The organism is Promicromonospora vindobonensis (assembly GCF_042685865.1).
GTDB classification, from domain to species: Bacteria; Actinomycetota; Actinomycetes; order Actinomycetales; family Cellulomonadaceae; genus Promicromonospora; species Promicromonospora vindobonensis.
On sequence record NZ_JBHUOG010000002.1, the window covers coordinates 1,590,168 to 1,647,838 of the forward strand.

At 70.1% G+C, this 57,671-nt stretch carries 45 protein-coding genes and 3 rRNA genes (2 of these 48 cut by a window edge); 9 read left to right on the top strand and 39 right to left on the bottom strand.

Annotated elements, in window-relative coordinates:
- Nucleotides 1-46 carry the end of a TetR/AcrR family transcriptional regulator gene (locus ACFS27_RS20425; protein ID WP_377186652.1) on the top strand. The gene continues 641 nt to the left of window position 1, outside the view, so 46 of the gene's 687 nt are visible here — the last part of the coding sequence; its start codon lies beyond the left edge, outside the window; it ends in the stop codon at nucleotides 44-46.
- Nucleotides 47-146: 100 nt separating this feature from the next.
- Nucleotides 147-2,213 (top strand): glycoside hydrolase family 48 protein, encoded by a 2,067-nt coding sequence (locus tag ACFS27_RS20430; protein ID WP_377186655.1) that lies wholly within the window; start codon nucleotides 147-149, stop codon nucleotides 2,211-2,213.
- 79 nt (nucleotides 2,214-2,292) lie between these two features.
- On the opposite strand, the gene ACFS27_RS20435 is transcribed toward ACFS27_RS20430, so the two are convergent.
- From ACFS27_RS20435 to ACFS27_RS20495, 13 genes are all read right to left on the bottom strand, one after another.
- On the bottom strand, nucleotides 2,293-3,288 hold the full coding sequence (locus ACFS27_RS20435; RefSeq protein WP_377186658.1) for a hypothetical protein: 996 nt from the start codon (nucleotides 3,286-3,288) through the stop codon (nucleotides 2,293-2,295).
- A gap of 64 nt (nucleotides 3,289-3,352) precedes the next feature.
- Nucleotides 3,353-3,985 (bottom strand): NUDIX domain-containing protein, encoded by a 633-nt coding sequence (locus ACFS27_RS20440; RefSeq protein WP_377191106.1) that lies wholly within the window; start codon nucleotides 3,983-3,985, stop codon nucleotides 3,353-3,355.
- Nucleotides 3,986-3,987: 2 nt separating this feature from the next.
- The gene (locus ACFS27_RS20445; RefSeq protein WP_377186661.1) at nucleotides 3,988-5,664 is read right to left on the bottom strand and encodes a CTP synthase; all 1,677 of its coding nucleotides are present in this window, start codon (nucleotides 5,662-5,664) and stop codon (nucleotides 3,988-3,990) included.
- Nucleotides 5,665-5,791: 127 nt separating this feature from the next.
- On the bottom strand, nucleotides 5,792-7,507 hold the full coding sequence (gene murJ / locus ACFS27_RS20450; protein ID WP_377186664.1) for a murein biosynthesis integral membrane protein MurJ: 1,716 nt from the start codon (nucleotides 7,505-7,507) through the stop codon (nucleotides 5,792-5,794).
- Nucleotides 7,504-8,475, bottom strand: a complete 972-nt coding sequence (locus ACFS27_RS20455) for a hypothetical protein (protein WP_377186667.1) — start codon at nucleotides 8,473-8,475, stop codon at nucleotides 7,504-7,506. Before ACFS27_RS20455 ends, murJ begins: the two co-directional genes overlap by 4 nt.
- A gap of 79 nt (nucleotides 8,476-8,554) precedes the next feature.
- Nucleotides 8,555-9,511: a copper transporter gene (locus ACFS27_RS20460; protein ID WP_377186670.1), complete on the bottom strand. Its 957-nt coding sequence runs from the start codon at nucleotides 9,509-9,511 to the stop codon at nucleotides 8,555-8,557.
- 92 nt (nucleotides 9,512-9,603) lie between these two features.
- Nucleotides 9,604-10,827: a putative cytokinetic ring protein SteA gene (steA, locus tag ACFS27_RS20465; protein ID WP_377186673.1), complete on the bottom strand. Its 1,224-nt coding sequence runs from the start codon at nucleotides 10,825-10,827 to the stop codon at nucleotides 9,604-9,606.
- A 5-nt stretch (nucleotides 10,828-10,832) separates the two neighbouring features.
- A complete protein-coding gene (gene recN, locus ACFS27_RS20470; protein ID WP_377186676.1) occupies nucleotides 10,833-12,587 on the bottom strand; it encodes a DNA repair protein RecN in 1,755 nt (584 codons plus the stop codon).
- An 8-nt stretch (nucleotides 12,588-12,595) separates the two neighbouring features.
- Nucleotides 12,596-13,543, bottom strand: coding sequence for an NAD kinase (locus tag ACFS27_RS20475; RefSeq protein WP_377186679.1), 948 nt, complete (start codon nucleotides 13,541-13,543; stop codon nucleotides 12,596-12,598).
- Nucleotides 13,540-14,493 (bottom strand): TlyA family RNA methyltransferase, encoded by a 954-nt coding sequence (locus ACFS27_RS20480; protein WP_377186682.1) that lies wholly within the window; start codon nucleotides 14,491-14,493, stop codon nucleotides 13,540-13,542. Before ACFS27_RS20480 ends, ACFS27_RS20475 begins: the two co-directional genes overlap by 4 nt.
- An 11-nt stretch (nucleotides 14,494-14,504) precedes the next feature.
- A complete protein-coding gene (locus ACFS27_RS20485; RefSeq protein ID WP_377186685.1) occupies nucleotides 14,505-14,678 on the bottom strand; it encodes a hypothetical protein in 174 nt (57 codons plus the stop codon).
- A 212-nt stretch (nucleotides 14,679-14,890) separates the two neighbouring features.
- Nucleotides 14,891-15,898, bottom strand: coding sequence for an HAD-IIA family hydrolase (locus tag ACFS27_RS20490; RefSeq protein ID WP_377186688.1), 1,008 nt, complete (start codon nucleotides 15,896-15,898; stop codon nucleotides 14,891-14,893).
- Nucleotides 15,895-17,217, bottom strand: a complete 1,323-nt coding sequence (locus ACFS27_RS20495) for a hypothetical protein (protein ID WP_377186690.1) — start codon at nucleotides 17,215-17,217, stop codon at nucleotides 15,895-15,897. Before ACFS27_RS20495 ends, ACFS27_RS20490 begins: the two co-directional genes overlap by 4 nt.
- Before the next feature lie 63 nt (nucleotides 17,218-17,280).
- On the opposite strand from ACFS27_RS20495, the gene ACFS27_RS20500 reads away from it, so the two are divergent.
- Complete coding sequence (locus tag ACFS27_RS20500) at nucleotides 17,281-18,708, top strand: hypothetical protein (protein WP_377186693.1); 1,428 nt, start codon at nucleotides 17,281-17,283, stop codon at nucleotides 18,706-18,708.
- A gap of 182 nt (nucleotides 18,709-18,890) precedes the next feature.
- Here ACFS27_RS20500 and ACFS27_RS20505 read toward each other — a convergent pair whose 3' ends face one another.
- The 12 genes from ACFS27_RS20505 to tyrS form a co-directional block, all read right to left on the bottom strand.
- On the bottom strand, nucleotides 18,891-20,708 hold the full coding sequence (locus tag ACFS27_RS20505) for an L-lactate permease (RefSeq protein ID WP_377186696.1): 1,818 nt from the start codon (nucleotides 20,706-20,708) through the stop codon (nucleotides 18,891-18,893).
- A gap of 117 nt (nucleotides 20,709-20,825) precedes the next feature.
- Nucleotides 20,826-22,145 (bottom strand): glycolate oxidase subunit GlcF, encoded by a 1,320-nt coding sequence (gene glcF / locus ACFS27_RS20510; RefSeq protein ID WP_377186698.1) that lies wholly within the window; start codon nucleotides 22,143-22,145, stop codon nucleotides 20,826-20,828.
- The gene (locus tag ACFS27_RS20515; RefSeq protein WP_377186701.1) at nucleotides 22,145-23,440 is read right to left on the bottom strand and encodes an FAD-binding oxidoreductase; all 1,296 of its coding nucleotides are present in this window, start codon (nucleotides 23,438-23,440) and stop codon (nucleotides 22,145-22,147) included. Before ACFS27_RS20515 ends, glcF begins: the two co-directional genes overlap by 1 nt.
- Complete coding sequence (locus ACFS27_RS20520) at nucleotides 23,440-24,915, bottom strand: FAD-linked oxidase C-terminal domain-containing protein (protein ID WP_377186704.1); 1,476 nt, start codon at nucleotides 24,913-24,915, stop codon at nucleotides 23,440-23,442. The genes ACFS27_RS20515 and ACFS27_RS20520 overlap by 1 nt, the downstream gene beginning before the upstream one ends.
- 103 nt (nucleotides 24,916-25,018) lie before the next feature.
- Nucleotides 25,019-26,605, bottom strand: a complete 1,587-nt coding sequence (gene aceB, locus ACFS27_RS20525; RefSeq protein ID WP_377186707.1) for a malate synthase A — start codon at nucleotides 26,603-26,605, stop codon at nucleotides 25,019-25,021.
- A 114-nt stretch (nucleotides 26,606-26,719) separates the two neighbouring features.
- Entirely contained in the window at nucleotides 26,720-27,466 is a 747-nt protein-coding gene (locus ACFS27_RS20530; RefSeq protein WP_377186710.1) for an IclR family transcriptional regulator, read from the bottom strand.
- A 203-nt stretch (nucleotides 27,467-27,669) separates the two neighbouring features.
- Nucleotides 27,670-27,786, bottom strand: a 5S ribosomal RNA gene (gene rrf / locus ACFS27_RS20535).
- A 155-nt stretch (nucleotides 27,787-27,941) separates the two neighbouring features.
- Nucleotides 27,942-31,061, bottom strand: a 23S ribosomal RNA gene (locus ACFS27_RS20540).
- A 520-nt stretch (nucleotides 31,062-31,581) separates the two neighbouring features.
- Nucleotides 31,582-33,104, bottom strand: a 16S ribosomal RNA gene (locus tag ACFS27_RS20545).
- Together the 16S, 23S and 5S rRNA genes form the textbook arrangement of a ribosomal RNA operon.
- Before the next feature lie 763 nt (nucleotides 33,105-33,867).
- Nucleotides 33,868-35,691, bottom strand: a complete 1,824-nt coding sequence (gene glmS, locus ACFS27_RS20550) for a glutamine--fructose-6-phosphate transaminase (isomerizing) (RefSeq protein WP_377186713.1) — start codon at nucleotides 35,689-35,691, stop codon at nucleotides 33,868-33,870.
- Between the two features lie 38 nt (nucleotides 35,692-35,729).
- Nucleotides 35,730-35,993, bottom strand: a complete 264-nt coding sequence (locus ACFS27_RS20555; protein ID WP_377186716.1) for a hypothetical protein — start codon at nucleotides 35,991-35,993, stop codon at nucleotides 35,730-35,732.
- Nucleotides 35,994-36,167: 174 nt separating this feature from the next.
- Entirely contained in the window at nucleotides 36,168-37,427 is a 1,260-nt protein-coding gene (gene tyrS, locus ACFS27_RS20560; protein WP_377186719.1) for a tyrosine--tRNA ligase, read from the bottom strand.
- A 296-nt stretch (nucleotides 37,428-37,723) separates the two neighbouring features.
- Between tyrS and ACFS27_RS20565 the strand changes: the two genes are divergently transcribed.
- Nucleotides 37,724-39,040 carry an MFS transporter gene (locus ACFS27_RS20565; RefSeq protein ID WP_377186722.1) on the top strand — a complete coding sequence of 439 codons (1,317 nt, stop codon included), beginning with the start codon at nucleotides 37,724-37,726 and terminating at the stop codon, nucleotides 39,038-39,040.
- 117 nt (nucleotides 39,041-39,157) lie between these two features.
- On the top strand, nucleotides 39,158-40,135 hold the full coding sequence (locus ACFS27_RS20570; RefSeq protein ID WP_377186725.1) for an ATP-grasp domain-containing protein: 978 nt from the start codon (nucleotides 39,158-39,160) through the stop codon (nucleotides 40,133-40,135).
- A gap of 148 nt (nucleotides 40,136-40,283) precedes the next feature.
- On the opposite strand, the gene ACFS27_RS20575 is transcribed toward ACFS27_RS20570, so the two are convergent.
- The 13 genes from ACFS27_RS20575 to ACFS27_RS20635 form a co-directional block, all read right to left on the bottom strand.
- Nucleotides 40,284-40,976 (bottom strand): DNA-3-methyladenine glycosylase, encoded by a 693-nt coding sequence (locus tag ACFS27_RS20575; RefSeq protein ID WP_377186728.1) that lies wholly within the window; start codon nucleotides 40,974-40,976, stop codon nucleotides 40,284-40,286.
- A gap of 22 nt (nucleotides 40,977-40,998) precedes the next feature.
- Nucleotides 40,999-42,345 carry a permease prefix domain 1-containing protein gene (locus tag ACFS27_RS20580; RefSeq protein ID WP_377186731.1) on the bottom strand — a complete coding sequence of 449 codons (1,347 nt, stop codon included), beginning with the start codon at nucleotides 42,343-42,345 and terminating at the stop codon, nucleotides 40,999-41,001.
- A complete protein-coding gene (locus ACFS27_RS20585) occupies nucleotides 42,345-42,707 on the bottom strand; it encodes a PadR family transcriptional regulator (protein ID WP_377186734.1) in 363 nt (120 codons plus the stop codon). The genes ACFS27_RS20580 and ACFS27_RS20585 overlap by 1 nt, the downstream gene beginning before the upstream one ends.
- A gap of 73 nt (nucleotides 42,708-42,780) precedes the next feature.
- Nucleotides 42,781-43,341: a uridine kinase family protein gene (locus ACFS27_RS20590; protein WP_377186736.1), complete on the bottom strand. Its 561-nt coding sequence runs from the start codon at nucleotides 43,339-43,341 to the stop codon at nucleotides 42,781-42,783.
- A 92-nt stretch (nucleotides 43,342-43,433) separates the two neighbouring features.
- A complete protein-coding gene (argH, locus tag ACFS27_RS20595) occupies nucleotides 43,434-44,924 on the bottom strand; it encodes an argininosuccinate lyase (protein ID WP_377186739.1) in 1,491 nt (496 codons plus the stop codon).
- A complete protein-coding gene (locus ACFS27_RS20600; protein ID WP_377186742.1) occupies nucleotides 44,921-46,150 on the bottom strand; it encodes an argininosuccinate synthase in 1,230 nt (409 codons plus the stop codon). Before ACFS27_RS20600 ends, argH begins: the two co-directional genes overlap by 4 nt.
- 50 nt (nucleotides 46,151-46,200) lie before the next feature.
- Nucleotides 46,201-46,710 carry an arginine repressor gene (locus ACFS27_RS20605; RefSeq protein ID WP_377186745.1) on the bottom strand — a complete coding sequence of 170 codons (510 nt, stop codon included), beginning with the start codon at nucleotides 46,708-46,710 and terminating at the stop codon, nucleotides 46,201-46,203.
- On the bottom strand, nucleotides 46,710-47,639 hold the full coding sequence (gene argF / locus ACFS27_RS20610; protein WP_377186748.1) for an ornithine carbamoyltransferase: 930 nt from the start codon (nucleotides 47,637-47,639) through the stop codon (nucleotides 46,710-46,712). The genes ACFS27_RS20605 and argF overlap by 1 nt, the downstream gene beginning before the upstream one ends.
- Nucleotides 47,636-48,916, bottom strand: coding sequence for an acetylornithine transaminase (locus ACFS27_RS20615; protein ID WP_377186751.1), 1,281 nt, complete (start codon nucleotides 48,914-48,916; stop codon nucleotides 47,636-47,638). The genes argF and ACFS27_RS20615 overlap by 4 nt, the downstream gene beginning before the upstream one ends.
- Entirely contained in the window at nucleotides 48,913-49,827 is a 915-nt protein-coding gene (gene argB / locus ACFS27_RS20620; protein WP_377186754.1) for an acetylglutamate kinase, read from the bottom strand. Before argB ends, ACFS27_RS20615 begins: the two co-directional genes overlap by 4 nt.
- A complete protein-coding gene (argJ, locus tag ACFS27_RS20625) occupies nucleotides 49,824-51,005 on the bottom strand; it encodes a bifunctional glutamate N-acetyltransferase/amino-acid acetyltransferase ArgJ (RefSeq protein ID WP_377186757.1) in 1,182 nt (393 codons plus the stop codon). The genes argB and argJ overlap by 4 nt, the downstream gene beginning before the upstream one ends.
- A 43-nt stretch (nucleotides 51,006-51,048) precedes the next feature.
- Nucleotides 51,049-52,131: an N-acetyl-gamma-glutamyl-phosphate reductase gene (gene argC / locus ACFS27_RS20630; RefSeq protein WP_377186761.1), complete on the bottom strand. Its 1,083-nt coding sequence runs from the start codon at nucleotides 52,129-52,131 to the stop codon at nucleotides 51,049-51,051.
- A 64-nt stretch (nucleotides 52,132-52,195) separates the two neighbouring features.
- Nucleotides 52,196-52,696 (bottom strand): GNAT family N-acetyltransferase, encoded by a 501-nt coding sequence (locus tag ACFS27_RS20635; RefSeq protein ID WP_377186764.1) that lies wholly within the window; start codon nucleotides 52,694-52,696, stop codon nucleotides 52,196-52,198.
- 32 nt (nucleotides 52,697-52,728) lie between these two features.
- On the opposite strand from ACFS27_RS20635, the gene ACFS27_RS20640 reads away from it, so the two are divergent.
- From ACFS27_RS20640 to ACFS27_RS20650, 3 genes are all read left to right on the top strand, one after another.
- Entirely contained in the window at nucleotides 52,729-53,712 is a 984-nt protein-coding gene (locus tag ACFS27_RS20640; protein WP_377186767.1) for a quinone oxidoreductase family protein, read from the top strand.
- Between the two features lie 503 nt (nucleotides 53,713-54,215).
- Nucleotides 54,216-55,619: a family 43 glycosylhydrolase gene (locus ACFS27_RS20645; protein WP_377186770.1), complete on the top strand. Its 1,404-nt coding sequence runs from the start codon at nucleotides 54,216-54,218 to the stop codon at nucleotides 55,617-55,619.
- An 83-nt stretch (nucleotides 55,620-55,702) separates the two neighbouring features.
- Nucleotides 55,703-56,461, top strand: coding sequence for a methyltransferase domain-containing protein (locus ACFS27_RS20650; RefSeq protein WP_377186773.1), 759 nt, complete (start codon nucleotides 55,703-55,705; stop codon nucleotides 56,459-56,461).
- Between the two features lie 8 nt (nucleotides 56,462-56,469).
- Here ACFS27_RS20650 and ACFS27_RS20655 read toward each other — a convergent pair whose 3' ends face one another.
- Nucleotides 56,470-56,901, bottom strand: coding sequence for an SRPBCC family protein (locus ACFS27_RS20655; RefSeq protein WP_377186776.1), 432 nt, complete (start codon nucleotides 56,899-56,901; stop codon nucleotides 56,470-56,472).
- 148 nt (nucleotides 56,902-57,049) lie between these two features.
- On the opposite strand from ACFS27_RS20655, the gene ACFS27_RS20660 reads away from it, so the two are divergent.
- Nucleotides 57,050-57,671, top strand: the 5' portion of a protein-coding gene (locus ACFS27_RS20660) for an LLM class F420-dependent oxidoreductase (protein ID WP_377186779.1). It continues 158 nt past the right edge of the window; the window shows 622 of its 780 coding nt (coding positions 1-622); the start codon lies at nucleotides 57,050-57,052; the stop codon falls past the right edge of the window.

A 57,671-nucleotide genomic window follows, 5' to 3' on the forward strand; every position in this document is an offset into this window, starting at 1 on the left:
CGAACGCAGGGCCGACGGCGGCGATGGTGTCAGCCCGACCGTGTGAATCAGTTAAGTCCGTTGCCTGCGCCACCGGCGGCGTCGACCGTCGAGGTGCGCCCGCACCGCGGGCGCCGTTCGACGACGCACGCACCGGAGGCCACGCCATGAACCGAGCCCGAAGGCGGAGAGTCCTAGCCGCCGCAGCACTGGCCGCACTGTCTCTAGGCGCCCTCGGCATCGTGCCGGCGGCCGCCGGGCCCGCCGACGCGGACCCTGACCCCGTCACGCAGGCGGCACCCCGCGCCGTGACCGGGGAGTACGCCGACCGGTTCCTGGTCATGTACGAGAAGCTGCACGACCCCGCCAACGGCTACTTCTCCGCGCAGGGCATCCCGTACCACTCCGCCGAGACGCTCCTCGTGGAGGCTCCGGACTACGGTCACGAGACGACGTCGGAGGCGTACAGCTTCTGGCTGTGGCTGGAAGCCTCGTACGGCCAGATCACCGGGGACTGGGAGCCGTTCAACAATGCGTGGGACACGCTCGAGGCGTACATGATCCCCACCACGGAGAACCAGCCGACGAACGGCGCGTACAACCCGTCCTCCCCTGCCACGTACGCCCCGGAGCACAACCACCCGAGCGCCTATCCCGCACAGCTGGACTCGGGTGTCGCGGTGGGCCAGGACCCGATCGGCGCGGAGCTCAGCCAGACCTACGGCACCGACGAGGTCTACGGCATGCACTGGCTGGCCGACGTCGACAACGTGTACGGCTTCGGCGCGGCCCCCGGCTCCTCCGAGCTGCTGGGCCCGGACTACGAGGGCACCTCGTACATCAACACGTTCCAGCGCGGCCCGCAGGAGTCGGTGTGGGAGACCATCCCGCAGCCCGCCATCGACGACTTCTCCTACGGCGGCCCGAACGGGTACCTGGACCTGTTCACCGGCGACGCGAGCTACGCGCGCCAGTGGAAGTACACCAACGCGCCCGACGCCGACGCGCGCGCCGTCGAGGCCGTGTACTGGGCCAAGCAGTTCGCGAACGAGCAGGGCGCAGGGGGCGAGATCTCCGGCACCGTCGACAAGGCGTCCAAGATGGGCGACTACCTGCGCTACTCCCTCTTCGACAAGTACTTCAAGGAGATCGGCTGCGAGTCGACGGGCTGCGCGGCGGGATCCGGGCGCAGCTCCGCGCACTACCTGCTGTCCTGGTACTACGCCTGGGGCGGCGCCCTGGACACGAGCGGCCCCTGGGCGTGGCGCATCGGCTCGTCGCACGCGCACTTCGGCTACCAGAACCCGCTGGCGGCGTACGCGCTGTCCACCGACGCCGACCTGGTCCCTGCCTCACCGACCGCTCAGGACGACTGGTCGGTCAGCATGGACCGGCAGCTCGAGTTCTTCCAGTGGCTGCAGTCGGCCGAGGGCGGGATCGCGGGCGGTGCCACGAACAGCGTGGACGGTTCCTACGGCACCCACCCCGCCGGCACGCCCACGTTCTACGACATGGTGTACGACGAGGCGCCGGTCTACCACGACCCGCCGTCGAACCAGTGGTTCGGCATGCAGGGCTGGGGCGTGGAGCGGATCGCCCAGCTGTACCACCAGACGGGCGACGAGCGGGCGCAGTCCATCCTCGACAAGTGGGTGCCCTGGGTGCTCGACGAGATCACCGTGGCCGCCGACTCGTGGCAGGTGCCGTCCGAGCTCTCCTGGACGGGCGCTCCGGACACGTGGGACCCGGACAGCCCGGGTGCCAACACGGGCCTGCACGTTGACGTCGTCTCGCACGGGCAGGACGTCGGTGTGGCCGGCGCCATCGCGCGCACGCTCATCTACTACGCAGCGGCCTCCGGTGACCAGGAGGCGGCCGACACCGCCAAGGCCCTGCTCGACGCCATGTGGGAGCAGAACAGCGACGAGAAGGGCATCGGCACCGTCGAGTCCCGCGCCGACTTCGGCCGCTTCGACGACGAGTACCAGCCCGGCGGCGACGGCGTCTACGTCCCGGAGGGCTGGACCGGCACCTACCCGAACGGCGACCAGGCATCGGCAGGGGCCTCGTTCCTCGACCTCCGGTCGTTCTACGAGGACGACCCCATGTTCGGCGAGGTCCAGGAGTACCTGGACGGCGGCGACGTCCCGCAGTTCACCTACCACCGGTTCTGGGCCCAGACCGCCGTAGCGACGGCTATGGCGGAGTACGACCGCCTCCTGGGCGGACCCTGACCCCAGCCTTGGTTGTGGGCGGGACCGTTGCGCCTAAAACGGACGCATAGTCGCAACGGTCACGCCCACAACCAAGGAGCTAGACCTCCGGGATCCAGAGGTCCTCGCCCGACGCGGGCGTGCCGACCGGGCCGGCGCCCACGGGCGCGCCGACGGGCACCGCCTCAGGGAGGTCGCCCAGCGCGCGCTGCGCCACGGCACCCGACGAGAAGTTCGCGTAGCACTCGGGGCAGTACCAGTCGGGCGTCGGCACGGGAGTGTCGAAGCCGCCGTACACGACGTCCGGCTCGAGCTTCATGTTGTCGTGGATGGCCTGGCCCCACACGATGCGCTTGGTGGCGCCGCGCTGGCCGCACGACGGGCACGACGGGCGCATCTGCGCCCGCTGCGACAGGACCGGGTGCGGGTGCAGCAGGGCGTGGCACGGGCCGCACACCAGGAAGGTCTGCTCGATGAGCTCGCCGAGGGGACGCTCGCCGGTCTGACCGGTGTGGGCACCGTCGTCGTGCGGCCGCAGCTGCATGACGTCGACGAACCGCTCGCACGACGCGCAGCGCTCCTCGCGGCGCAGGTCGGCACCGGCGACCTGCTTGTGCCCGAGCAGACGCAGGACGTGCAGGTTCGGCGACAGCTCGTCGGTCTCGCAGTTGCCTGCGTCGAGCGTGCCCGTGGCACCGTGCTTGTACTGGTGGGCGATGCCGTCGAGCACCAGGCGGGCGTGCTCCTGGGGCAGCCAGCCGGACGACCGCGCGTACGCGGCGGCGCCGTTGAAGAGGTCGTCCCACACCACTGGCTTGTCGGGGCCGAACACCTCGTCGCTGACCCAGTCCTCACCCTGGCTGGTGCCCATGAGCTCGACCGCGGCCACGATGCCGGGCTCGGAGCCCACGACGGTGACGACGACGTCGCCGCGCTGCGGGCCGTCCGCACCACCCGGCAGACGGTGCTCGTGGCTGCGGCTCGCGATGGCGACCGCCTCGCCCAGCCAGTCCTCGGACCAGTTGAGGTAGACGGACGGAACGAGCCACGCCGGAAGGGACGATACGTTGGGAAGCATGTCGGGTTCGCTGGTCACGCGGGGAGAATAGCGCAGCCCGATGACGTGGCTATAACCACGACCGGCCACCGGGCTGCACCGGTCAGTTCTTGCGGTACTCCCACGGGCTGTCGACCGGGCGCAGCGTCTCCCAGTCCGACGCCCTGCCGATCGCCGCGGCGAGCACGCCCGCGATGGTCGCGGCGTTGTGCAGCTTGCCGGCGAGGGCGAGCGCTGCCGCCTCCTCCAGCGGCACCGGCGCGACGACCATGTCGGCCTCCTCGGCCTCGCGCGTGTGCAGCTCGTCGTCCGGCACCGGCGTCAGGTCGCGGGCCAGGTAGACGCGCACCGCCTCGTTGCTGCCGCCCGGCGTGGGCAGCAGGTCGAGGAGCACGTCCCAGGACTTGGCGGTCATGTCCGCCTCCTCCGCCAGCTCGCGAGCCGCCGCGACGTGCGGGTCCTCACCGTCCAGGTCGAGCAGACCGGCGGGCGCCTCCCAGAGGAAGGCGCCGACCGGGTGCCGGTACTGGCGCAGGAGCAGGACCTCGCCGTCGTCGTTCAGTGCCACGACGACCACCGCGCCCGGATGGTCCACGTACTCCCTGCGGACGATGCCGCCGGCCTCGCCGAGGTCGACCTCGTCCGAGACCATGTCGACGACGAACCCCTGGAACGGGACGTCCAGCCGACGCGCGGGTCGCGGGTCGATGAGGTCGCTGACCTGCTCCGTGCTCATGGTCACGAGGACTGCTTCTCGAGCGCTGCGGCGATCAGGCCCGAGAACAGCGGGTGCGCACGCGTGGGGCGCGACTTGAACTCCGGGTGGGCCTGCGTGGACACGTAGTACGGGTGCTTGTCGGCGCGGAGCTCGACGAACTCGACGAGCGACGAGTCGGGCGACGTGCCGGAGATCAGCAGGCCTGCCTCCTCCAGCTCGCCGCGGTAGGCGTTGTTCACCTCGTAGCGGTGCCGGTGCCGCTCGGACACCCGCTCGCTGCCGTACGCCTTGGCCACCACGGAGCCTGCGGTGAGCTGCGCCTGGTAGGCGCCGAGGCGCATGGTGCCGCCCATGTCGCCCTCGCCCTCCACGATCGCCTTCTGCTCGGCCATGGTCGCGACGACGGGGTGGCTGCTGCTCGGGTGGAACTCGGTGGACGACGCGTCCGTCCAGCCCAGCACGTTGCGCGCGTACTCGATGACCATCGACTGGAGCCCCAGGCAGATACCGAGGGTCGGCACGAGGTTCTCGCGCGCCCAGCGCAGCGCCCCGACCTTGCCGTCGATGCCGCGCACGCCGAAGCCGCCGGGCACCAGCACCGCGTCGACGCCCTCGAGCGATGCCTTCGCGCCCTCCGGCGTCTGGCAGTCGTCGGCGGCGACCCAGCGGATGCCGACCTTGGCGTCGTTGGCGAAGCCGCCGGCGCGCAGCGCCTCGGTGACGGAGAGGTAGGCGTCCGGCAGGTCGATGTACTTGCCGACCAGCGCGACCTCGACGTTGTGCTCCGGCTCGTGCACGCGCTCCAGGAGGCGGCTCCAGCCGTCCCAGTCCACGTCGTGGAACGGCATGCCGAGGCGGCGCACCACGTAGGCGTCCAGGCCCTCGGAGTGGATGACACGCGGGATGTCGTAGATCGACGGGGCGTCGGCGCAGTTGATCACTGCCTCGTTGTCGACGTCGCACATCAGCGCGATCTTGCGCTTGATGCTCTCCGGGACCACGCGGTCCGAACGGAGCACGATGGCGTCCGGCTGGATGCCGACGGTACGCAGAGCAGCGACGGAGTGCTGCGTCGGCTTGGTCTTGAGCTCGCCGGACGGGCCGATGTACGGCACCAGCGACACGTGCAGGAAGAACACGTTGTCGCGGCCGAGCTCGTGCCGCACCTGGCGCGCGGACTCGAGGAAGGGCTGCGACTCGATGTCGCCGACGGTGCCACCGATCTCGGTGATGATCACGTCGACGGCGTCGGAGGCCTGCTCGCGCATCCGGAACTTGATCTCGTCCGTGATGTGCGGGATGACCTGGACGGTGTCGCCCAGGTACTCGCCGCGGCGCTCCTTGGCGATGACGCGGGAGTACACCTGGCCGGTCGTCACGTTCGAGGAGGCGGGGAGCTCGATGTCGAGGAACCGCTCGTAGTGCCCGATGTCCAGGTCGGTCTCGGCGCCGTCCTCGGTGACGAAGACCTCACCGTGCTGGAACGGGTTCATCGTGCCGGGATCCACGTTGAGGTAGGGATCCAGCTTCTGCATGGTGACGCTGAGGCCACGCGAGCGGAGAAGACGGCCGAGCGATGACGCCGTCAGCCCTTTGCCGAGAGAGGACGCCACACCACCGGTGACGAAGATGTGCTTGGTCGGCGTGGACGCGCCGGACCGCTGACGGGACTGGAGACTGCTTCGGTGTTCGACCACGGAACTCCACCCTATCCGAGGTACGGCGTGCTGGTGGTGTAACTCCCAGCACACCCGCCGTTCACTGACGGATTGTCGGTTTGTCCCGATCGAGTCTGCCCCCGTCGGGGTCATCGTGCTCGCTCAGTCAGGACTTCCGGGAGAACTTCCTCCGCAGCGCACCGAGGCGCGGGCCGACGGCGGCGCGCAGGCCGGGGTCGAGCAGCGCGGCGATCACGAGCGTGACGACTGCAGCCAGCAGGCCGACGGCCAGCCCGAGGCCCAGCTCGACGGCGAACTCCCTGCCGTCGAACGGCACCTCCTTCAGCGGAGCGGACGCGAACCAGCCGAACGAGAGCCGCTCGGGCGCGAGCCACGCGGGCACCAGCCACCCCACGGCGGTCCCTGCGCCCGCCGCCACCACGAGCACCCCGAGCGCCCGCCAGACGCCCCTCAGCGCGTCAGCGCCCAGGTGTCTGCGCACGGCCAGGAGCAGCCCCAGCCCCGCCACGACCATCCCCGCCGTGCCGACGGCCCCCAGGACCGCCATGACGTCGGTCCGCAGCGCGTATCCCCCCGGCGACCGGCCCGAGAACAGCAGCGGCACCAGGGCAGCGCCGATCGCGGACACGCCCCACCCGCTCGCGGTGGCGATCACGGCGGCCCGCCCGTGGTCGACGGCGTACAGCGCCCGCGACAGGTGCAGGATGAGCGCGAACCCGATCAGCCCTGGCGCGAGCCAGATGAGTCCCGTGGCCATGCCGGGGGCGTCACCGAGCACGATGAGGTCGAAGACCTGCTCGACGAACGGCGCGGCTGCCATCAGCGCGGCGACGCCTGCGGCCGTCACGAGCAGCAGGCTGCGCGTGGTGCGCGCCACGAGGGCGCGCAGCTCGTCGAGCCGCCCGGCCGACGCGTGCTCCGCGAAGTGCGGGAACGCGCTGGTCGCGATGGGGAACGCGAGCACCGCGTACGGGAGCAGGTAGACCTGCTGGGCGTACAGGTAGACCGACAGCGTGCCGTCGCCCCCCGCCGCGTTGGCCGCGCGCAGCGTCAGGAACATCGACAGCTGCTGGACGACCAGGGCGCCCACACCCGCGAACGCGAGGCGAGCGGCCCGTGGCCCCTCCCCCGACGGGAACCGCAGCGTGGGCCGCAGCCGGAGCCCTGTGCGCCACACGGGCACCACGAGCGGCAGGGCCAGGAACAGGACGCCGAGCGTGGTCCCCCACGCCAGCCACTCCAGCGCCCGGCCGGACAGCGCGGCGACGTCCTGCTGGTTGCCGTGGGCGAGCGCGCCGAAGACCGCGTAGACGACGATCACGACGAGGCTGGAGACCAGCGGCGCGAACGCCGGCCAGAAGAACCGCTTGTGCGCCTGGAGGATGCCGCCGAGCACGACGGCCAGGCCGTACAGCGGCACCTGCACCGCGAACACCCGCAGGAAGGCCGTGGCGACGTCCACGTGCACGGGGTCGGTCAGCCCGGTCAGACCGATGATCGGGCGCGCATGGAGCGCCATGAGCCCGGCCAGGGGCACGAGCACGACAAGCGTCCACCCCAGCAGCGCCGAGGCGATCTTCGACGCCTGCTCCTTCGAGGCGGCCGTGCCGTCGGCGGTGAACGCGGCACGGCTCAGCGGCCCAGCGAGCAGAGGCACGACGGCGCCGGCGAGCGCCCCGCCTGCCGCCACCTCGAACAGCAGGTTGGGCAGCTGGTTGGCGGAGTTGAAGACCGTCCCGACGCCGTCGGACCCGAGCCAGGCGCCCTGCCCGAGCCAGCGGCCGAAGCCGACCATGCGGCTGGCGAGCGTGACGACCGTGACGAGCAGCGCGGCGCTCGCCAGGGTTCTGACGCGGCTCACGCGCCCGGGGACGCCACGGGTCCGCTGGTCGGACCCGTACCGCTGATCGGGTCCACGCCGCTGGTCGGGCCGCTCCCGCCGCTGGGAGAGCCGGTCGGGCCGGCGGTCGAGGTCGCGAGAGGATCGGCCACCGGCCGCCTGCCGAGCATGTCGGCCTTGTTCAGCCACTCGTTCCCTGCGATGACCTTCGAGAAGCTGACCTTCTCCGAGGCAAGCATGAGCCCGACCACGCCTGCGAGCGCCGCCCACCGCACCGCGCGGGGCGTGCCGAACGCGATCTGGCTGCCGACCAGGGCGCCGAGCGCGTTGGCGCCGCCGTCGCCCAGCATGTCCTGCTCCCCCAGGTCCCCCGGGGCTGCCGCGGCCGCGGCGCCGAGCACCGCACCGGTGGTGGCACCCGCGCCGCCCAGCAGGAACGGGAGGCTCGCCGCCGTGCCGGCCTTGAGCGCCCGGCCCGGGCGCAGGTCGAAGAGGTTGATCAGGTTCGCGGTGCCCCCGATGAGGGCGCCGTTGAGCCCGACGTCGACCAGGTGGCCGAACGCGCTGCCCGTGCGGGGGGTGCCCGCTGCGGCGGCCACGAGCGCGGAGCCGGAGATGCCGAGCACCTTGAGCCCGCCGGTGGTCAGCCGACCCTCCAGGAGGGCGCCGAGGTGGCCCTTGAGGCCCTTTGTGCGCACGGAGGTGTCCTCGGCGAGGTCGTCGACCAGGCCGAAGGCACCCGCAGCGGCAGTTGCGAACGCCGTCGCGCCCGGCGCCCGGCCACCGCTGACCGCCGCGCCGGCCACGAGGCCCGCGGTGACCGCCGGGCCCTCCAGCAGGCTGATCGGCTCACCGCGATGGTTGGTCCGCGTCCACATGGGGGCGCCGCCGAGGCCACCCTCCGCCACCTTGTCGCCCAGCTTGCGGCGCGCGAGCGCCGTCGCGACGCCTGCGACGATGCCAGCGGCGATGAACCTGCCTGCACCCATGAGTACCCCTCGGTCTGTGTCGGTTCTTCGGGTCCGTGCTTCTCGTCTCGGCTCAGCCTCTACCGGCCGAGCCCGCGGCTCAGCCGACCTCGGGCGGCAGGACCGCCGTCGCGTCGTCCTCCAGGCCGTACTGCCCGACGACGCCGCCCATGCGCGCCGCGACGGCCAGCGGCACGTTGATGCGGCCGGCGAGCCGGTCGATGCCGCTCACCGTGGTCACCTCTGCGGCGATCTCCTCGTCGTCCCGGACGGCCTGCACGACGTCACCCGGCTCCGTGGTCGGGCCTGCGAGCACCGCGGCACCGGAGACCTGCTGCGCCGCCCGGGTGACGGCGACCCACACATCCTCCGTGCCCGGCTCGGCCTCCTCGGTGGCACCGTCCGCGGTCTCCTGCGGCTGGCCGGCCGGGCCCACCAGCAGCACGAGCGCCTCCGCCGACTGGGTCTGCTCGTCGCCCGGCTCGACGAAGCCGAACCGCTCGAGCTGCGCCTCGAGGTCGGTGGCCTGCGAGCTGCGGTCGGTGCCGCCGTCGCTGCCGGTGAGCGCGACGGCCAGCGCGGCGCCGAGCACGGCGCTCGGGTCGTCCTCCTCCGGCGCTGCCGCATCGAGGTTGGCACGCAGGCCCCCTGCGAGGGTCTCGCGGGACGACTCCTCCGCTGCGTCGGTCCACGCCTCCGTGAGCACCGACTTGGACACCACCGTGGCGCCCGCCGTGTCGATCTGGTTCAGGACGCCGTCGTGGACGTCCTGGGAGACCTCGCCGAGCTGCACCACCGCGACGCGGCTCCCCTCGAGGGAGCCGGTGACGAGCTGCGTGCCCGCCGCCTCGATGAACCGCTCGTCGCCGTCGAGGGCGGTCTGCGTGGCGTCCAGCTCGGTGCGCAGATCGGTGCGCTCGGCGCGCAGCGCGTCCACCTGTTCCGTCAGGGTCTCCCCGATCGCGCCCTGCAGCGGTCCGGCGCCGAGGATGATGCCGACGGCGAGGGCGAGGAAGACGGAGATGAGCGAGACGAGGTGGTATCGGAAGTCGATCACGGTACGGAAGAGTCCTTAAGCATGTTCCGGGCGGTGAGAGCCCGGCATCAGGTCGGGGCGGCAGGGTGGTCCGGGAGCGTGCTCCGGGCCGGTCAGCCGCCGAACAGGTGGGTGATCCAGGACACTACGTCGTCGATGCGTGCCCCGATCAGTCCGAAGAAGGTCTGGCCGGCCGACGTCGAGGCCAGGGCCGCGAGCACCGCCGCGACACCCGCTCCCGACAGCAGCGTGAGCTGGGTGTTCGAGATCCGCGTGCGGTAGAGCCGTGACACGCCCTTGGCGTCCACGAGCTTGCCACCGACACGCAGCCGGGTGAGGAAGGTCGATGCCATGCCCGCGCGCCCCTTGTCGAGGAACTCGACCAGCGTGGCGTGGGTGCCGACGGCGACGATGAGCTCTGCACCCTTGTCGTCGGCCAGGAGCATCGTGATGTCCTCGCTGGTCCCGGTGGCGGGAAAGACCACGGGGTCCACGCCGAGCGCCTTGACGCGCTCGAGTCCGGGGGCCTTGCCGTCACGGTAGGCGTGCACGACGATCTCCGCGCCACAGGCCAGGGCCCGGTCGGACACGGAGTCCATGTCGCCGACGATCATGTCGGGCTGCCAGCCGGCGTCGATGATCGCGTCCGCGCCGCCGTCCACCCCGATCAGGACGGGCCGGTTCTCCCGGATGTAGGACCGCAGCAGCGCCAGGTCCTCCCGGTAGTGGTAGCCCCGCACCACGATCAGCACGTGGCGGCCCTCGATGACGGTGCTGATGTCGGGCACGCCCACGCCGTCGAGCAGGAGATCCCGCTCGCGCCGCAGGTAGGTCATGGTGTTCTCGGCGAACCGCTCGATCTCGGCCGACAGGCCTTCGCGTGCGGCCGCCTGGTCCGTGGCCACGGTCTGCGGCGTCTGGTAGGTGCCCGTCGCGACGAGCGCGTCGCCGACGAAGATCTCGCCGCCCGCGATCCGGACCTCGGCACGCTCGTCGATCGCCATGACCGCCGGGCCGAGGTCGTCCACCAGGACGATCCCGGCGTCGACCAGGATGTCCGGACCCGTGTTGGGGTACCTGCCCGAGGTGGACCGGGCCGCGTTCAGCACCGCGACGGGCCCGGCTGACACGAGGGCGTCCGCCGCGACGCGGTCGATGTCGACGTGGTCGATCACGGCGATATCGCCCTGGTTGAGCCGGGACGTGAGCTCCTTGGTCCGCGCTCCGATCCGGGCAGGTCCGTGCACTGTGGCCTGCGGAAGGGCCGTGCCGTGGTCGACGGCGCTCTTCGCTGCGCTCTTGTCGGCGCGCTTCTCGGGTCGGGAGATCAGCTTCATCCGCTCTATCGTCCCACGACCGAGGACTCCAGGAGCTCCAGCGCGTGGGTCCGAGCCGTCTCCGAGTCGTCCTGGCCGGACAGCATGCGCGCCAGCTCACGGACGCGGGCGTCCGCGGTGACCTCGCGCACGCCCGTGACCGTGATCATTCCGTCATCTGCGGCAGCCGATCCGGCGTCGCCGTCGGAGCTCTTGGTGACCACGAGGTGCGCGTCCGCGAACGCGGCGACCTGGGCCAGGTGGGTCACGACGACCACCTGCGTGCTGCGGCCCAGCTGTGCCAGACGGCGGCCCACCTCGACGGCGGCGCGGCCGCCCACACCGGCGTCGACCTCGTCGAACACGAAGGTGCTGCGCGGGGTGTCTGCGGTGCGCTCTGCCGCCGCGCCGCCCGAGGTGGCCAGGGCGACCTCGAGCGCCAGCATGACGCGGGAGAGCTCGCCGCCGGACGCGCCCTTGCCGAGCGGCCGCTCCGGCGCACCGGGGTGCGGCACGAGCAGGAACGTGATCTGGTCCGCGCCGAACGGGCCCGGCTGCTCGAGCGGCTCCGCAGAGACCACGAGGTGGGCGCCGCCCATCGCGAGGCCGTGCAGCTCGCTCGTCACGGCATCGGCGAGCTGGGACGCGCCGCGGGTGCGCTCGGCGGTGAGGATCTCGGCCAGCCTGGCCAGCTCGCCGTCCAGCTCGGTCACCCGGTCGCGCATGGAGGTGAGGCGGTCGCCGCCGTCGTCCAGGTCGAGCAGGCGCAGGCCGGCGTCGCTGGCCCACTGCAGCACGTCGTCGATGGTCTCGCCGTAGGAGCGGGTCAGCGCGTTCAGCTCCGCCATGCGGTTGTGCGCCGTCTCCAGGCCCGCCGGGTCCGCCTGCAGGTCGTCGACGTACGCCGCCACGTCGGTCGCGACGTCCGACAGCAGGTAGCCCACCTCCGCGAACCGCGTCGCGAGCGCACCGAGCGCCGGGTCGGAGTGCGCGGCGGAGTCCAGGGCGCGGCGCGCCCGCTCCACGAGGGCGATCGCGTTCTCGCGGGCGCCGTCCGCGTCCTCGCCCGCTACCGCCTCGTGCGCCTCGGTGGCCGCGGTGCGCAGCGCTTCCGCGTTGGACAGGCGCTCGACCAGGGCCTGCAGCTCGGCGTCCTCGCCCGTGACCGGGTCCACCCGCTCGATCTCCTCCAGGCCGATCCGCAGCAGCTCGACCTCGCGCGCCCGCTCGGCGCCGCGCGCCTCCAGGTCCGCGATCTCGGTCAGGAGACCGCCCCGCTCGGTCCAGGCGGTGCGGTAGGCGGCCAGCACCCGCTGGTGGGCAGGGCCGACGAAGGTGTCGAGGGCGTCGCGCTGCTTGGCCGACGTGCGCAGCCGCAGCTGGTCGGACTGGCCGTGCACGGTGAACAGGTCCTCGGCGATCTCCGCGAGCACGCCCTGCGGTACGGCACGACCGCCCAGGTGGGCACGCGACCGGCCGTCGGCGATCGTGCGCAGGATCACGACGGTGCCGTCGTCCTCCACCTCGCCGCCCGCATCGGAGACGCGGCCGAGGACGGCGTCGCGCCCCGAGACGCGGACCCGGCCCTCGACCGCCGCCGAGGACGCACCCGGACGGACCGACTGCGGGTCCGCCTTGGCGCCCATGAGCAGGTTGAGCCCCGTGAGCACCATCGTCTTGCCGGCGCCGGTCTCACCCGTGATGACGGTCAGGCCGTCGGAAAGGGGTACCCGGGCCGAGCGGATGACGCCCAGGTTCTCGATAGCGATCTCCTCGAGCACCTGACTCCTTAATTCTCTGGTGTGGTGTCGGCTGGGTCAGAAGGTACATCCTGTACCTCCGCGTGCCCTGACCCGACACGGTCCCGCCAGCCCGACACGGGCAGATTGAACTTCGACACGAGGCGGTCCGTGAACGGCGCGTTGGACAGGCGTGCGAGCCGCACGGTACCCCCCTGACGCACGACGACGCGAGAACCGCGGGGCAGCCGGATCTCCCGTCGGCCGTCGCACGTCAGCACTCCCTCGACCGTCGACTGCGGCAGCACGTCGACCGTGTACCGCGACCGCGGGCCGATCACCAGCGGCCTCGCGAACAGGGCGTGCGCCGACAGCGGCACCATGAGCACCGCGTCGACGTCGGGCCAGATCACCGGGCCGCCGCCCGAGAAGGCGTGCGCCGTCGAGCCAGTGGCCGTGGCCATCACCACACCGTCGCAGCCGAACGAGAGCAGCGGACGGCCGTCCACCCCGATCGCCACCTCGAGCATGCGTTCCCGCGTGGCCTTCTCGACGGTGGCCTCGTTCAGCGCCCAGCCCACCACGGGCTCGGCCGTGCCAGGCAGGTGCACCGTCACCTCGACCGTCGCGCGCTCCTCGACCTCGTAGTCACGGGCCGCCAGCCGCTGCACGGCGGCCCGGAGGTCCTCCCGCTCCGACTCCGCGAGGAAGCCCACGTGCCCGAGGTTCACGCCGAGCAGCGGCACGTCGGTGCCGCGGGTCAGCTCCGCCGCGCGCAGGATGGTGCCGTCGCCGCCGAGCACCATCACGGCCTCCGACCGGTGCACGCCCTCGCGGACCCGGTTGGCCGCCATGTGGTCGCCGAACTCCTCGGCCAGCGCGTCGTCGTGCAGCGTGTACTCGAAGCCTGCTGCCTTCAGCTCACGGATGGCTTCGGCCAGTGCCGCGACCGCCCGAGGGCGGCCGCCATGAGTCACGATCAAGACGCGCCTGGTCACAGCTCGTGCTCCTTCTGCTCGTCGGTCTGCTGAGTGCCCTGCGCGGCGTCCGGCCGTCCCCGCACGACGACGGCCGGCGGCTCCGGCGGACTGCTCGGCCGCTCGCCGGGCTCGCCCTGGGCCGGGAGCCAGGCCACCGCGGTCTCGACGGCCGCGGCCACTGCGTGCTCGGAGGTCTCCGCGCCACCGGTCCCTGGCACGAGCCACAGGAAGAACTCCCGGTTCCCGCTCGGACCGGGCAACGGGCTCGGCACGACGGCGCGCACCCGCAGGCCCAGGCGCTCCGCGGCGTTCGCCACCGTGCTCACCGCCTCGGCGTGCAGCGCGGGATCACGCACGACGCCGCCGCTGCCCAGCCGCTCCCGTCCTACCTCGAACTGCGGCTTTACCATCAGCAGCGCCTGCGCTCCCTGCCGCAGCACGCTCGCCACGGCCGGCAGCACCACGGTCAGCGAGATGAACGAGAGGTCTGCGACCACGAGGTCCGGCAGCCGCGCGAGATCCGCAGGCGTCAGGTCGCGGACGTTGAAGCCCTCGACGACCGTCACCCGGTCGTCGGTGCGCAACGCCGGAAAGAGCTGGTCGTGCCCCACGTCGACGGCGACCACGTGGGCGGCGCCCCTGCGCAGCAGCACGTCGGTGAAGCCGCCGGTGGACGCGCCGAGATCGGCACAGAAGGCGCCCTCGACCTGCGGGCCGCCCGGCACACGGGCCAGCGCGTCCAGCGCGCCGGAAAGCTTCAGCGCGGCACGCGACGCGAACTCGTGCTCCGGGTCGTGCCCAGGCAGCACTGCCACGTCCGCGCCGTCAGCCACCGCCGACGACGGTTTGACCACCACGCGGCCCCCGACCAGCACCCGGCCGGCCGCGACGAGCTCCGCGGCGTGCCGCCGAGAGCGGGCCAGCCCACGGCGGACCAGCGCCGCGTCCACCCGGGTGCTCCCTGTCATGGTCGCCACTGTCAGGCGTCACCACTGAGGTGCGCCCGCAGTGCGTCGTGTACCGCCTCGAACCGGGCGACATGATCGGCCGGGGGCAGGTCGTCGAGCCCGTCGAGCGCGTCGAGGGCACTCCGGACGCCCGCGTCAGGATCAACCAGGCCCGTGGGTTCCTCGGTCTCGTAGAACTCGTCCATCGTGCGTCAACGCTCCACTGTGCTCGTCCGTGCTCGTCGGGCTGTCGCCCGTTGCCGGAGCCGTCCGGCTGCTGCCTGACACGGTACCCGCCGCCTCCCACAGAACCCGGGAGAAATCGGCCGGGTTCTGTGGGAGGTGGCCAGGGGAACTACGTACCTCTGCGGGACGGCTTGCTCCGTGTAGACATCGTCTACGCAGAGCAACCTGTTCCTCAGACCGGCAGCTCCGGCACGCTCGCCGTGTCAAGGGCAGCCCCCGCGTCGACGGCGGCCCATGCCGCCGCGCACGCGGCGCGGACCAGGTCGATCCCCGCTCCGTCGAGCCGCAGCCCGCCGTCGGACACCTGGGCCGCCGCACCACCACACACGTGCCACCCGTCCGCGAGCACCGGCGCAGGGTGCGGTTCGAGCAGCGCACGCAGGTCCGCTCCCAGGAACGACGGGCGTTCACCCGGCACGGCAAGCACGGCGTCGCGCGCCGTCGAGACACCCGTCAGGACATGCAGCCCCGGGTATCCGCCGGCACGCGCCCCGGCGAGGTCCGTGTCGAGCCGGTCGCCGATCACCAGCGGCCGGCTCGCCTCCGCGCGCTCGACCGCGAGCCGGTACATGGTCGGCGACGGCTTGCCCGCACTGTCTGGCAGCACGCCCGTCGCCGACACCACGGCGCCAACGAGGGCACCGTTCCCCGGCGCGAACCCGCGCGCCGTCGGGAGCGACAGGTCCAGGTTGCTCGCCACGTGCCACGCACCGCCGCCCACGGCGTACGCCGCCTCGGCGAGCTGAGTCCAGCCCACCTCCGGCGCGTAGCCCTGCGCGACGGCGTCCGGCTTGTCGTCCGCCGACTCGACGACGGTGAAGCCAGCTGACCGCACCGCCGTCACCAGGCCCTTGCCGCCGACGACCAGCACCTTCGCGCCCGGGTCCAAACGGGTGCCGAGCAGTGCGGCACACGCCTGCGCCGCAGTCATGACCTCGTCCGGCTCCGTCGGAATCTCCAGGCCCGTGAGCTGGCCCGCTACGTCCTCCGGCTCCCGCGACGCGTTGTTGGTCACGAACAGCAGGCGCATCCCGCCCGCCCGCGCAGCGGCAAGGCTCGCCGACGCATGCTCGATGGGCAGGTGCCCCCGGTACGCCACGCCGTCGAGGTCGACGAGCGCGAGGTCGTACGACGCGGCGAGCGGGGCGTCGGACGCCAGCAGGCCGGCACCTGCCGTCACGCCTTCTCCTGCCCGACGTCGGGCCGGTCGCCCTCAGCGACCGGCTCGCCCTCTGCATCGCTCACCTCGGGCGCGACGGCTGCGTCGTCGGTGTCCGGCCGGTCGGCCGGTGCGTCGGCAGGTTCTTCGGCGGATGCCTCCACCGAACTCTCGTCCGCCGGATCGGCGGCCGCCTCGGGCGCGCTCGCCGAGTCGGGCGCGTCCGCTGCGGGCTCGCTCGGCTCGTCGGCGTCGTCGGCCTCGTCGGCCTCGTCGGCCTCGTCGGCCGAGTCCGCAGAGTCCGCAGAGTCGGCGGAATCGGCTGAATCCCCGGAGTCAGCCGAGTCGGCCGAGTCCCCGGAGTCAGCCGAGTCCCCGGAGTCAGCCGAGTCGGCTGAGTCCCCGGAGTCAGCCGAGTCGGCTGACTCGTCGTCCTCGTCCTCGCCCTCGTCCGCCTCCACGCCGTCGTCGTCGCCCTGGTCGGGCTCGTCAGCATCCTTCTCGTTGCCGTCGAGCTCGTCTGCCGGTTCGTCCACGTCCGCCGACTCCTCGGGCTCCTCGCCCTCGTCGTCCGACGTGTCCTTCGTGAACTCCTCGGGGTGGTCGGCGACGTACTCCTCCTCGGCGAGCGCCGCGTCCTCCTCGACGTCGAACACCGTGATGTCCTCGCCGGGTGCTTCCGCGCCGATGGCCCGCTCGAGCGCCTTGCCGTCGACCGACGCGAGCAGCGCCGCAGCCTCCTCCGGCCGGCCTGCGGCCTCGAGTGCCACGGCACGCGCCTGCACGACCCGGAGCCCCAGGTCGCCCTTGGCGTCCTCGGCGGCGACCTTGTCGAGCACGGCCAGGGCTGCGTCGTGCTCGCCCAGGTCGGACCGGGCGCCGCTCGCGACGATCGCGAGCTCGACACGGCCGGTCACGTCGAGCGACGCGGCCTCCTCCGACGCCGCGAGCGCCAGTGCACGCTCCGGCCGGCCGAGGCCGCGCTCGGCGTCCGCCATGATCGGCAGGTGCTCGGACGAGCCGTTCAGCCGGCGAACGGTGCGCAGCTCGCGCAGCGCCTCCGCGAAACGGTTGGTGTGGTAAGCGGCCAGGCCGGCGGCCTCGCGCACGATGTCGATCCGGCCCGCGCCACGCACCGCCGCCTGGGTGTGCTCGTAGGCACGCTCCGGGTCGACGTCGAGCAGTCGGCCGGCCATCACCAGGTGGAGCCCGACGTACTCGGCGTGATCCTTGCTCAGCCCGCGCAGGCGCCCGCGCACGTCACGGTCGAGCTGGCTGAACGAGGCGTCCTCGGCGATCTCCGGCTCGGGAGGCCGCGGCGCACGGTCCTCGCGCTCCACGCGTGCGCCCTGGGCCGGACGGTCGTCGCGGTCGTTGAACGAGCGCCGCGGACGGTCCGCGCCGTGGTCGTCGCGCCGTGCCGGACGGTCAGCGGTGCTCCCGCGGGACGGCCGAGCACCCCTGTCCTCGCGGCCACGGCTGTCCCGCGCGCCGCGGTCGTCGCGGTCGCCGAACGAGCGACGCGGACGGTCGTCGTCCCGACGGGCCGGACGGTCGGTGCTCCGGTCGTCCCGACGAACCGGGCGGTCCGTGCCCCGGTCGTCCCGGCGGACCGGGCGGTCCGTGCCCCGGTCGTCCCGGCGGACCGGGCGGTCCGTGCCCCGGTCATCCCGACGAACCGGACGGTCGCCATCGTTGCGACGAGGGCGGTCACCGCCGCGGTCGTCACGGGACGGACGGTCGGAACCCCGGTCCTCGAACGAACGGCGCGGACGGTCGTCCCGGTCCCCGAAGGAGCGACGGGGACCGTCGCCATCCCGACGTGCCGGACGGTCCGTGCCGCGGTCCTCGCGGCGGGGGCGGTCCGTACCCCGATCCTCGAACGAACGGCGCGGACGGTCATCCTCCCGACGTGCCGGACGATCGTCGTCCCGGCGCACCGGGCGGCTCGCACCACGGTCCTCGAAGCTACGCCGCGGACGGTCGTCGCGGTCACCGAACGAACGCGGACGGTCGTCCTCCCGACGCACCGGACGGTCGTCCTCCCGACGCACCGGGCGGTCGTCGTCCCGACGCGCCGGGCGGCTCGCACCACGGTCCTCGAAGTTGCGCCGCGGACGGTCGTCGCGGTCAAAGCTCCGGCGGGGGCCGTCATCACGGCGCGCGGGACGGTCGTCGTCCCGGCGCAAGGGACGGTCGTGCTCGCGGCGCACGGGGCGCTCGCCGTCGCGGCGGACCGGACGGTCACCGCCCCGGTTGTCCCGCTCCTCGTACGGCCGGCGCGAACGGTCGCCGTCGTTCCCACGGGACGGGCGGTCGGTGCGTGGGGCGCGGTCGTCGCGGCCGCCCCGGTACCCGGAGGTGCCGCCGCGGTTGTCCCGGTCCCCGAAGGAACGGCGGGGACGGTCGTCATCGCTGCGGCGGGGTGCGCGGTCGGCGGCACCGCGGTCGTCCTGGCGGGGCCGGTCGGTCCCGCGGTCGTCGCGGCGCGGGCGCTCGGTGCCACGGTCGTCGCGGCGCGGACGCTCAGCGCCGCGGTCCTCGTACGGTCGGCGCGGGCGGTCGGTGCCGCGGTCGTCGCGCCGAGGGCTGTCACCGCCACGGGCGCCGTCATAGCGGCGGCCCTGGTCACTACCGCGCTCTCCGCTGCGGTCTTCGCGACGCGGACCCTGGCCCTCGTTGCGATTGCCGCTCTTGCGCTCGCCTCGGCGGTCGCCCTCGCGGTCGTTCCCCTGGTCACGGGGCGTTTCGTTCACGGTGTTCCCTTCGATGACAGATGCCCGCACATTCTCCCATGCGGGCGGCCGTCCCCAGGGGTCGAACAGCTGTGACGTTGCGTGGCCGACGCCGGTCGTCCCGCCGTCGGCGGCGACGTGGTCGGTCGGGAGGTCCGCTTCGAGAATGCGATCTGGCATGGATTTCGGGCCAAACCCATGCCAGATCGCATTCTCGAAGCGGACTTCCCGACCGTCCGCGACCCGACCGGCCGTGAGGAGCGCTCCCCACCGCCCCGTCAGACCCGCACCCGGGCGACCTCCGGGTTGAAGGCGTCGGGCTTGCGCACCATGCGCATCGCCGTCAGGACCAGGACCGCCACCACGATGAGCAGCACCACCATCCCCGCGTTGAACGCGAACCCGAAGATCCACAGGTAGCCGATGCCACCCGCAGCAAGGCAGTAGTAGGTCATCGGCAGGATCGTCTTGCGGATCAGGTCGCCCTCGCGCCCGAGCAGGCCGACGGTCGCGGCGGCGGCGACCACGTTGTGCACGGCCACCATGTTGCCCGCCGCGCCGCCCACAGCCTGGAGAGCGGCCACCGTCTCGGGCGAGGCCGCACCGATGCCGAGCCCGGTATTGAACTGGAACAGGGAGAACATCATGTTCGACACGGTGTTCGAGCCGGCCACGAACGCGCCGAGCGCCCCGATGAACGGCGACACGATCGGCCAGCCCTGACCGGCCAGGTCTGCCGCCGCCTGCGCCACCGTGACCGGCATCGAGTCGATGCCGGCTCCGTTGAAGTCCGGCCCGGAGTTGATGAAGATCCGTACCAGCGGCACCGCGCACAGGAGCGCGAACGCCGCGCCGCCGAGCTGCCCGCCCGCCACCTTCCACGACGCCCTGATCTGCTCGCCCTTCATGCCGTGCAGCACGTAGGTGACGAGGCACGCGAGCAGGAAGATCGCGCCCGGCGAGTACAGGAGGTCCATGTTCTGGCTGATTCCGGTGCCGAAGATGTTCGACACCTCCAGCACTGCCGGGCCCGTCAGGAACTCCTTGATCGCCGGGATGTTCCGGGTGACCAGGAGCAGCGCCGCCACGATGAGGTACGGCGACCAGGCACGGACCATCGACATCTTCCGGGTGAGGGTGGCCGCCTCCTTCGTGGGGTCGACGGTGCCCATCCAGCGGTCGCTCCAGCGCTCGCGCGGCGGGAAGTCCCACACGTCCTTGGGCATCAGGAAGCCCTTCGAGGACGTGAACATCACGAGCACCAGGCCGACGAACCCGCCGAGCATCGCCGGGAACTCCGGCCCGAGCACGTAGGCAACGGTCACGTAGGGCACGATCATCGCGAGCGCCGCGTAGATCGCGAACGGCGCGACGGCGAGGCCGGAACGGAACGACCGCTTCTCACCGTAGAACCCGCACATGAGGGTGACCAGGATGAGCGGCACCAGGATGCCGACGATCGCGTGGATGGTCGCCACCTGCGTGGCGGTGTGCGCGATGAACCCGAGGTGGTCCAGGCCGAGCACGTCGGCCCGCGCCTGCACCTCGGGCGCCAGGGCGCCGGACGTGTCCGCCAGCCCTGTCCCGAGCCCGGTCAGCATCGGCGTCCCGACGGCGCCGAAGCTCACCGGGGTGGACTGGATGATCAGGCCTGCCATGACGGCGGCCGCCGCGGGGAAGCCGAGCGCCAGCAGCAAGGGCGCGACGACGGCCGCCGGCGTGCCGAACCCGGCGGCGCCCTCGATGAACGAGCCGAACAGCCAGGCGACGATGATCACCTGGACCCGCCGGTCGGGACTGATGGTCGTGAAGCCGGCCCGGATCGTCTGCAGGGCGCCGCTCTTGGTGAGCGTCTCGAGCATGAGCAGCGCACCGAAGATGATCCAGAGCAGCCCGATCGCGATCAGCAGGCCCTGCACGATGGACGCGCTGACCGCGACCAGCGACATCTTCCACGCGAACAGGGCGATGACCACGACGACCGCGAGGCCAACGGGCATCGCCGTCCGGGCAGGCCAGCGGAACCCGAGCAGCAGGGTTCCCACGACAAGGATGGGGAGGAGAGCGAGCAGGGCAAGGACGCCGAGGTTGTCCATGGTGACTCCAGGTCCGGCCACGTTGCCGGGTAGGGTGCGCAATTTCGCATGTCGGAACTATCGCTCCACTGTCCGACAAACGTAGCAGTTACCCCAAGTCGCCGGGAGTACCCAAAATCAGGTCAGCAGGTCTTCCGGCCCGGCGCCGCGCAGCGAGGCGTCCAGCACCAGCACCATGTGCGCCGTCGGCATCTCGCGCCCCTTCCGCCGCAGCGCGTCCGTGATCTGCAGGAGGCACCCCGGATTGGACGTGACGAGCAGCTCCGCGCCGGTGTCCGCGACGTTCGCGGCCTTCCGGTCGCCCAGCTCCCGCGCGGGTTCCGGGTTGGTCAGGTTGTAGATGCCAGCAGACCCGCAGCACATGTCGCCCTCGGCGATCTCCTTGACCACCAGCCCAGGGATCGTCGCGAGCACGGCACGCGGCTGCGCCTTCACCCCCTGCGCGTGCCGGAGGTGACAGGCGTCGTGATACGCGACGGTCATGGGCAGCGGGTGCCTCCGCGCGACAGGCTCCAGCTCCGCCAGCACCTCCGAGATGTCCCGGGTCCTCGCGGCGAACTTCGCGGCTCGCGCCGCGTACCGCGGATCGTCCGCCAGCAGGTCCGCGTAGTCCTTCATGGTGGAGCCGCAGCCGGCGGAGTTGGCCACGATCCGTTCGACACCCGTCTCGGAGAACGTGTCGATGAGCGCCCGCGCGTAGTCGAGCCCTTCGGTCTCCCGCCCGGCGTGCACGGACAGCGCACCGCAGCACCCCTGGTCCTGCGGCACGACGACCTCGCACCCCTCTGCCGCCAGCACCCGCGTCGTCGCCGCGTTGACACCCGGGTAGAACTCCCGCTGCACACAGCCGAGCAGCATCCCGACGGTCATCCGCTTCGCGCCGACAGCGGGCACGAGCGCCGGCACCGGGATCCGGGGACCCACCGGTGGAGCGATCGCCTCCATCGTCGCGAGCGTCGGGGAGATCCGGGCCAGCACGGGCCGCACCAGCCTCGACAGCCCCGTGCGCTGGTACAGCGCGAGCAGCGGCCGGATCATCCGCAGCCGCTCGGGCCGGGGGAACAGCGCGAAGATCGCCGACCGCAGCAGCCGCTGGCCTCGCGTCCGGTGCTCGGCACCGCGCCGTTCGACCTGCTGCCGCGTCGCCTCGACCAGCTTGTCGTACTGCACGCCCGACGGGCACGCCGTCACGCACGCCATGCAGCCGAGGCACGCGTCGACGTGCTGCACCAACGACGGCGACATCGGCTCGCCCTCGAGACCTTCCTTCATCAGGTAGATCCGCCCCCGCGGAGAGTCCATCTCCTCGCCCCACAGCGAGTACGTGGGACAGGCAGGCAGGCAGAACCCGCAGTGCACGCAGTCGTCCACCAGCTCGCGGGCCGGCGGGTGATGCTCGTCGAAGGCACCGAGCAGGTCTGGCTTCGCCTCAGTCATCAGATGCCTCCCACGAATCGGCCGGGCGCCAGGTTGCGCCCGGGATCGAGCTGTCGTTTGACCGCACGCATGAGGTCGAGCCCGCCCACCGGCCCCCACACGTCGAGCGCCGCGCGCACCTCGCGCGATGCGCGCAGCACGGTCACGGTCCCCTCGCGCGGGGTGGGCGCTGACCGGCGCAGGTGCCCGACGGCGGACGCGGTCGCCTCGGGCGTTCCCGTCACGACGGTGTGCAGCACCCCGGCAGCGGACCCCCGCACCGCCACGCCGACGCCGTACCGCTGCTCCGCGTCGAGCGCCGCACGCAGCAGGTCGGCCACGCCCGTGAGGGTCGCTGTCGCCTTGGCGTAGGTCTCGACGGACCCACCCCCCGACCCTGCACCACCGGTCGGGCCCGTCGAGGCCCCGCCACCCGGCACCGCCGCCCACCACACCGGCGGCTCGTCCTGCACCCGCCCGCCCAGCAGCACGGCCGCGGCGGCCGCTCGCTGCCCGACGGCGTTCCCCGTGCCCTCCAGCAGCACCGCGACCTCCGCGACGTCGCTCCCGGCGGGCCGGTCGATCTCGACGGCGGCAGGGGCGAGCTGCGAGGCGACGACGTCGCGGGCTCGGGCGGCGACGTCGGCCTGCGGCCCGGTGGCGACGACGAACACCCGGTCCGGCCGAGCCGGGTGCAGCCGGAACGCGGCCCGCACCACGACGCCAAGGGTGCCGTACGCCCCGGTCAGGAGCTTGGCCAGGTCGTAGCCGGCGACGTTCTTGACCACCTTGCCGCCCGAGGAGGCCGTCGTGCCGTCGGCGAGCACCACGGTGGCCCCGAGCACGAGGTCGCGGATCCCGCCGCGTTGCAGCCGGCGCGGTCCGGACACCCCTGTCGACAGCGCGCCGCCCACGGTCGAGCCGCCCGCGAGCCGATCCGGCGGCAGGTCCACGACCAGCTCCTGCGCGGCGCCGCGGACGGTCTCCGACAGCGCCGCAACCGGCAGCCCTGCCTCGGCGACCACCACGAGGTCGCCCGCCCCGTGCTCGACCAGGCGGTCCAGGCCGGTGGTGTCGAGGATCAGGTCGACGCGCTCGGGCGGCGCACCCCAGTCCAGGGCGGTTGCCGCCCCGCGCGCGACCGTGCTCAGCCCCTGGGCAGTCGCCTCGCGCAGCACGGCAGCCACGCCGTCCGCCGACGTCGGGCGGGCGACCGCGGTCGCCGGCACACCGTCGACGGCGTCGCCGTGCCCTGCTTCCCTGACGTTCCCACCGTGCTGCCCGAGCGCGTCCGCGAGCCGCTGCAGGTCCGCCATCAGAAGACCTCCGCCACGCCGGACTCCGCCAACGGGTGCGCACCCGTGTGCCGCCCGGGCTGTTCCCCGCACAGCCGGGGCGTGGGAAACACCTTCCCCGGGTTGGCGATCCCGTCCGGGTCGAAGGCGCACCGCACCGCCTGCATGGTGTCGAGGTCGTCCGCGGTGAACATGCGCGGCATGTGCTTGGCCTTGTCCGCACCCACGCCGTGCTCGCCCGTGATGGAGCCGCCGTGCTCGAGGCACAGGTCGAGGATCCCGCCGGCGACCTCCTCCGCGCGGTCGACTGCGCCCTCCACCGAGCCGTCGAACAGCACGAGCGGGTGCAGGTTGCCGTCGCCGGCGTGGAACACGTTCGCCACGCGCACGCCGGCACTCTCCCCGAGCGCGGCGATCTGGCGCAGGACCAGCGGCAGCGCGGTCCGCGGGATCACACCGTCCTGGACGATGTAGTCCGGGCTGATCCGGCCGACCGCCGCGAACGCGGACTTGCGGCCCTTCCAGATCAGGGCACGCTCGTCGTCGTCGGCGGCGACCCGCACCTCGAACGAGCCTGCCGCCTCGCACAGCCGCACCACGTCGTCGAACTCCCCCGCGACGTCCGGCGACGGCCCGTCGAGCTCGACCACGAGTACGGCGCCCGCGCCGGCCGGGTAGTTGCAGTGCACCGCCGCCTCGGCGGCCTCGATCGCGAGGGCGTCCATCATCTCGATGGCGGCGGGGATCACCCCGGCGGCGATGATCGCCGAGGTGGCGGCCCCGGCGTCGTCCATGGAGCGGAACGCGGCGAGCAAGGTCCGGACCTCCTGCGGAAGCCGCGTCAGGCGCACCGTCGCCGCGGTGACGATGCCGAGCGTGCCCTCGCTGCCGACCAGCGCTCCGAGCAGGTCGTACCCGGGTGGGTCCGGCGCCTTGCCGCCGATCTCCACCTGTTCACCCCCTGGCGTCACCAGGTCGACGCCGGTGACGTGGTTGGTGGTGAAGCCGTACTTCAGGCAGTGCGCGCCCCCGGAGTTCTCGGCGACGTTGCCGCCGATCGAGCAGATGGACTGGCTGGAGGGGTCCGGCGCGAAGTAGTACCCGTCCGGGCTGGTGGCGGCCGTGAGCTGGAGGTTGATCACCCCCGGGTCCACGACGGCGCGCTGGTTCTCGACATCGGCGTCCCGGATCGATCGCATCTGCGACATGACCACGAGCACGCCCTCGGAGTGCGGCAGCGCCCCGCCCGACAGTCCGGTGCCCGACCCGCGCGCGACGAACGGCACGCCGTGCCGGGCACAGGCACGGACGGCCGCCGCGACATCGGCGGCGCCCTGCGCCAGGACCACCACGCCAGGCACCACGCGGTAGGCCGCGAGCCCGTCGCACTCGTACGTGCGCCTGCGCTGCCGGTCGGTGATCACCCGCTCCGGGCCGAGCTCGCCGATCAGCTCGGCAATGACGACATCCAGCGACGCCGGTGTACTAGCGGGCACGGGCAACCTCCTCGTTGCAAGCCACTACGTCTCCGTTGAGTGCTGGGTACTTGCCGTCCGGAGGCGCTCTGGAGGGCAAATATCCAGCACTCGACAGGCTGGTTCAGGGCATTCGGGCGTAGGCCGGAAGCGTGAGGAAGTCGGCGTAGTCGTCTGCCACCGCCACCTCGAGGAACGTCTGCTTCGCCTCCTCGTAGTCTGCCGCGTCGCCCGGCAGCTTGGCGATCTCCTCCTCGACGATCTGATCGATCAGCTCACGCGTCACCTGGCGACCGGTGTCGGCGAGAGTCACGTCGTTGTGCAGCCACTGCCACACCTGGGAGCGGGAGATCTCGGCGGTAGCCGCGTCCTCCATGAGGTTGAAGATCGCGACGGCGCCGAGCCCGCCGAGCCATGCCTTGAGGTACTGGATACCGACGGAGACGTTGTTCCGCAGGCCCGCCTCCGTGACGTCGCCCGGGGTGCCTGCGACGTCGAGCAGCTGGGCCGCGGTGACCTGCACCTCGTCGCGGGTCCGGTCGATCTGGTTCGGCTTGTCGCCCAGCACCGAGGTGAAGACCTCCTTGCAGAGCTCCACCATGCCCGGGTGCGCCACCCAGGAACCGTCGAAGCCGTCGTTCGCCTCGCGGGTCTTGTCGTCGCGGACCTTCGCGAACGCGGCCTCGTTGACCGCCTCGTCACGGCTCGGGATGAACGCGGCCATGCCGCCGATGGCGTGCGCGCCGCGCGTGTGGCAGGTCTTGACCAGCAGCTCGGTGTACGCACGCATGAACGGCACGGTCATGGTGACGGCGTTGCGGTCGGGCAGCATGAACTCGGTGCCACGGGTACGGAACGACTTGATCACCGAGAACATGAAGTCCCAGCGGCCGGCGTTCAGGCCCGAGCTGTGCTCCCGCAGCTCGTACAGGATCTCCTCCATCTCGAACGCCGCGGGGTAGGTCTCGATGAGCACGGTGGCGCGGATGGTGCCCTGTGGGATGCCCAGGAAGTCCTGGGCCAGGACGAACGCGTCGTTCCAGAGCCGTGCCTCCAGGTAGGACTCCATCTTGGGCAGGTAGAAGTACGGGCCCTGACCCTTCTCGATCTGCCGCAGACCGGCGGTCGCGACGTAGAGCGCGAAGTCCACCAGGCTCCCCGACACCGGGCGCCCGTCGACCTGGATGTGCTTCTCCGGCAGATGCCAGCCACGGGGGCGCACGATGATCGTGGCCAGCTCCTCGTCCGGCTTGAGCGCGTAGTGCTTACCGTTGTCGCCCGTGAAGTCGATGGTGCGGTTGATCGCGTCGAGCAGGTTGAGCTGCCCGCCCACGACGGCGCTCCACTGCGGCGTGTTCGCGTCCTCGTGGTCCGCCAGCCACGCCTTCGCACCGGAGTTGAGCGCGTTGATCGTCATCTTGCGGTCGGTCGGACCGGTGATCTCGCACCGCCGGTCCTCGATGCCGGGCGCCGGCGGCGCGACGCGCCAGGTCGGGTCCTCCCGAATGTGCCGCGTCTCGGGCAGGAAGTCCAGCGTGCCGCCCGCGGCGAGGTCCTCGACCCGCCGCCGGCGGGCTTCGAGAAGCTCCAGCCGACGGTCGTCCAGCGCGCGGTGCAGAGCAGCGACGAGCGCCAGCGCCTGTGGGGTGAGCACCTCCTGCGCGCGCGGTGCGATGTCGCCAGTGATCGTCAGGCCGTCCGGAGTGTCCACGTGTCTTCCCTCGGTCGAGTGGCTCGGCCCGGAACGCCTAATTCCACGATCCGGAAACCAAATACTTCCTGGTGAAAACAGTAGGCGCCCGGCGACCACGGGTCAACGCGACGCTCAGCCCGCGGACAGCTCCGCTGCGACGTCACGGGCCACCGCGTGCAACACCGGCACCGCCCGCTCCCCGAACTCGTAGGACACGCGCGCCGCCGGGCCCGAGACCGACAGCGCGGTCGGCACCGGCGCGCCTGGCACGACGACGGCAAAGCACCGCACGCCGATCTCCTGCTCGCCGTCGTCGACGGCGTAGCCCTGCTCGCGGATCTCAGCCATCGCGGCCAGCAGCGCGTCGAGGTCGGTGATGGTCCGATCGGTCGCCGGTGCCAGGCCGGCCCGTGTCGCGATGTCCCGGACGGCTGCGTCCGGGAGCTCACCGAGAAGCGCCTTGCCGACGCCCGTGCTGTGCAGGTGCACCCGTCGCCCCACCTCGGTGAACATTCGCATCGAATGCGACGACGCCGCCTGCGCCACGTATACGGCCATCTCCCCGTCGAGCATGGCGAGGTTCGCGGTCTCCCCCAGCTCGCGTGCCACGCGTGCCAGGTGCCGCCGGGCACCTGCCCCGAGCTGCCGGCCGGCCGACTCGCCCAGACGGATCATCCGGGCGCCGAGCGCATACCGGCGCGTGGGAAGCCGCCGGGCGTACCCGCGGGCAACCAGGGTGCGCATCAACCGGTGAATGGTCGGCAACGGCAGGCCCGACTGCTCCGAGAGCTCGCTCAGGCCGGCGTCACCGCCAACCTCTGCCAGGATCTCGAGCAGATCGAGCGCTCGCTCGACCGACTGCACGCCAGCTTCAGCCACGTCACCCTCCCCATCGGAACGCCGGACTTACCGCCCGACGAAAACAGCATTCCACAGCACGAAACCCCCGCACCTGCCCTGCACCGTCGTGGGTGGGGCGTGGTCGGGGGTTCCAGTGGTCATGGGGGAAATGCAGTCAGGGGGTGGAACCCGCACCAACCCCTGAAGGGTTGTGCGGGTTCCACCCCCTGCTGGGAATGGTTGTCCGGCGGCGTCCTACTCTCCCACCCCGTCTCCAGGGCAGTACCATCGGCGCTGTAGGGCTGAGCTTCCGGGTTCGGAATGGGACCGGGCGTTTCCCCTACGCTATGACCACCGTAACACTATCGAGAAGGCAAACCCCCCAGCCCACCCACACACACCCACTCAAAAGAGAGTGGTGATGCCGGGGGTGTAAAGGGGTTGGTGCCCGTGACTCGGGAACCGCATAGTGGACGCGTCAACAATCAATGAAACTTATTAGCCATGAAGATGTGTTGTGAAGTTATCGGCAGTTAGTACCGGTCAGCTCCGACAGTCGTTAGTCCTGTCTTCCACATCCGGCCTATCAACCCAGTGGTCTGCTGGGTGCCTCTCACACCACAAGGGTGTCTGGAAACCTCATCTCGAAGCAGGCTTCCCGCTTAGATGCTTTCAGCGGTTATCCCTTCCGAACGTAGCCAACCAGCCGTGCTCCTGGCGGAACAACTGGCACACCAGAGGTTCGTCCGTCCCGGTCCTCTCGTACTAGGGACAGCCCTTCTCAAGTTTCCTGCGCGCGCAGCGGATAGGGACCGAACTGTCTCACGACGTTCTAAACCCAGCTCGCGTACCGCTTTAATGGGCGAACAGCCCAACCCTTGGGACCTACTCCAACCCCAGGATGCGACGAGCCGACATCGAGGTGCCAAACCATGCCGTCGATATGGACTCTTGGGCAAGATCAGCCTGTTATCCCCGGGGTACCTTTTATCCGTTGAGCGACGGCGCTTCCACAAGCCACCGCCGGATCACTAGTTCCGACTTTCGTCCCTGCTCGACCTGTCGGTCTCACAGTCAAGCTCCCTTGTGCACTTGCACTCGACACCTGATTGCCAACCAGGCTGAGGGAACCTTTGAGCGCCTCCGTTACATTTTAGGAGGCAACCGCCCCAGTTAAACTACCCACCAGGCACTGTCCCTGATCCGGATTACGGACCGAGGTTAGACATCCGAAGCGATCAGAGTGGTATTTCAACAATGACTCCACCCGAGCTGGCGCCCGGACTTCACAGTCTCCCACCTATCCTACACAAACCGCACCGAACACCAATACCAAGCTATAGTAAAGGTCCCGGGGTCTTTCCGTCCTGCTGCGCGTAACGAGCATCTTTACTCGTAGTGCAATTTCGCCGAGTTCGCGGTTGAGACAGCGGAGAAGTCGTTACGCCATTCGTGCAGGTCGGAACTTACCCGACAAGGAATTTCGCTACCTTAGGATGGTTATAGTTACCACCGCCGTTTACTGGGGCTTAAATTCTGAGCTTCGCCCGAAGGCTGACTCGTCCTCTTAACCTTCCAGCACCGGGCAGGCGTCAGTCCGTATACATCGTCTTGCGACTTCGCACGGACCTGTGTTTTTAGTAAACAGTCGCTTCTCCCTGGTCTCTGCGGCCCTCCCCGCGTCCCCCAGCAAGTGGGTTAACGGTTCAGGCCCCCCTTCTCCCGAAGTTACGGGGGCATTTTGCCGAGTTCCTTAACCACGATTCTCTCGATCGCCTTAGTATTCTCTACCTGACCACCTGAGTCGGTTTAGGGTACGGGCGGCTAGTCCCTCGCGTCGAGGCTTTTCTAGGCAGCATAGGATCACCAGATTCCCGCATACACGGTCACTATCAGCTCTCACCCTTAATGCCCCACGGATTTGCCTATGGGACGGGCTACAACCTTGGACGTGGACAACCATCGCCACGCCTGGCTACCTTCCTGCGTCACCCCTGTTAACACGCTTACCTACTACCGGATCAGGTCCCACGCCTTACTCACGATGACACCCGAAGGTGTCGGTGTGAGCTCGGGGTGGTTAGTATCACCGGGCTCGGTATGGGCGGTACTTCGCCGGTAGGAGAATATCAACTCCTTGTCCATCGACTACGCCTGTCGGCCTCGCCTTAGGTCCCGACTTACCCAGGGCGGATGAACCTGGCCCTGGAACCCTTGGTCATTCGGCGGACGGGATTCACACCCGTCATTCGCTACTCATGCCTGCATTCTCACTCGTGTAGGCTCCACCGCTGGATCACTCCGCGACTTCACTGCCCACACGACGCTCCCCTACCCACCCACACACCTGAACACACACCACAAGGGCGCATGCTGGGCTAACGTGTGAGTGCCACGGCTTCGGCGGTGTGCTTGAGCCCCGCTACATTGTCGGCGCGGAATCACTTGACCAGTGAGCTATTACGCACTCTTTCAAGGGTGGCTGCTTCTAAGCCAACCTCCTGGTTGTCTGTGCAACTCCACATCCTTTCCCACTGAGCACACGCTTAGGGGCCTTAGCCGGTGATCTGGGCTGTTTCCCTCTCGACCACGGAGCTTATCCCCCGCAGTCTCACTGCCGCGCTTGCACTTACCGGCATTCGGAGTTTGGCTGACGTCAGTAACCTGGTGAGGCCCATTAGCCATCCAGTAGCTCTACCTCCGGTAAGAAACACGCGACGCTGCACCTAAATGCATTTCGGGGAGAACCAGCTATCACGAAGTTTGATTGGCCTTTCACCCCTAACCACAGGTCATCCCCCAGGTTTTCAACCCTGGTGGGTTCGGTCCTCCACGCCGTCTTACCGGCGCTTCAACCTGCCCATGGCTAGATCACTTCGCTTCGGGTCTAGACCCGGCGACTCAATCGCCCTATTCGGACTCGCTTTCGCTACGGATACCCCACACGGGTTAACCTCGCCACCGAGCACTAACTCGCAGGCTCATTCTTCAAAAGGCACGCCGTCACCCCTACTATGGAGGCTCCGACGGATTGTAGGCACACGGTTTCAGGTACTATTTCACTCCCCTCCCGGGGTACTTTTCACCTTTCCCTCACGGTACTTGTCCGCTATCGGTCACTAGGTAGTATTTAGGCTTAGCAAGTGGTCTTGCCAGATTCACACGAGATTTCACGGGCCCCGTGCTACTTGGGATCCCCTCCACCAGGCCGCGCCATTTCGTCTACGGGACTCCCACCCACTACGGTCCGGTATTCAACCCGGTTCGACTATGACACGACTTTCTTACTGGCTGGAAGACTGTCAGATCTTCCCAGAAGGTCCCACAACCCCGCACACGCAACGCCTGACAGCTTGACACGCATACGGTTTGGCCTCATCCGCTTTCGCTCGCCACTACTCACGGAATATCTCTTCCTGTCGGTACTGAGATGTTTCACTTCCCGACGTTCCCTCCACACGCCCTATACATTCAGGCGCGGGTAACCGAACATGACTTCGGCTGGGTTCCCCCATTCGGAGACCCTCGGATCACAGCTCGTCTGCCAACTCCCCGAGGATTATCGCAGGCTACAACGTCCTTCTTCGGCTCCTAGTGCCAAGGCATCCACCAATGTGCCCTAAAAAACTTCGAACAACACTACAATCACAGAAACCAAGATGACCACAAAACAAGGAACCACACACCCGAAAGCACATGGCCCACCATTTCACGGTCGCAATCTTGGAAAATTTCAAAGATGCTCGCGTCCACTATGCAGTTCTCAAGCAACGGACGAACCCACCAGGCAACCCGTGACACCACACCCACCACTGAACCAGTCAGCATGAGCGGGTATGACACGAACCTCGTGACCCGTACTCGAACCAGAAACACCCGACACATGGCCGGTGGTCTCAGGACCCAACAGTGTGCTTGGCGAACCCCCACCCCCGGCAGACCGCGTTCCAACCCGTGACAAGCACCGGCGTACTAGCAGCCACCCCGAACGAGGAAGACTCTTCGTCAATGTTCCACCCATGAGCAACCACCCCAGACACGAACGGCCTGGGCCTGGCCTCTGCCACCAGCACCAACCATCGCCCCGAAGAGCGGCCCCGAAGAGCTGGCCGGCGACCCCACGATGTGAGGCCTGATGGAGATGAGCTCCTTAGAAAGGAGGTGATCCAGCCGCACCTTCCGGTACGGCTACCTTGTTACGACTTAGTCCCAATCGCCAGTCCCACCTTCGACCACTCCCTCCCACAAGGGGTTGGGCCGTGAGCTTCGGGTGTTACCAACTTTCGTGACTTGACGGGCGGTGTGTACAAGGCCCGGGAACGTATTCACCGCAGCGTTGCTGATCTGCGATTACTAGCGACTCCGACTTCACGGGGTCGAGTTGCAGACCCCGATCCGAACTGAGACCGGCTTTTTGGGATTCGCTCCACCTCACGGTATCGCAGCCCTCTGTACCGGCCATTGTAGCATGCGTGAAGCCCAAGACATAAGGGGCATGATGATTTGACGTCATCCCCACCTTCCTCCGAGTTGACCCCGGCAGTCTCCCATGAGTCCCCGGCATAACCCGCTGGCAACATAGGATAAGGGTTGCGCTCGTTGCGGGACTTAACCCAACATCTCACGACACGAGCTGACGACAACCATGCACCACCTGTGTACGAGTGTCCAAAGAGAACCCCATCTCTGGGGCTTTCTCGTACATGTCAAGCCTTGGTAAGGTTCTTCGCGTTGCATCGAATTAATCCGCATGCTCCGCCGCTTGTGCGGGCCCCCGTCAATTCCTTTGAGTTTTAGCCTTGCGGCCGTACTCCCCAGGCGGGGCACTTAATGCGTTAGCTACGGCACAGAACGAGTGGAACCCGCCCCACACCTAGTGCCCAACGTTTACGGCATGGACTACCAGGGTATCTAATCCTGTTCGCTCCCCATGCTTTCGCTCCTCAGCGTCAGTAACTGCCCAGAGACCTGCCTTCGCCATCGGTGTTCCTCCTGATATCTGCGCATTCCACCGCTACACCAGGAATTCCAGTCTCCCCTACAGTACTCTAGTCTGCCCGTACCCGATGCAAGCCCACAGTTGAGCCATGGGATTTCACACCAGACGCGACAGACCGCCTACGAGCTCTTTACGCCCAATAATTCCGGACAACGCTTGCGCCCTACGTATTACCGCGGCTGCTGGCACGTAGTTAGCCGGCGCTTCTTCTGCAGGTACCGTCACTTTCGCTTCTTCCCTGCTGAAAGAGGTTTACAACCCGAAGGCCGTCATCCCTCACGTGGCGTCGCTGCATCAGGCTTTCGCCCATTGTGCAATATTCCCCACTGCTGCCTCCCGTAGGAGTCTGGGCCGTGTCTCAGTCCCAGTGTGGCCGGTCGCCCTCTCAGGCCGGCTACCCGTCGACGCCTTGGTAGGCCATTACCCCACCAACAAGCTGATAGGCCGCGAGCCCATCCCCCACCGAAAAACTTTCCAACACACACCATGCGGTACGTGTTCATATCCGGTATTAGACCTCGTTTCCAAGGCTTATCCCGAAGTAGGGGGCAGGTTGCTCACGTGTTACTCACCCGTTCGCCACTGATCCACCCAGCAAGCTGGGTTTCACCGTTCGACTTGCATGTGTTAAGCACGCCACCAGCGTTCGTCCTGAGCCAGGATCAAACTCTCCGTAAAAGAGAAACATCCACACCCACCCCGAAGGGCAGGCACGAACAATGATACCGGCCAGACCAATCTGATGATTAAGATCTGTCCAAACAACCCCTCACAGAACATGACCACACCAACCGAACGGTCAGCACAGCCACACCCACAAGGGTTAAAACTTTGGCATTGACTATCAAGCACACTGTTGAGTTCTCAAACAACCGACGCACACCGTCAGAGTCGCAATCTATCCGATCGCTTCCCTGTCCGGGGCAGTTCCTCTAACTTAGCAGGCTCTTTCGGACTTTTCCAAATCCTCGCCGGCCTGCTGGCCGAGAGAATTCTTCGACTATCCGAATGAATTCCTGTTCCCATTTTAGCCGTCGTCAGAAGCGGTAACTTTGACGATGTGGCGAGGTAGGGACGCCTCCCGGTAGATCGCGGCGCTAGCCGCTCCCTCTACGATCGGAGGCAACCTCTGTAACTTACCCTATCACGTTCTCCGGCGCAAGCACCCTGTTCAGGGAACCTTGGTCGGGGAGGCGATCTGGCAAGCCCCCACCCAGTTCCGGAGCGCACTAGGCTACTACGAGATCTGGGTTGGTTTCCACCCCGGGACCGGCCAGTTGCGCTAGTCGCGCTTCCTGTCCGTACCTCCCTGTCGGGCGAACAACCGGAACAGTACACAGCCACAGGCGTACACGCCAAATCCGCGTGCGATCCAGCCCCGGACCGGCCAGATCCTGCGGATCCGCCGGAGCGGGTCCACAGGATCAGCCGGGGTCGGCCGTCACTCCACGGTCACGGACTTGGCCAGGTTTCGCGGCTTGTCGACGTCGTGCCCGAGGGTGAGAGCCGCGTGGTAGGCCAGCAGCTGCAACGGCACGGTGAGCAGCAGCGGGTCGAGCTCGCGCTCGTTGCGCGGCACGTCGATCCGCTCCGCCCGCAGCTCGCCCAGGTCCACGTCGGGGTGCGTGACGACGACGAGCGGGCCACCACGTGCAGCGATCTCGTGGAGCGCGGCGACGTTGCGATCGGTCAGCTCGTCGTCGGGCACGATGGCGACGGTCGGCACCTCGGGCGAGATGAGGGCGAGCGGCCCGTGCTTGAGCTCCGACATCTGGTACGCCTCGGCGTGCCGGTAGCTGATCTCCTTGAACTTCTGCGCGCCCTCGCGCGCCACCGGATACCCGCGGACCCGGCCGACGAAGAACAGGCTCTCCGCGGCCGCGAGCGCCTTGGCCGCCTGCGCTATCCGCTCCTCGCCCTCGAGCACCTGCTCGATCTGGGCCGGCAGATCCTGCAGCCCCGCCACCAGCCGGCGTCCGTCGGCGACGGACAGGTCCCGCACGCGCCCGAGCTGCAGGGCCAGCAACGCGAAGCCCACGAACATGGTGGTGAGCGCCTTGGTGGAGGCGACGGCGATCTCCGGGCCTGCGTGAAGGTAGATCCCCCCGTCGCAGGCGCGGGCGATCGCGGAGCCGACCACGTTGACCAGGCCGATTACTCGCCCGCCCTTGCGGCGGATCTCCTCCACGGCCAACAGCGTGTCGATCGTCTCGCCGGACTGGCTCACCGCTACGTACAGCGTGTCCGGCTCGATCACAGGGCTGCGATAGCGGAACTCGCTCGCCGGCTCCGCGTCGGCGGGGACCCGCGCGAGCTCCTCGATGAGGGAGGCGCCCATCTGTCCCACGTAGTACGCGGAGCCACAGCCCAGGATCTTGACGCGTCGGACGGCGCGCAGCTCACGGGCGTCCATCTCGAGCCCGCCAAGGTGCGCCGTGGCGAAGCGTTCGTCCAGCCGCCCCCTGAGCGCGCGCTCCACGCTGGCCGGCTGCTCGAGCATCTCCGTGTACATGCGCGGGCGGCCGTCGACCAGCCCGTGCTCGTAGGCGCTGGGGTCCACGTCCACCTCGCGCGCCGTGGTCTGGGTGCGCGTCAGGTCGCGGCGGAACGTCGTGAAGCCCGACGCCGTGACGGTCGCCAGCTCGCCGTCGGCCAGGTGCGCCACCGTGGTGGTGTGACGTACGAGCGCCGCCAGGTCGGAGGCCACGAACATCTCCTTGTCCCCCACGCCGACCAGCAGCGGGCTGCCGTTGCGGGCCACGACCACGCGGTCGGGGAAGTCCGCGTGCACGACCGCCAGCCCGTAGGTGCCCTCCACCGCGTCCAGCGCGTCCACGACCTTGCCCTCGAGCGTGTCGGCGTCGGACCGGGCGACGAGGTGGGCGAACACCTCGGTGTCGGTGTCGCTCGCGAGCGGCACGCCCTGGTCGACGAGCCGCGCGCGCAGCGCAGCGGCGTTGTCGATGATGCCGTTGTGCACGACCGCCACCGCGCCGCTCTCGTCCGTGTGCGGGTGGGCGTTCGCGTCGGTCGCCGGACCGTGCGTCGCCCACCGGGTATGGCCGATGCCCACCCGGCCGGACATCCGCTTGGGCAGGACCTCGGCGAGGTCGCGAACGCGCCCGGCGCGCTTGGTCACGCGTACCTGGGAGCCGACGACGGCGACACCCGCCGAGTCGTAGCCCCGGTGTTCGAGCCGCCCGAGCGCCTCCACGAGCAACGGGGCCGCGTTCTGGCCGCCGACGTAACCGACGATTCCGCACATGCTGGTGCTCCTTCAGGGAATGTAGGGGCCGAGCCAGGTCAGCCGTAGATCATCCGGCGCAGCTGCCGCTCGCTGAGCTGTGGGGCCGCGACGACCCGGTGCTCCAGCTCGGCGGCGATCCGCGCGAAGATCTCGGGGTTCTTCGCCCCATAGGTCTTCAGCACGGCGTGCCGCTGCCGGACGACGTCCTCGAGCGGCGTGGCGAAGTACGCCACGACGTCGCCGATCACCCGCGCCGCTTCGGCGGGCGTGAGCCCTGTGCTCGCCGCCACGTGCTCCACGAGGTCGGATGACGTCTTCATGTCGGAGAGCCTGGCGCACCAGATCGCGAACGGCAATTTCCTGCCCGAAATCGGGCACAACTCGGGGAGGAGCGATCTCCAGACAGGCCGGGGGGAGCAGCGCCCGCGGAACAACGCAGGGCGGGCCGGGCTCCAGGAGCCCGACCCGCCCTCGTCACCAGCTGTGAGCCGGAGCTACTCCGCTGCAGCGACCGCAAGCGTCTTCTTGCCGCGGCGGAGGACGGCGAACCTGCCGTGCAGCAGGTCCTCGGTCGTCAGGGCCTGGTCCTCGGCCGTGACCTTGACGTTGTTCACGTAGGCGCCGCCCTCCTTCACCGCACGACGTGCTTCGCCCTTCGAGGCGACGATCCCCGAGCCCGCGAGCAGGTCGACGACGAGATCTCCGGCCTTGGCGGTGACGCGCGGCAGCTCACCCACGGCACCGGCCAGCGTCCTCTCGTCCAGGCCGACGAGCTCGCCACGCCCGAACAGAGCCTGGCTGGCCTCGATCACGGCCTGCGTTGCGGCCGCACCATGGACGAGCGTCGTGACGTCGCCAGCGAGCGCCTTCTGGGCCTCGCGTGCGAAGGGCCGCTCGGCCACCTCCCGCTCGAGCTCGGCGATCTCTTCCTTGCCGCGGAACGTGAACACCTTGAGGTAGTTCACGACGTCTGCGTCGGCCTGGTTGAGCCAGAACTGGTAGAAGGCGTACGGGCTGGTCATCTCCGGGTCTAGCCAGATCGACCCGCCCTCGGACTTGCCGAACTTGGTGCCGTCGGCCTTGGTGATCAGCGGAGTGGTGAGCGCGTGCGCGCTCACACCCTCTGCCTTGCGGAGCAGCTCGACGCCGGCCAGCAGGTTGCCCCACTGGTCGTTGCCGCCCAGCTGCAGGGTGATCCCGTGCCGCCGGTACAGCTCGCGGTAGTCCATGCCCTGCAGCACCTGGTAGCTGAACTCGGTGAAGCTGATGCCCTCGTCCGAGCTGAGCCTCCGCGCGACGATGTCCTTCGACAGCATGGTGCCGAGGCGGAAGTGCTTGCCGATGTCGCGCAGGAACTCGATGGCCGACATCGGGCCGGTCCAGTCGAGGTTGTTGACCATCTGCGCGGCGTTGTCGCCGTCGAACGACAGGTGTGGCTCGATCTGCGCGCGGATGCGCTCGACCCAGGCGGCGACGGTCTCCGGCGAGTTGAGGATGCGTTCGCCCGAGTCACGCGGGTCGCCGATGAGCCCCGTCGCGCCGCCGACCAGCAGGTACGGCCGGTGCCCTGCATCCTGCAGCCGTCGTGCGGTCAGGACCTGCACCAGGTTGCCGATGTGCAGCGACGGGGCCGTGGGGTCGAAGCCCACGTAATAGTCCACGGTGCCCTCCGACAGTGCAGAACGCAGCGCGGCCTCGTCGGTGGACTGTGCCACCAGGCCTCGCCATTGCAGCTCGTCGAGGATGTCGGTCACCGTGGTTGCTCCTTGTGTGGTCGGCGCGGCCCGCCTGGGTCGCGCGGCGAACCGGTCGCCGGTTCGCTGGTCATAGTCTGCCCGACGGGGAGCCGTGAACGCGCACCGGTCCGCGCCCTCCAGCCACTTGACCTCAACCTAAGTTGAGGAATGAGGATCAGGGCATGAGATCTGGCTCCTCCCGGCATGCGCCGGCCCTCCGTCCCCCGATGAGTTCTGACGCGCGCCGTCGTCGGACGTTCCATGGATACAGAAAAGCTTCCGCGTTCTACCGCCCCGTCAGGCAGGGTTGAGCCATGAGCGACGTAGAGATGCCCGGCTGGAAGCGGAACGTCGGGCTGTTCCTGACCGGGCAGACGATCTCCCTGCTCGGTTCGATGCTGGTGATGTTCGCGGTCATGTGGCACCTGACCATCGAGACCCGTTCCGGTTCGGTGCTCATGCTGAGCATCGTGTTCGGCATGCTGCCGCAGGCGTTCATGTCGATCTTCGGCGGCGTCTGGGCCGACCGGCACTCCCGCAAGCTCCTGATCATGGGAGCCGACACCACGATCGCGGTGGTGACACTGGGTCTGGCCCTGCTGATGGTGAGCGGCGTCGACGATCTCTGGGTCATCTACCTCGCGCTCGCCGTCCGGTCGGTGTTCGCGGGCATCCAGACGCCCGCCGTGAGCGCGATGATCCCCCAGATCGCGCCGGCCGATCAGCTGATGCGGGTCAACGGCATGTTCCAGTCGATCCAGTCCGGGATGATGCTGCTCGCCCCTGCGCTTGCCGCCGTGGTCTACGCGTCGTTCGACATCGTCGCGGTGTTCTTCGTGGACGCCGCTACCGCGCTGATCGGCGTGGGCATGCTCGCGATGGTCAGGGTTCCTCGACTGGTGCGGGCCGCCGCCGAGAGCGGGCCGGTCAGCTACTTCGGAGACCTGGTGGCGGGTGTGCGGTACATCAGTACGAACGCCCCGCTGAAATGGCTGATCGCGCTGTTCGCGCTCGTGATGTTCCTCGTCGGTGCGCCGAGCTACCTGACACCCCTGATGGTCACCCGCACCTTCGGCGACGAGGTGTGGAAGCTGACCGCGAACGAGCTGTTCTGGGGCGGCGGCATGCTGCTGGGCGGGTTGCTCATGGCCAGCTTCGGACCGCGGATCAAGCGCCGGGTCCGGCTCATGGTGGGCTCGGTGATCCTCACGGGCGTGCTGGTCGCCGGCCTGGGGTTGTCCACGAACATGTGGGTGTTCTTCGGGCTCGGCCTGCTCATCGGCATCACGTTCGCCACCCTCAACACGCCGGCGTTCACGATCATCCAGGAGCGTGTGGAACCCGAGATGCAGGGCCGGGTGTTCGGCTTCGTCGGCATCGTGATGACCGTCGCGATGCCGCTGTCCATGGTCGTGTTCGGCCCGCTGGCCGACCAGTTCTCCGTGGAGTCGCTCCTGGTCCTCGCCGGAGTCCTGCTGGTCGTCGTGCTGGGCACGATCCTCGCCGTCCCCGCGGCGCGGCGCTCGCTCGCCCAGGTCGACATGGCGCCCGAAACCGCCGGCGACCCGGTCGAGGAGCCCGTCGGTGAGCCGGTCGAGCTCTCCGGAGCACCGGGAGCCGACCGCCGGTAGAGCGCAGCAGCTGGCGGCGCCTGTGCGCCTGTGCCGCAGGACACAGCCGGACGTCCCGGCCCGCGTGCCAGTATTGATGTGTTCCATAGCCGGCAGCCGCGCGTTCGGAAGGTTCCTGTGAGCACTCCCAAGATCTATGCCCTGCACGAGAACCCCGAGTGGTTCCCTCCCTTCGCCGAGGCCTTCGCGGCCGAGGGCGTCGAGTACGTGGAATGGGTGCTGACGGACGGCGTGCTCGACCTCGACGACGCACCACCAGAGGGCATCTTCTGGTCCCGCATCTCGGCCAGCAGCCACACGCGGGACCACGGGCTGACCAAGGACTACTCGCGCGCGGTGCTGTCCTGGCTGGAGGCATACGGCCGCCGGACGGTCAACGGCCGGCGCGTGCTCGAGCTCGAGGTCAGCAAGGTGGACCAGCTCACGGCGCTGCGGGCCGCCGGGATCGACACGCCGCGCACGGTGGCCGCCGTCGGGCGGGATCAGGTGCTGAAGGCCGCGCAGGGTTTCCCCACCCCGTTCGTGACCAAGCACAACCAGGGCGGCAAGGGTCTGGGTGTGCGCAAGTTCGACTCGTTCGACGACCTGGCCGACTACGTCGAGTCCGACGAGTACGAGGAGCCGGTGGACGGCATCACGCTGATCCAGGAGTACGTCGTCGCGGCGGACGGCGGCATCACCCGGGTGGAGATCGTGGGCGGCGAGATGGTCTACGCCGTGCGCGGCGACACCGAACGCGGCGGGTTCCAGCTCTGCCCCGCCGACGCGTGCGTCATCGACCCCGAGACCGGCCGCCCGATCCCGCCGGTCGGCGCGACCATCTCGATGGCGCCCGACGAGGAGTGGGGCCTGTTCTCCGAGCGCGAGGGCTACGCCGACCCGGTAGTGGCCAAGTACCTCGAGTTCACGAAGCGGCACGGCATCGAGGTCGCCGGCATCGAGAACATCCGGACCGCCGACGGCCGCGTCCTGACGTACGACGTGAACACCAACACGAACTACAACAGCGATGTCGAGCGGAACACCGCGAAGTCGGGCCCGCGCGAGATCGTGCGCCATCTGGCTCGCGTGCTGAAGGAGACCTATCCGGTCTGACGGTCCGGTCCCGACGGCGTGAGCTCGGACCGCCGATCGACCGAACTCATCGACTTCGGTCCCTTGGGATGAGATCGGCCGCTTGATTGACCGATCTCATCCCAACCGACCGATCTCACGCCCCTGCGGCCGCGGCCCGCGGCTGCTCTCAGGTGCGCGCGGGGGCTGCGCGGTAGGCCGAGACGGTCGGCTCCTCATCCAACCAGAAGCGCCAGGGGAACAGGTCCGCGCGGCCTCCGTCGCCGCTCACGCCGACACGCGGCCCCGTGCGCAGCACGGCGGGTGCACCGGCAGGTCCGGCCGACGGAACAGGCTCGGCCGGTGGGCGGATCAGCACGACGGCGTCGTCCCGGTGGGTGACGTCGGCGCCGTCGTCGGACAGGTCGAGCCCCAGGGCGACGGCCAGGCGGGCCGGGCCGCGCGCGAGGTCGCGGTCGGTCCTTGCCACCCCGGAGGCGAGACGACGGGAGCGGGCGAGGTCCGTGCCGTGCACCACCTCGCCCGCCCGCAGCAGCACCGCCGACGCCTCCCCCTCCTGACCGCACACGACGTTGACGCAGTGGTGCAGGCCGAGGTGGCGGTACACGTACAGCCGCCCGGGCTCGCCGAACATCGTCGCGTTGCGGCGGGTCAGGCCGCGATAGGCGTGCGAGCCGGGATCGGTCGCGCCGTCGTACGCCTCGACCTCGGTGAGGCGAAGGGAGACGACGCCGTCGGCGGTGCGCCGGGTGAGCGTGGCCCCCAGCAGGTCCCTGGCGACGTCGACGACCGGCCGCGCGTACCAGTCTCTGCCGGGAACACTGCTGGGAGCACTGCTCGGGACACCGTCGGGAGAGCTCATGCCCCGATCATGCACGGACCGGCTACGCGAACGCGAAGACCGGCGGGAAGATCACGACCACGACCAGCGCCCAGACGGCGTAGGCAGGCAGGTACCGGGTCTGCCACCGCTCGATCGGGCCGAACGGGCGCTTGCCCCGAAGGAACTCGACGGACAGCCAGGCCGACCAGACCAGGTGCACCAGCAGCACCAGGTTCAGCCCGAGAGCAGCCACCTTGTTGGCGCTGAACCCGAACTCGGCGATCCGGGTCAGCATGGCGCTCAGGGTGACCGCGTCGACGGCGAGCGCCGCGACCACCAGCACGAGCTGGAGCACGTCGAACAGCCCGGGCGACGCGAGGGAGTCGCGGGCGGAGATCGAGTAGAGCAGGAGGCACAGGACCAGCACGAGCACCATGTCCATGAGGATGAGCAGCTCGCGGTCGACGTCGAGCAGGCCGCCGGTCATCGCGAAGACGCCGAGGAAGACGAGCAGCATCACGATGGTCAGCGGAGTGAAGACGCGGGTCAGGACGGGTGCGATGTTCTCGACGACGTTCTGCTTGGCCTCGACCAGCCAGGCGGCGACGATGAGGGCGCCGGGGACGCAGAACGGCAGGATCCAGGACTCGAGGACGGGTTCGAAGTCGACGCCGACCAGACCGAGCGTGCCGAGCGTCAGCCCGATCAGAACTCCCCCACCGAGCGCGATCAGGACGAAGTAGATGGCGAGCTCGCCGGTGAAGCGGACGTAGTCCATGCGGCGGGCGTCGGACCGCCATCGTCCGCCCGCGTACGCGACGGAGATCAGCGCCCACAGGACGACTGTCGAGTGGCTCGCCGCGAGGAACAGGGTCGAGCCCTCTGGGTCGAACGGGTAGACGTTCAGCACCACGGCGAGCACCGTGAACGGAACCAGCAGGGCCGCGGCGACCCGCCAGGTGAGCTTGCGCTTCCAGGCGAAGTAGCCGGCGAGGAACGGGAGCACGAGCAGCCCGACGTTGCGCAGGACCACCATCTCGTCCGCGAACAGCTCGGTCCCGATCTTGACCGCTGCCCCCGCCCCGAGGGCGAGCGCCAGGACGACGCCGAGCTCGCGCCAGGACCGCGCCCCGCCGTCGGACGGTTCGGGGACGAGCACGAGCTGCTTCCACAGCCGGTCGGAGTGCTCGCGGGCGAACTCGCGGGAGACCTCGTCGAGGTTGCCCATGCGCTTGACCGAGACGAGGAAGGCCTCGTCGTCGTCGAGCCCTGTCCTGGTGAGGTCGGTCACCTGCTCACGCAGGTGGTCCTCCATCTCCTCGACGTCGCTCGCCGAGATGGCCCGACGCCGCTGGACGTAGCCGCGCCACTGGTCGATCTGTGCCTCGAGCTCTGGGTTGGCGCTCATCATGCCCACCCCTCTGCGACGGCGGGCGGGCGCTGGACGTCCTGCCACACCTGCTTCAGGGCGTCGGCGACCACCGACCACTGCTGCTGCCGGTCCGCGAGGGTCTCCCGGCCGGCCTGCGTGATCGCGTAGTGCTTGCGGCGGCGTCCGGCGTCGGACGTGCCCCAGCTCGCCTCCACGTAGCCGAGCCGCTCGAGCCGGTGCAACAGGGGGTAGAGCATGCCGTCGGTCCACTGCATGCGGCCGCCGGAGAGCTCGTTGACGCGCTTGACGATCGCGTAGCCGTACGACTCGCCGTCGGCCAGGATGCCGAGGACGAGCGGTGTGGCCGAGGCCGCCACCAGGTCTTTGTCGATGTGCATAGCACTCCTATGCCTAGATCTTCTAGGGTTGGAACCCTAGCAGACCTAGGCCTAGCAGATCTATGCATTGGGTCTATGCCTCTTCGGCGGGCCTGCCGAACCCGTCCAGCCGCACGTCGGCGCGCTCGCGGGTGCGCTCTCGCTCGTAGTGGGCTGCCTCGTCGGCCATCCAGCCGATCCAGTGGTCGCGCGCCTCTGCGCCGTCGCGCGCCAGGCCGCGGCGCAGCCGTTCCGCGTCGCCGGCCTCGACCCAGATCCGGAACGCGCCGAGCGGGTCCACCTGGCGCGCCGCGGCGCCGCAGCCCTCCACCACCAGATGGGCCGACGACGGGACCTCGTGCCACTCGGCCCAGCCGCCGTCGACCCAGTCGTAGCGCCGGTAGCGCACCAGCTCCCCCGCCACCAGCGGGTCAAGGACCCACCGACGGAGGTTCGCCGCGCCGGCGTCGGGTCCGCCGGCCCAGCCCTCGTAGAGGTCGTCCATGTGGATGACGGGCGCCTCCAGGGCGTCACCCAGCTGGGCGGCCAGGGTGGTCTTGCCCGAACCGGCCGGCCCGTCGACGCACACGAGCCGCGCGTCGGCGACCCGGATGCGCTCGAGCAGCTCACCGAGCACACCAGGCGAAACGCTCATCCCACTCCCCTCAGACAGGTCTACCCAGCGATTGTGCCCGGAATCCACCCGAGCTCTGGGCACAATCGCTGGGTTGCGCTGGGCCGGCCCTCCTACGGCTCGGCCCAGAAGCGGTACTCCGTGGAGCGCTCCTTCGCCTGCTCGATCTGTTCCCGAACACGAGCCGGGGCGGTGCCGCCCACCGCGTCGCGCGACGACAGCGAGCCCTCGACCGACAGCACGCCGCGCACCTCGGGGGTGAGGTGCTCCGAGATCGTGGCGAGGTCCTCGTCGGACAGGTCCCAGAGCTCGATGCCGCGCGCCTCGCACACCTGCACGCAGGTGCCCGCCACCTCGTGCGCGACGCGGAACGGGACGCCCTGCCGCACGAGCCACTCGGCGATGTCGGTGGCCAGCGAGAAGCCCTGCGGGGCGAGCTCGGCCATGCGGTCGGTGTCGAAGACCATCGTGCGCACCATGCCGGAGAACGCGGGCAGCACGGTCGTGAGCGTCGCCACCTGGTCGAACACCGGCTCCTTGTCCTCCTGCAGGTCGCGGTTGTACGCGAGCGGGAGGCCCTTGAGCGTGGTCATGAGGCCCACCAGGTCACCGATCACGCGGCCCGCCTTGCCCCGCGCGAGCTCGGCGATGTCCGGGTTCTTCTTCTGCGGCATGATCGACGAGCCGGTGGAGTACGCGTCGTCCAGGCGCACGAACCCGAACTCCTTGGTGTTCCAGAGGATGACCTCCTCCGCGATCCGCGACAGGTCGACGGCGATCATCGCTGCGACGAACGCGAACTCCGCCGCCACGTCACGGGACGCCGTGCCGTCGATCGAGTTCTCGACGGGGCCGCCCTCCAGCCCCAGGTCCGCGGCCACCGCGGCCGGGTCAAGACCGAGCGAGGAGCCCGCGAGCGCGCCAGAGCCGTAGGGCGACTTCGAGGCCCGCACGTCCCAGTCGAGGAAACGGTCGACGTCGCGCAGCAGCGGCCAGGCGTGCGCCAGCAGGTGGTGCGCCAGCAGGACGGGCTGGGCATGCTGCAGGTGGGTGCGCCCAGGCATGGGGGCGTCGCCGGCGGCGATGGCCTGGGTGATCAGCTCGTCCACGAGGTCGAGGACCTGCGTGCCGATGACGCGTGCCTGGTCGCGCAGGTAGAGCCGCACCAGCGTGGCGATCTGGTCGTTGCGGGACCGGCCGGCGCGGAGCTTGCCGCCGAGCTCGTCGCCTGCCCGCTCCAGCAGGCCGCGTTCGAGCGCGGTGTGCACGTCCTCGTCGTCCAGCACCGGGAGGAACGCGCCCGAGGCGACGTCCTGCTCCAGCATGTCCAGCGCGTCGATCATCCGCGCGAGCTCCGGCTCGGTGAGCAGACCCGCTGCCGACAGCACGCGGGCGTGCGCCTTCGAACCGGCGATGTCGTAGGGCGCGAGCTTCCAGTCGAAGTGTGTCGACTGCGAGAGCGCGGCCAGCTCAGGGGCCGGTCCGCCGGCGAACCGGCCGCCCCAGAGGGCGACCTTCTCGCCGGCCTGCGCCCCGACGGTCCCGGACGCCTGCGGCTCGACGTCCTTCCCTGCATCCTGACGTGTGCCGTCGTGCTCCGTCACAGTGCCCCGACCCCCAGGTCCACGCCGTTGCCGAACTTCTCGTCGCGTGCAGCGGCGAGCTTGGCCGTGAGGCCGTAGATCTCGATGAAGCCGCGGGCCTGCGACTGGTCGAACGCGTCACCCTCGTCGTAGGTGGCCAGGTTGAAGTCGTACAGCGACTGCTCCGAGCGGCGCCCGGTCACGGTGGCGCGGCCACCGTGGAGCACCATGCGGATGTCGCCGGAGACGTACCTCTGCGTGTCGTCGACGAACACGTCGAGCGACTTCTTCAGCGGCGAGAACCACATGCCGTCGTACACGAGCTCGCTCCAGCGCTGCTCGACCTGGCGCTTGAACCGGGCCTGCTCGCGCTCGAGGGTGACGTTCTCCAGCTCCTGGTGCGCGGCGATGAGGGCGATCGCGCCGGGTGCCTCGTAGATCTCGCGGGACTTGATGCCCACCAGCCGGTCCTCGACGATGTCGATGCGGCCGACACCCTGAGCGCCGGCGCGGCGGTTCATCTCCTGGATGGCCTGCAGCGGGGTGACGGCAACGCCGTCGATCGCCACCGGGACGCCCTGCTCGAACGTGAGCAGCACCTCGTCGGCGACCGGCGGGAACGTCGGATCGTCGGTGTACGAGTAGACGTCCTTGGTCGGCTCGTTCCAGATGTCCTCGAGGAAGCCCGTCTCGACGGCGCGGCCCCACACGTTCTGGTCGATCGAGAACGGGTTGTTCTTCGTGGTCGCGATCGGCAGGTCGTGCTTCTCCGCGTAGTCGATGGCCTTCTCGCGGGTCAGCGCGAGGTCACGCACGGGCGCGATCGACTTGAGGTCGGGCGCGAGCGAGGTGGTGGCCACCTCGAAGCGGACCTGGTCGTTGCCCTTGCCGGTGCAGCCGTGCGCCACGGTGGAGGCACCGAACTGGCGGGCCGCGCGCACCATGTGCTTCACGATGACGGGGCGCGAGATGGCGGAGACCAGCGGGTAACGGTCGAGGTACATGCCGTTGGCCCGCAGCGCGGGCATGCAGTACTCCGTGGCGAACTCGTCGCGCGCGTCGGCGACGTACGCCTCGACGGCGCCGCAGTCCAGCGCGCGCTTGCGGATGACGTTCATGTCCTCGCCGCCCTGGCCGACGTCGACGGCCACGGCGACCACCTCGGCCCCTGTGGCCTCGGCGATCCAGCCGATGGCGACGGAGGTGTCCAGGCCGCCCGAGTAGGCGAGCACGACGCGTTCAGTCATGATTGACGATCTCTTTCCGGTGGTGGTGTCAGTGCGATTGTGGTGTGTGTTCAGGCGCTGAGCGCGAGGAAGCGTCCCGCCAGCGCGGCGCCGTCGGCGTCGCGTGCGATCACGAGGATCGTGTCGTCCCCCGCGATGGTGCCGAGCATCCCGGGGAACACGGAGTGGTCGATCGCCGAGGCCAGCAGGTTCGCCGCTCCCGGCGGGGTGCGGAGGACCACGAGGTTGCCCGACGACTCGGCCGAGACCAGCAGCTCCTTGGCGAGCCGGGCCAGCCGCGCGGACAGGTACTCCTCGCTCGCGTCCGACTGCGCGCTGCGGTCCCCGCCCTCACCAGGGACCGCGTAGACGAGCGTGCCGTCCGAACCGCGCACCTTCTCGGCCTGCAGCTCGATGAGGTCGCGCGAGAGCGTGCCCTGCGTGACGCTCACGCCGGCCGCCGCCAGGGCGTCGGCCAGCTCGGCCTGCGAGTGGATGGCGTTGCGGAGCACGATCTCGGTGATCCGGGCGTGCCGGGCCGCCTTGGTGGTCGCGGTCGTCGCCGTCTGCTTGGTGACCATCAGCCCTGCTCCAGCAGCCAGGCGAGCAGCGCCTTCTGCGCGTGCAGACGGTTCTCCGCCTCGTCCCAGACCACGGACTGCGGGCCGTCGATCACGTCGGCAGTGATCTCCCTGCCCCGGTAGGCGGGCAGGCAGTGCAGGACCAGCGCGTCAGGCGCGGCGTACGCGAGCAGCTCGGCGTTCAGCTGGAAGTCCCAGAACGGCTTGGCCCGCTCGGCGGCCTCTGCCTCGTCGCCCATCGACACCCAGGTGTCGGTCGCCACGACGTCGGCCCCCGCGACGGCCTCCTTCGCCGACGTCGTCACGGTCACCGAGCCGCCCGTCGCACCGGAGATCTCGCGCGCCCTTGCGACCACCTCGGCGTCGGGCAGGAAGCCCTCCGGGCCGGCCACCCGCACGTGCATGCCCGCCGTGGCGCCACCGAGCAGGTACGAGCTCGCCATGTTGTTACCGGCGTCGCCGATGTAGGCGAACGTGGTGCCAGCGACAGCGTCGAGCCCGCGGTGCTGTGCCACCGTGAGGAGGTCCGCGAGGATCTGGCACGGGTGGAACTGGTCGGTCAGTGCGTTGACGACCGGCACGCGGGAGACGGCCGCCATCTCGTCGATGCGTTCCTGGCCGAACGTGCGCCACACGATGGCCGAGACCTGCCGGTCCAGCACCCGCGTGGTGTCCGCGATGGACTCCCGGACGCCGATCTTGGCGAGGTTCCCGTCCACGAGGAGCGGAAACCCGCCGAGCTCGGCGATGCCCGTTGCGAACGACACCTGGGTGCGCAGCGTCGGCTTGTCGGTGATGAAGGCGACGGTTCGCGGGCCCTCGAGCGAGCGGCGCGCGAACCGGTCCTCGCGCAGGGCGAGACCGAGCTCGAGGACTGCTCTCTGCTCGGCCGGCGCAAGGTCGTCGTCGCGCAGGAAGTGGCGGGTCATGCGAGGTCCTCCGGAAGGGATGTGAAGAAGCGGGCGGCGTCCATGGCCTGCTCAGCGGTCAGGATCAGGGGCGGGGCGAGCCGGATCGCGTCGGGTGCCACTGCGTTCACGATGAACCCGGCCTCCAGGGCCGCCGTGGCCACCTGCGGCGCCACCGGCTTGTTGAGCACCACGGCCAGCAGCAGCCCGCGGCCGCGGGCCTCCTTGACGAGCGGGCTGCCGCACGTCTCGATCTCCGTGCGCAGCAGTGCCCCGATCTCCCGCGCGTTCGCCAGCAGTCCGTCCCGCTCGATCACGCCGATCGTGGTGAGCGCCGCCGCGGCGGCGACGGGGTTGCCGCCGAACGTGCTGCCGTGCTGCCCGCGGCCGAGCAGGCCGGCGGCCGCGCCGTACGCGATCACCGCGCCGACCGGGAAGCCGCCGCCGAGGCCCTTGGCGACGGTGACGACGTCGGGCACGATGCCCCCGCCGATCTCGGGCTGCTGGTAGGCGAACCAGGATCCGCACCGGCCCATGCCGGTCTGGACCTCGTCAAGGACGAGCAGCGCACCGTGCGCCGTGGTCAGCCGGCGGGCGGCCGCGAGGTAGCCGGCCGGCAGCGGCCGCACTCCGGCCTCCCCCTGTACGGGCTCGACCACGAGCGCCGCCACCTCGCCGTGCTCGGCGACGGACTCCGGCGAGAACGCAGCCTCCAGGGCGGCGAGATCTCCGAACGGCAGGTGCTCGACGCCGCCGGGCAGCGGCTCGAACGGCTCCCGGTACGCGGCCTTCGCCGTCAGCGCGAGGGCGCCCATCGACCGCCCGTGGAACGCACCCTCCAGGGCGAGCACCCGGGTGCGGGTCCCTACCCCGGCCGACGACGCGACGCGGCGCGTCATCTTGAACGCCGCCTCCACCGCCTCGGTGCCCGAGTTGGTGAGGAACACGCGTGACCCGTCCGGCGCCTCCGCCACGCGCAGGAGCGTCTCGGCCAGCGCGATCTGGGCGGGCGTGCCGAAGAAGTTCGAGACGTGGCCCAGAGTGCCGAGCTGGGCGCTGATCGCCGCAGTGAGCGTCGGGTGCGCGTGGCCCAGCGAGTTCACCGCGATGCCCCCGAGCAGGTCGAGGTACCGCTCGCCGTCCGCATCCCACACGTACGCGCCCTCACCACGCACCAGCACCCGCTGCGGCGGGCCGAACGTGTCCATGACCGCGCCCGAGTACCGCTGGGTCCACGCGGAGACCGAACCGCCGGCCGACAGGGCCGAACCGTCCTCGGTCGGGATCATGGCGCTCATGCGGTCACACCTTCCTTCGCGGGGACCACCATCGTCCCGTTGCCCTGCGTGGTGAAGACCTCCAGCAGCGCGCTGTGCGGCTGGCGGCCGTCGATGACCGTCGCGGCGGCGACGCCACCCTCGACCGCGCGCAGGCAGGCCTCCATCTTCGGCACCATCCCCGACTCCAGGCGCGGCAACAGCTCGGCCAGCTCCGGCGCCGTGATCCGCTGCACCAGCGAGGTCCGGTCGGGCCACGCCGTGTACAGCCCTTCGACGTCCGTCAGGACGATGAGCTTCTTGGCGCCGAGGGCCACCGCGAGCGCCGAGGCGGCGGTGTCGGCGTTGACGTTCAGCACCTGGGTGGGGTCGTCCTTGTCGGGCGCGATCGTCGACACGACAGGGATGCGGCCGGCCTGCAGCAGGTCCTCGACGGCGCGCGGGTCCACCTGCACGACGTCACCGACGAGGCCGACGTCGACGGGCTCGCCGTTCACGATGGCGTGGCGGCGTTCGGCGCCGAGCAGGCCGCCGTCCTCGCCCGACAGGCCGACGGCGACCGGGCCGTGCGCGTTGATCAGGCCGACCAGCTCCCGGCTGACCTGCCCGGTCAGGACCATGCGCACCACCTCCATCGCCTCCGGAGTGGTGACGCGCAGGCCGCCCTTGAACTCCGAGGCGATGCCGAGGCGGTCGAGCATGGCGTTGATCTGCGGTCCCCCGCCGTGCACGACGACCGGCCGCAGCCCCACCTGGCGCAGGAACACCATGTCCTGGGCGAACGCCGCCTTGAGTCCTGCGTCGATCATCGCGTTACCGCCGTACTTGACGACGATGAGCGCGCCGGAGAACTCCTGCAGCCACGGCAGGGCCTCTATCAGCACCTCTGCCTTCTGGTCGGGCCGCAGCCCGTTGACGATGTCGCTGCTCATGAGCTGTACGCGCTGTTCTCGTGGACGTAGTCGTGCGTCAGGTCGTTGGTCCAGAGCGTGACCTCGGCGTCGCCTGCGTGCAGGTCGATGGTGAACGTGACGTCGCGCGCCGCCGCCATGTCGACCTTCTCCGGCGGCTCGTACGCGCCGCCGGCCTTGCAGACCATGACCCCGTTGACGCTCACGTCGAGCTCCGCGGGGTCGAACGGGGCGACCTCCTCCGGCACGGTGCCGACCTGCGAGAGGATGCGGCCCCAGTTGGGGTCGTTGCCGAAGACTGCCGCCTTGACCAGGTTGGACCGGCTCACGGCGCGCGCGACGGCGAGCGCCGCGTCCTCGGTGGTGGCGTTCGTGACGGTGATGGCGATGTCGTGGGACGCGCCCTCGGCGTCGGCGACGAGCTGGCGGGCCAGGTCCGCGCAGATCGCGGTGACCGCCTCGGTGAGCGTGTCCAGGTCCGGGGACACGGCCGCGGCGCCGGAGGCCATCAGCACCACGGTGTCCGAGGTGGACATGGCGCCGTCCGAGTCGACCCGGTCGAAGGTGACCCGCGTGGCCGCCCGCAGCGCGGTGTCGGCGTCGGCGGCGCTGACGACGGCGTCCGTGGTGATCACGCACAGCATCGTCGCCAGGGCGGGGGCGAGCATGCCCGCACCCTTGGCCATGCCCCCGACGGTGAAGGTACCGCCCGGCGTCTCGACGGTGCGCACCGCCGACTTCGCCACGGTGTCGGTGGTCATGATCGCGGTGGCCGCGGCCTTGCCGGCGGCGGCGTCGGCCGCGAGCGCACCGACGGCGACGGGGACGCCGGCCAGCAGCTTGTCGGCGGCCAGCCGGACGCCGATCAGGCCGGTCGAGCCGACGAGCACGTCGATCGCACCGATCCCCAGCTCACCGGCGACCTTCTCCGCGGTGGCGTGCGCGTCCTGGAACCCGCCGGGTCCCGTGCACACGTTCGCGCCCCCGGAGTTGAGCACGACGGCGCGGGCCACGCCGTCCTTGACTGCCTGGCGGGACCACATGACGGGCGCGCCGACCACCCGGTTGCTCGTGAAGACGGCCGCGGCGGCATGCTCCGGCCCGTCGTTGACGACGAGGGCCAGGTCCGGCGTGCCGGACGCCTTGAGGCCCGCCGTGATCCCGGCCGCCCGGAATCCTTGTGCCGCGGTGACGCTCATGGGGTTCCCCCGGTCGTGGTGGCACCGGTCGGGGCTCCAGAGGTCATGGTGCGACTCCTTCGGTGATGAGGCCGGCGGTCTCCCGCAGGCCGAGGGCGAGGTTCATGGACTGGATCGCCGCGCCGGCCGTCCCCTTGACGAGGTTGTCGATGGCGGTGACCGTGACGACCCTCCGCGCGGCGGCGTCGACCGCTACCTGCACGCACGCCGTGTTGGCGCCCAGCGTCATCGCGGTGCTGGGCCACTGGCCCTCCGGCAGGAGGTGTACGAACGGCTCGTCCGCGTAGGCGGCTTCCCACGCGGCGCGGACCTGCTCCGGGTCGACACCCTTGACCAGCGGAGCGGTGGCCGTCGCGAGGATGCCCCGGGCCATCGGCACGAGGGTGGGGGTGAAGCTGATGCTCACCGCCGGCGCGCCGGCGGCGCGCAGGTTCTGCTGGATCTCCGGGATGTGCCGGTGGGTGCCGCCCACCCCGTACGGCTGCGCGGAGCCGAGGGCCTCGCTCGCCAGGAGGTGCGGCTTGAGCGCCTTGCCTGCGCCCGAGTAGCCGTTGGCCAGCACGGCCACGATGTCGGTCGGCTCCACCACGCCCGCTGCCACGCCGGGCTGCAGGCCGAGGGTCACCGCTGTGACGTTGCAGCCGGGCACCGCGATGCGGCGCGCCCCGGCGAGCTTGTCACGCTGGCGGGCGGCGGTGGTGACATCGACGCCGGGTGACTCGGCACGGATCAGCTCGGGCAGGCCGTAGGGCCAGGTCCCCGCGTGGGTCGAGCCGTAGAACTGCTCCCAGTCGCTCGCCGACTCCAGCCGGTGGTCGGCCCCGAGGTCCACGACGAGGACGTCGTCCGGGAGCTGAGCCGCCACCTGGGCCGACGCCCCGTGCGGCAGGCCGAGCAGCACGACGTCGTGCCCCAGCAGCGTGTCGGGCGTGGTGGGCTCGAGGATGCGGTTGGCGAGGCCGCGCAGGTGCGGCTGGACCTCGCCGAGGCTCGACCCCGCGTTCGTGTGCGCGGTCAGCGTGCCGATCTCTACGAACGGATGGGCCGCCAGGAGGCGGAGGGCCTCCCCGCCCGCGTAACCGGACGCGCCGGCGACGGCGACGCGGATGAGCTGGCTGCTGGACATATTCCGCAGCATACATAAATATGCAGCGGCGCGACAGCCGGTCGTCGGGAGCAGGGCCCGTGGCTCACGAGGCGGCCAGCCGCAGGTACATCACGTGCAGCCCGGTGTACCCGTGGGTCGGTGAGCGGAACGCGCCGGGCACCGTACCGATGATCTCGAACCCGAGCGCCCGCCAGAGGCGCACCGCCGAGGCGTTCGACTCCACGACGGAGTTGAACTGGATGCCCCGGAATCCCTGCTCCCGGTGCCAGGCGATGACGTGCTCCCCCAGCGCGCGCCCCACCCCGCGCCCGCGCGCTGCGTCGGACACCATGAACGACGCCGTACCCACGTGGGCGCCGTTGCCCGGCTTGTTGGGCCCCATCTTGGCGGTGCCGAGCACCTCGCCGTCCTCCTCGAGCACCACGGTGGCGCCGGGCGGCCGCTCGATCCAGTACGCGCGGGCAGTCTCCTCGTCGATCTCGACGGGGTAGGTGTAGGTCTCACCCTCCCGGCAGACTGCTTCGATGATCGGCCAGACGGCGTGCCAGTCGGCCTCGGTGAAGGGACGGATGGTTCGGCTCACGCGGCACAAACTACCTGTGGCAGGCTCGTCGCATGCACGCAGTCGTAGCCCGTGAGCCGGGCGGCCCCGAGGTCCTGTCGTACACCGAGCTCCCCGACCCGACGCCAGGTCCCGGCCAGCTCCTGGTCCGCGTCGCCGCGGCCGGCGTGAACTTCATCGACACCTACCGGCGCGCCGGCGTCTACCCGATGGAGTACCCGCACGTGGTGGGTGTCGAGGGCGCTGGCACCGTCGAAGCACTCGGCGACGACGTCACCGGGTTCGCCGTGGGCGACCGCGTGGCCTGGCACGACGGGCCTGGTTCGTACGCGGAGCTCGTGGCAGTGGATGCCGCCGGCGTCGTGCCGGTACCCGACGGGCTCGACCTCACCGTCGCGGCCGCGCTGCCCCTGCAGGGCATCACCGCGCACTATCTCGTCCGGTCCACGTTCGAGGTGCGGCCCGGGCACGACGTGCTGCTGACCGCGGGCGCGGGCGGCGTCGGCCTGCTGGCCACCCAGCTCGCCGTCGCAGCGGGCGGGCGGGTCCTGACCACGGTCTCGACGCCGGAGAAGGCGGCGCTCTCGTCGGCTGCGGGCGCCGCGCACACCATCGACTACGCCGCGATGGACGACATCACGGCCGGGCTGCCCGCGCTCGTGCGCGAGCTCACCGATGGCCGGGGCGTGCACGTCGTGTACGACGGCGTGGGCAAGTCGACCTTCGAGGCGTCCCTCGCGTCGTTGCGCCCGCGCGGGATGCTCGTGCTGTTCGGCGGGGCGTCCGGCCAGGTACCGCCGTTCGACCCTCAGCGGCTGAACAAGGCGGGCTCGCTGTTCCTCACGCGGCCCACCATCGCGCACTACGCGCTCACGCGTGCAGAGCTCGAGTGGCGCACCTCCGAGGTGCTCGGGTCCGCGGCGTCGGGCGACCTGGACGTCCGCGTCGGGGCCACGTTCTCGCTGTCCGACGCCGGCGCCGCGCACGAGGCACTGGAAGGCCGGGCCACGACCGGGAAGGTGCTGCTGGTCCCCTGACGGGGGACGGTTGGTTGGTTGGGGCTCGTGCTGAGATCGGCCCCTTGGTGGGACACCCCGCCGAGTTCGGTCCCTTGGTGGACGCCCAGCCGATGAGATCGGTCCCTTGATGCGCCACCGCGCTGAGTTCGGTCGCTTGACCTGAGATCGGTCCATTAACGGACCGATATCAGGTCAAGCGACCGAACTCATGGCAAGGGACCGATCTCAGAGCACGGCCAACGGACCAGCGGCCACGCGAGGAACCGACCGGGAGACACGCGAGCTCCCGCACACCAGCCAGACCACCCCAGCCGGGCCCCACCAGTTGGACCGCCCCGGCCAGGCGACCCCAGCTAGGCCACACCCACCAGGCCACACCCACCAGGCCACACCCACCGAACCGGTCCAACGTTGGAGCGACACACCGGCCCGTGGCACAACCTGCGGAGTGAACCCTTTACAGAGAGTGGCCCCGTCGCGACAATTCACCCGTCGAGTTTTCTCTCGCCCGGAGGTTCAACGTGGTACTTCCTCGCTTCTCCCCTGCCCTTGTCGCCGGCGCTGCCGTCATCGCCATGGCGCTCAGCGTCCTGACCACCAGTTCGGCCGCGGCCACACCCGCTGACGACACCCCGGCGTCGTCCGACCGGGGCGCCGCTGGAGACGATGTCTCCGCCGAGGCCACCCTGCCTCCGAACCTCGTGCTGGACCGCGACTTCCCCGACCCCGACGTGTCGAAGTTCGGCGACACCTACTACGCCTACGCGACGAACGAGGGCAAGAACCTGCCCTGGGCCACCGCCCCCGACCCGGACGGCCCCTGGACCTACCGGCCCACCGACGCCCTGCCGAACCTCGGGGCGTGGGCGAAGGAGGGGCGCACCTGGGCCCCCGACGTCTCCCGGCGCAGCGACGGCCGCTACCTGCTCTACTACACGGCCTGGCATGCGGCGTCCGGCCGGCAGTGCATCGGCGCTGCCCTGGCCGACTCCCCCGGCGGCCCGTTCGCGCCGGTCGGCACCCAGCCGCTCGTCTGCCCGCTGGAGGCGGGCGGCGCCATCGACGCGTCCAGCTTCACCGACACCGACGGCGCCCGGTACCTGGTCTGGAAGAACGACGGCAACGCGATCGGCGCAACCACGTGGATCCACGTGCAGCGCGTGGCGGCGGACGGCATCACCTTCCAGGGCGGGGCCACCCAGGTGCTGCGCAACGACCGGGCCGACGAGGCGGGCATCATCGAGGCACCGGTCATCACGAAGGTCGGCGGCCAGTACGTGCTGTTCTACTCGGCGGGCCCGTACACGACCAACCAGTACGGCACGAGCTACGCGGTGTCGAGCTCGATCACAGGCCCGTACACCAAGGCGTTCCGCTTCCTGATGACCACCGACTCGCTCGACGGCGCGGTGGGCGGACCGGGCGGGGCCGACGTGCTGCGCGACGCCGGGGGCGACAAGCTCGTCTTCCACGGGCACCGGGACGCGGGCGGCCGGGGCATGTACGTCGCCGACCTCGGCTGGGCGAACGGATACCCCGTGGTGCGGGGCAGCCGGGTCCGGTACGAAGCCGAACGCGGCACGCTCACCAGCTGCTCGGTCCGCGAGAACGCGGCCGGCGCGTCGGACGGCAAGGTCGTCGCGTACATCGACCACGCGGACAGCGCGGTCGACGTCGGATCCATCTACGTGCCCACCACCGGCAGCTACTCGCTGCACGTCGGCTACGCCAACGGCTCCGCAGGGACCGCCTCGCACACGGTCACCGTGAACGGGTCGGGGGCAGGGTCCATCAGCTACCCCGTCACCGGCTGGGACAACTGGCGGCAGGCGAGCAAGGACGTCACCCTCCAGGCGGGCTGGAACACGATCCGGCTGGGCAAGGGCACAGCATTCGCGGAGCTCGACTACATCGAAGTCGCGTAGCCGGCGGTCCACGACCGGCGGTTGCGACCGCTGCCCGGCGTCGAGTATCTTGACGTCAAGATACTCGACGTCGAGGAGTGGTGATGGCGGACTGGAACCCCGGTGCCTACCTGCAGTACACGGACGAGCGGTCCCGCCCGTTCACCGAGCTGGTCGCCCGGGTGCCCGGGACTCCCGCCACCGTCGTCGACCTCGGCTGCGGACCGGGCCACCTCACCGCAGTGCTCCGGGCACGCTGGCCCGACGCCCACGTGACGGGCATCGACGCCTCCCCCGCCATGATCGAGCGGGCACGCGACGCCGACCCGGACACCGACTACGTCCTGGCCGACCTCAGCACCGACGACCACACCGCCGACCTCGTCATCAGCAACGCGGCACTCCAATGGGTGCCAGGGCACCGCGAGCTGCTCCCGGCGCTCGCCGACCGGGCCGCACAGACGTTCGCCTTCCAGGTCCCCGGCAACCACGACGCGCCCAGCCACCAGCTGCTGCGCGAGGTCGCCGCGCGCGAGCCGTACGCCGACGTCGTCGGGCCGGTCGCGCGCCGGTCCAGCGCCGACCCCGCGGAGTACCTGGACCTGCTCGCCCGGCCCGGCTGGGCGGTCGACGTGTGGGAGACCACCTACACGCACCTGCTGCACGGGGCGGACCCGGTGCTGCGCTGGATCTCGGCGACGGGCGCGCAGCCGACGCTCCAGGCGCTGGAGGCCAAGGACCCCGCGCTGCGCGCCCGGTTCGAGGAGGAGTTCGGCGCGGCGCTCCGCGCGGCCTACCCGGAGCGGGCCTACGGCACGCCCCTGGCGTTCCGCCGCGTGTTCGCGGTGGCGACGCGGGCCTGAGCAGGCGGTCAGCTCTGCGACGCCACGCGGGCCCGCAGACTGCTGAGCTCGGTGTCGACATACTTCCGCGTGCGGCCCATCGCCAACCGGCCGAGCAGCCAGGCCAGGCCGCCTGTCTGCGTGATCGCGAGCGTGACCAGGGACCGGCCGTCGGGCAGCCGCTCCACCAGGTGTTCCGCCTGCGTGGTGACGCCTGGCGCCTCGCTGATCCACGCGAAGTGACGCGGCGGGTCCCACTCGTCGATCAGCCAGATCGCGAGGGGCATCTTCGGCTGCTCGATCCGCACCTGCGTGCCGACGTCCGGCGGGTTCGGTCCGTCGATGATCGTCACGGACGTCATGGAGGGCGTCCAGTCGGGCATGCGCTCGACGTCGGACAGGACGGCCCACACGGCTTCTGGCGAGGCGTCGATCTCCGCGGACGTGCTGTAGTTCGGCATGTGTGCTCCTGACATCTTCGGTGAGCGCCGACCGGCGTCGTCTCCATAGTCTCGACCTTTGGCCGCCCCGCGCGTGGTGACCGACACACGTCCGGGGCGATCCGCTCCGGCGTGTGCGACACCCGTGGAGCGGTCCTAGGCTGCCGTCATGACTGATCGTCCCCTTCGTATAGGGCTGCAGCTGCAGCCGGAGCACGCCGACTACTCCGCCATCCGCGACGCGGTCCTCCGTGCCGAGGACCTGGGGGTGGACGTCATCTTCAACTGGGACCACTTCTACCCGCTCCACGGCGACCCGGACGGCAAGCACTTCGAGTCCTGGACGATGCTCGGCGCCTGGGCCGAGCAGACCGAGCGCGTCGAGATCGGTGCGCTGGTGACCGGCATCGGCTACCGGAACCCGGACCTGCTGGCGGACATGGCGCGCACCGTGGACCACATCTCGGGCGGGCGCCTCATCCTCGGCCTCGGCGCCGGCTGGTTCGAGAAGGACTACGACAGGTTCGGTTACGAGTTCGGCACCGCAGGGTCCCGCATCGCTAGCCTCGCCGACGCCATGCCACGGATCAAGGCCCGGCTCGCCGCGGGCAACCCGGCGCCCACGCGGGAGATCCCGATCCTGATCGGCGGTGGCGGCGTGAAGAAGACGCTGCGCATCGTCGCCGAGCACGCCGACATCTGGCACAGCTTCGGCGACGTGGACGTCCTGACGACCAAGTCGGCGATCCTCGACGAGCACGGCACCGCCGTCGGGCGCGACACCGCAAGGC

Excerpts from the sequence above, each read along its gene's own strand:
- ACFS27_RS20650 (WP_377186773.1), top strand. The coding sequence starts at position 55,703 with ATGGCGGACTGGAACCCCGGTGCCTACCTGCAGTACACGGACGAGCGG.
- ACFS27_RS20590 (WP_377186736.1), bottom strand. The coding sequence starts at position 43,341 with ATGAGCGTTTCGCCTGGTGTGCTCGGTGAGCTGCTCGAGCGCATCCGG.
- ACFS27_RS20600 (WP_377186742.1), bottom strand. The coding sequence starts at position 46,150 with ATGACTGAACGCGTCGTGCTCGCCTACTCGGGCGGCCTGGACACCTCC.
- ACFS27_RS20430 (WP_377186655.1), top strand. The coding sequence starts at position 147 with ATGAACCGAGCCCGAAGGCGGAGAGTCCTAGCCGCCGCAGCACTGGCC.
- ACFS27_RS20565 (WP_377186722.1), top strand. The coding sequence starts at position 37,724 with ATGAGCGACGTAGAGATGCCCGGCTGGAAGCGGAACGTCGGGCTGTTC.
- ACFS27_RS20615 (WP_377186751.1), bottom strand. The coding sequence starts at position 48,916 with ATGAGCGCCATGATCCCGACCGAGGACGGTTCGGCCCTGTCGGCCGGC.
- argC (WP_377186761.1), bottom strand. The coding sequence starts at position 52,131 with ATGTCCAGCAGCCAGCTCATCCGCGTCGCCGTCGCCGGCGCGTCCGGT.
- ACFS27_RS20575 (WP_377186728.1), bottom strand. The coding sequence starts at position 40,976 with ATGAGCTCTCCCGACGGTGTCCCGAGCAGTGCTCCCAGCAGTGTTCCC.
- glcF (WP_377186698.1), bottom strand. The coding sequence starts at position 22,145 with ATGACTGAGGCGAAGCCAGACCTGCTCGGTGCCTTCGACGAGCATCAC.
- argB (WP_377186754.1), bottom strand. The coding sequence starts at position 49,827 with ATGAGCAGCGACATCGTCAACGGGCTGCGGCCCGACCAGAAGGCAGAG.
- ACFS27_RS20605 (WP_377186745.1), bottom strand. The coding sequence starts at position 46,710 with ATGGTCACCAAGCAGACGGCGACGACCGCGACCACCAAGGCGGCCCGG.
- ACFS27_RS20455 (WP_377186667.1), bottom strand. The coding sequence starts at position 8,475 with ATGGGTGCAGGCAGGTTCATCGCCGCTGGCATCGTCGCAGGCGTCGCG.
- ACFS27_RS20480 (WP_377186682.1), bottom strand. The coding sequence starts at position 14,493 with ATGACAGGGAGCACCCGGGTGGACGCGGCGCTGGTCCGCCGTGGGCTG.
- ACFS27_RS20555 (WP_377186716.1), bottom strand. The coding sequence starts at position 35,993 with ATGAAGACGTCATCCGACCTCGTGGAGCACGTGGCGGCGAGCACAGGG.
- glmS (WP_377186713.1), bottom strand. The coding sequence starts at position 35,691 with ATGTGCGGAATCGTCGGTTACGTCGGCGGCCAGAACGCGGCCCCGTTG.
- ACFS27_RS20485 (WP_377186685.1), bottom strand. The coding sequence starts at position 14,678 with ATGGACGAGTTCTACGAGACCGAGGAACCCACGGGCCTGGTTGATCCT.
- ACFS27_RS20515 (WP_377186701.1), bottom strand. The coding sequence starts at position 23,440 with ATGGCGGACCTGCAGCGGCTCGCGGACGCGCTCGGGCAGCACGGTGGG.
- ACFS27_RS20655 (WP_377186776.1), bottom strand. The coding sequence starts at position 56,901 with ATGCCGAACTACAGCACGTCCGCGGAGATCGACGCCTCGCCAGAAGCC.
- ACFS27_RS20505 (WP_377186696.1), bottom strand. The coding sequence starts at position 20,708 with ATGGACAACCTCGGCGTCCTTGCCCTGCTCGCTCTCCTCCCCATCCTT.
- argF (WP_377186748.1), bottom strand. The coding sequence starts at position 47,639 with ATGACCCGCCACTTCCTGCGCGACGACGACCTTGCGCCGGCCGAGCAG.
- steA (WP_377186673.1), bottom strand. The coding sequence starts at position 10,827 with ATGAAGCTGATCTCCCGACCCGAGAAGCGCGCCGACAAGAGCGCAGCG.
- ACFS27_RS20640 (WP_377186767.1), top strand. The coding sequence starts at position 52,729 with ATGCACGCAGTCGTAGCCCGTGAGCCGGGCGGCCCCGAGGTCCTGTCG.
- ACFS27_RS20585 (WP_377186734.1), bottom strand. The coding sequence starts at position 42,707 with ATGCACATCGACAAAGACCTGGTGGCGGCCTCGGCCACACCGCTCGTC.
- ACFS27_RS20580 (WP_377186731.1), bottom strand. The coding sequence starts at position 42,345 with ATGAGCGCCAACCCAGAGCTCGAGGCACAGATCGACCAGTGGCGCGGC.
- ACFS27_RS20440 (WP_377191106.1), bottom strand. The coding sequence starts at position 3,985 with ATGAGCACGGAGCAGGTCAGCGACCTCATCGACCCGCGACCCGCGCGT.
- argJ (WP_377186757.1), bottom strand. The coding sequence starts at position 51,005 with ATGAGCGTCACCGCGGCACAAGGATTCCGGGCGGCCGGGATCACGGCG.